The 57,671-nt window shown below is 41.6% G+C and carries 49 protein-coding genes and 4 pseudogenes (1 of these 53 running past the window's edge); 41 read left to right on the forward strand and 12 right to left on the reverse strand.

Annotated features, from left to right (window positions below):
- Window positions 1-390: 390 nt before the first annotated feature.
- The 6 genes from BM210_RS29835 (at window position 391) to BM210_RS29860 (ending at window position 3,942) form a co-directional block, all read left to right on the forward strand.
- The gene (locus tag BM210_RS29835) at window positions 391-879 is read left to right on the forward strand and encodes a GNAT family N-acetyltransferase (RefSeq protein ID WP_091176195.1); all 489 of its coding nucleotides are present in this window, start codon (window positions 391-393) and stop codon (window positions 877-879) included.
- Between the two features lie 125 nt (window positions 880-1,004).
- Window positions 1,005-1,484 carry an NUDIX hydrolase gene (locus BM210_RS29840; RefSeq protein WP_091176197.1) on the forward strand — a complete coding sequence of 160 codons (480 nt, stop codon included), beginning with the start codon at window positions 1,005-1,007 and terminating at the stop codon, window positions 1,482-1,484.
- A gap of 114 nt (window positions 1,485-1,598) precedes the next feature.
- Window positions 1,599-2,036, forward strand: coding sequence for an NUDIX hydrolase (locus tag BM210_RS29845; RefSeq protein WP_091176199.1), 438 nt, complete (start codon window positions 1,599-1,601; stop codon window positions 2,034-2,036).
- Between the two features lie 189 nt (window positions 2,037-2,225).
- Window positions 2,226-2,723, forward strand: a complete 498-nt coding sequence (locus BM210_RS29850; RefSeq protein WP_091176201.1) for an NUDIX hydrolase — start codon at window positions 2,226-2,228, stop codon at window positions 2,721-2,723.
- Between the two features lie 60 nt (window positions 2,724-2,783).
- A complete protein-coding gene (locus BM210_RS29855) occupies window positions 2,784-3,218 on the forward strand; it encodes a GNAT family N-acetyltransferase (RefSeq protein WP_091176203.1) in 435 nt (144 codons plus the stop codon).
- A 343-nt stretch (window positions 3,219-3,561) separates the two neighbouring features.
- Window positions 3,562-3,942, forward strand: a complete 381-nt coding sequence (locus BM210_RS29860) for a response regulator transcription factor (RefSeq protein WP_091176205.1) — start codon at window positions 3,562-3,564, stop codon at window positions 3,940-3,942.
- 137 nt (window positions 3,943-4,079) lie between these two features.
- Here BM210_RS29860 and BM210_RS29865 read toward each other — a convergent pair whose 3' ends face one another.
- A complete protein-coding gene (locus BM210_RS29865; RefSeq protein ID WP_091176207.1) occupies window positions 4,080-4,946 on the reverse strand; it encodes a DMT family transporter in 867 nt (288 codons plus the stop codon).
- A gap of 199 nt (window positions 4,947-5,145) precedes the next feature.
- Between BM210_RS29865 and BM210_RS29870 the strand changes: the two genes are divergently transcribed.
- The 7 genes from BM210_RS29870 to BM210_RS29900 all read left to right on the forward strand — a co-directional run bounded on the left by BM210_RS29870 (window position 5,146) and on the right by BM210_RS29900 (window position 11,089).
- Window positions 5,146-6,522 carry an aminotransferase-like domain-containing protein gene (locus BM210_RS29870; RefSeq protein WP_177238086.1) on the forward strand — a complete coding sequence of 459 codons (1,377 nt, stop codon included), beginning with the start codon at window positions 5,146-5,148 and terminating at the stop codon, window positions 6,520-6,522.
- Window positions 6,523-6,591: 69 nt separating this feature from the next.
- Window positions 6,592-6,822, forward strand: a complete 231-nt coding sequence (locus BM210_RS29875; protein WP_091176210.1) for a hypothetical protein — start codon at window positions 6,592-6,594, stop codon at window positions 6,820-6,822.
- A 272-nt stretch (window positions 6,823-7,094) separates the two neighbouring features.
- Entirely contained in the window at window positions 7,095-7,673 is a 579-nt protein-coding gene (locus BM210_RS29880; protein WP_091176211.1) for a GNAT family N-acetyltransferase, read from the forward strand.
- A 168-nt stretch (window positions 7,674-7,841) separates the two neighbouring features.
- Entirely contained in the window at window positions 7,842-8,651 is an 810-nt protein-coding gene (locus BM210_RS29885) for an AraC family transcriptional regulator (protein ID WP_091176214.1), read from the forward strand.
- Between the two features lie 79 nt (window positions 8,652-8,730).
- Complete coding sequence (locus BM210_RS29890) at window positions 8,731-9,648, forward strand: proline dehydrogenase family protein (protein WP_371263567.1); 918 nt, start codon at window positions 8,731-8,733, stop codon at window positions 9,646-9,648.
- A 136-nt stretch (window positions 9,649-9,784) separates the two neighbouring features.
- A complete protein-coding gene (locus BM210_RS29895; RefSeq protein ID WP_091176215.1) occupies window positions 9,785-9,985 on the forward strand; it encodes a hypothetical protein in 201 nt (66 codons plus the stop codon).
- A gap of 531 nt (window positions 9,986-10,516) precedes the next feature.
- On the forward strand, window positions 10,517-11,089 hold the full coding sequence (locus BM210_RS29900; protein WP_091176217.1) for a GNAT family N-acetyltransferase: 573 nt from the start codon (window positions 10,517-10,519) through the stop codon (window positions 11,087-11,089).
- An 85-nt stretch (window positions 11,090-11,174) separates the two neighbouring features.
- Here the strand turns inward: BM210_RS29900 and BM210_RS29905 are convergent, their stop codons facing one another.
- Complete coding sequence (locus BM210_RS29905; protein WP_091176218.1) at window positions 11,175-12,152, reverse strand: phosphotransferase family protein; 978 nt, start codon at window positions 12,150-12,152, stop codon at window positions 11,175-11,177.
- A 293-nt stretch (window positions 12,153-12,445) separates the two neighbouring features.
- Between BM210_RS29905 and BM210_RS29910 the strand changes: the two genes are divergently transcribed.
- The 3 genes from BM210_RS29910 (at window position 12,446) to BM210_RS29920 (ending at window position 16,642) form a co-directional block, all read left to right on the forward strand.
- The gene (locus tag BM210_RS29910) at window positions 12,446-13,354 is read left to right on the forward strand and encodes an SDR family oxidoreductase (protein ID WP_091176219.1); all 909 of its coding nucleotides are present in this window, start codon (window positions 12,446-12,448) and stop codon (window positions 13,352-13,354) included.
- 197 nt (window positions 13,355-13,551) lie between these two features.
- A complete protein-coding gene (locus BM210_RS29915) occupies window positions 13,552-15,675 on the forward strand; it encodes a hypothetical protein (protein ID WP_091176221.1) in 2,124 nt (707 codons plus the stop codon).
- Window positions 15,676-16,072: 397 nt separating this feature from the next.
- Entirely contained in the window at window positions 16,073-16,642 is a 570-nt protein-coding gene (locus BM210_RS29920) for an SF0329 family protein (protein ID WP_091176223.1), read from the forward strand.
- 335 nt (window positions 16,643-16,977) lie between these two features.
- Here the strand turns inward: BM210_RS29920 and BM210_RS29925 are convergent.
- Both BM210_RS29925 and BM210_RS29935 read right to left on the reverse strand, forming a co-directional pair.
- Window positions 16,978-17,484, reverse strand: a pseudogene (locus BM210_RS29925) (WYL domain-containing protein); the annotation flags it as partial.
- Window positions 17,485-17,759: 275 nt separating this feature from the next.
- Window positions 17,760-18,719: a hypothetical protein gene (locus tag BM210_RS29935; protein WP_143101125.1), complete on the reverse strand. Its 960-nt coding sequence runs from the start codon at window positions 18,717-18,719 to the stop codon at window positions 17,760-17,762.
- A 690-nt stretch (window positions 18,720-19,409) separates the two neighbouring features.
- Between BM210_RS29935 and BM210_RS29940 the strand changes: the two genes are divergently transcribed.
- From BM210_RS29940 to BM210_RS29990, 10 genes and pseudogenes are all read left to right on the forward strand, one after another.
- Window positions 19,410-20,021, forward strand: coding sequence for a DUF1643 domain-containing protein (locus tag BM210_RS29940; RefSeq protein WP_091176230.1), 612 nt, complete (start codon window positions 19,410-19,412; stop codon window positions 20,019-20,021).
- Between the two features lie 614 nt (window positions 20,022-20,635).
- Entirely contained in the window at window positions 20,636-22,258 is a 1,623-nt protein-coding gene (locus BM210_RS29950) for a type 2 periplasmic-binding domain-containing protein (protein ID WP_256224146.1), read from the forward strand.
- Between the two features lie 89 nt (window positions 22,259-22,347).
- Complete coding sequence (locus tag BM210_RS29955; RefSeq protein ID WP_091176232.1) at window positions 22,348-23,316, forward strand: ABC transporter permease; 969 nt, start codon at window positions 22,348-22,350, stop codon at window positions 23,314-23,316.
- 57 nt (window positions 23,317-23,373) lie between these two features.
- A complete protein-coding gene (locus BM210_RS29960; RefSeq protein ID WP_091176285.1) occupies window positions 23,374-24,204 on the forward strand; it encodes a carbohydrate ABC transporter permease in 831 nt (276 codons plus the stop codon).
- Window positions 24,205-24,279: 75 nt separating this feature from the next.
- Window positions 24,280-26,682 (forward strand): helix-turn-helix domain-containing protein, encoded by a 2,403-nt coding sequence (locus tag BM210_RS29965; RefSeq protein WP_091176233.1) that lies wholly within the window; start codon window positions 24,280-24,282, stop codon window positions 26,680-26,682.
- Window positions 26,683-26,719: 37 nt separating this feature from the next.
- Window positions 26,720-32,047 carry an S-layer homology domain-containing protein gene (locus BM210_RS29970; protein ID WP_091176235.1) on the forward strand — a complete coding sequence of 1,776 codons (5,328 nt, stop codon included), beginning with the start codon at window positions 26,720-26,722 and terminating at the stop codon, window positions 32,045-32,047.
- A gap of 220 nt (window positions 32,048-32,267) precedes the next feature.
- On the forward strand, window positions 32,268-32,684 hold the full coding sequence (locus BM210_RS29975) for a GNAT family N-acetyltransferase (RefSeq protein WP_091176236.1): 417 nt from the start codon (window positions 32,268-32,270) through the stop codon (window positions 32,682-32,684).
- A gap of 226 nt (window positions 32,685-32,910) precedes the next feature.
- Window positions 32,911-33,825 (forward strand): phosphotransferase, encoded by a 915-nt coding sequence (locus tag BM210_RS29980; RefSeq protein WP_091176238.1) that lies wholly within the window; start codon window positions 32,911-32,913, stop codon window positions 33,823-33,825.
- A gap of 248 nt (window positions 33,826-34,073) precedes the next feature.
- Window positions 34,074-34,166, forward strand: a pseudogene (locus tag BM210_RS35910) (MerR family DNA-binding transcriptional regulator); the annotation flags it as partial.
- A 121-nt stretch (window positions 34,167-34,287) separates the two neighbouring features.
- The gene (locus tag BM210_RS29990) at window positions 34,288-34,572 is read left to right on the forward strand and encodes a hypothetical protein (RefSeq protein ID WP_177238087.1); all 285 of its coding nucleotides are present in this window, start codon (window positions 34,288-34,290) and stop codon (window positions 34,570-34,572) included.
- 437 nt (window positions 34,573-35,009) lie between these two features.
- Here the strand turns inward: BM210_RS29990 and BM210_RS29995 are convergent, their stop codons facing one another.
- Together BM210_RS29995 and BM210_RS30000 are read right to left on the reverse strand one after the other, a co-directional pair.
- Entirely contained in the window at window positions 35,010-35,825 is an 816-nt protein-coding gene (locus tag BM210_RS29995) for an ABC transporter permease (protein ID WP_091176239.1), read from the reverse strand.
- Window positions 35,822-36,838, reverse strand: coding sequence for an ATP-binding cassette domain-containing protein (locus BM210_RS30000; RefSeq protein ID WP_091176241.1), 1,017 nt, complete (start codon window positions 36,836-36,838; stop codon window positions 35,822-35,824). The genes BM210_RS29995 and BM210_RS30000 overlap by 4 nt, the downstream gene beginning before the upstream one ends.
- Window positions 36,839-37,322: 484 nt before the next feature.
- On the opposite strand from BM210_RS30000, the gene BM210_RS30005 reads away from it, so the two are divergent.
- The 6 genes and pseudogenes from BM210_RS30005 (at window position 37,323) to BM210_RS30030 (ending at window position 42,827) form a co-directional block, all read left to right on the forward strand.
- Window positions 37,323-38,525 (forward strand): macrolide family glycosyltransferase, encoded by a 1,203-nt coding sequence (locus tag BM210_RS30005; RefSeq protein ID WP_091176242.1) that lies wholly within the window; start codon window positions 37,323-37,325, stop codon window positions 38,523-38,525.
- 120 nt (window positions 38,526-38,645) lie between these two features.
- The gene (locus BM210_RS30010) at window positions 38,646-39,722 is read left to right on the forward strand and encodes a CHAP domain-containing protein (protein ID WP_256224147.1); all 1,077 of its coding nucleotides are present in this window, start codon (window positions 38,646-38,648) and stop codon (window positions 39,720-39,722) included.
- 336 nt (window positions 39,723-40,058) lie between these two features.
- Window positions 40,059-41,039 (forward strand): hypothetical protein, encoded by a 981-nt coding sequence (locus BM210_RS30015; RefSeq protein WP_091176244.1) that lies wholly within the window; start codon window positions 40,059-40,061, stop codon window positions 41,037-41,039.
- A gap of 90 nt (window positions 41,040-41,129) precedes the next feature.
- Window positions 41,130-41,471, forward strand: a pseudogene (locus tag BM210_RS30020) (phosphotransferase); the annotation flags it as partial.
- Window positions 41,472-41,800: 329 nt separating this feature from the next.
- A complete protein-coding gene (locus BM210_RS30025) occupies window positions 41,801-42,277 on the forward strand; it encodes a GNAT family N-acetyltransferase (protein WP_091176247.1) in 477 nt (158 codons plus the stop codon).
- Between the two features lie 346 nt (window positions 42,278-42,623).
- Window positions 42,624-42,827, forward strand: a complete 204-nt coding sequence (locus tag BM210_RS30030; RefSeq protein ID WP_091176249.1) for a helix-turn-helix transcriptional regulator — start codon at window positions 42,624-42,626, stop codon at window positions 42,825-42,827.
- 209 nt (window positions 42,828-43,036) lie between these two features.
- On the opposite strand, the gene BM210_RS30035 is transcribed toward BM210_RS30030, so the two are convergent.
- Complete coding sequence (locus BM210_RS30035) at window positions 43,037-43,669, reverse strand: TetR/AcrR family transcriptional regulator (RefSeq protein WP_091176251.1); 633 nt, start codon at window positions 43,667-43,669, stop codon at window positions 43,037-43,039.
- A gap of 123 nt (window positions 43,670-43,792) precedes the next feature.
- Here BM210_RS30035 and BM210_RS30040 point away from each other — a divergent pair, with 123 nt between their 5' ends.
- Together BM210_RS30040 and BM210_RS35915 are read left to right on the forward strand one after the other, a co-directional pair.
- Window positions 43,793-44,998 (forward strand): MFS transporter, encoded by a 1,206-nt coding sequence (locus BM210_RS30040; RefSeq protein ID WP_371263568.1) that lies wholly within the window; start codon window positions 43,793-43,795, stop codon window positions 44,996-44,998.
- A 571-nt stretch (window positions 44,999-45,569) separates the two neighbouring features.
- Window positions 45,570-46,000, forward strand: a pseudogene (locus tag BM210_RS35915) (shikimate kinase).
- A 205-nt stretch (window positions 46,001-46,205) separates the two neighbouring features.
- On the opposite strand, the gene BM210_RS30045 reads toward BM210_RS35915, so the two are convergent.
- Window positions 46,206-46,871 (reverse strand): HAD family hydrolase, encoded by a 666-nt coding sequence (locus BM210_RS30045; RefSeq protein ID WP_177238092.1) that lies wholly within the window; start codon window positions 46,869-46,871, stop codon window positions 46,206-46,208.
- 411 nt (window positions 46,872-47,282) lie between these two features.
- On the opposite strand from BM210_RS30045, the gene BM210_RS30050 reads away from it, so the two are divergent.
- The 7 genes from BM210_RS30050 to BM210_RS30080 all read left to right on the forward strand — a co-directional run bounded on the left by BM210_RS30050 (window position 47,283) and on the right by BM210_RS30080 (window position 53,770).
- On the forward strand, window positions 47,283-47,453 hold the full coding sequence (locus BM210_RS30050; protein ID WP_091176254.1) for an S-layer homology domain-containing protein: 171 nt from the start codon (window positions 47,283-47,285) through the stop codon (window positions 47,451-47,453).
- A gap of 298 nt (window positions 47,454-47,751) precedes the next feature.
- On the forward strand, window positions 47,752-48,765 hold the full coding sequence (locus BM210_RS30055; RefSeq protein ID WP_091176256.1) for an alpha/beta hydrolase family protein: 1,014 nt from the start codon (window positions 47,752-47,754) through the stop codon (window positions 48,763-48,765).
- 114 nt (window positions 48,766-48,879) lie between these two features.
- On the forward strand, window positions 48,880-49,308 hold the full coding sequence (locus BM210_RS30060; RefSeq protein ID WP_091176259.1) for a GNAT family N-acetyltransferase: 429 nt from the start codon (window positions 48,880-48,882) through the stop codon (window positions 49,306-49,308).
- Between the two features lie 52 nt (window positions 49,309-49,360).
- Complete coding sequence (locus BM210_RS30065) at window positions 49,361-50,023, forward strand: HAD-IA family hydrolase (protein ID WP_091176261.1); 663 nt, start codon at window positions 49,361-49,363, stop codon at window positions 50,021-50,023.
- A 274-nt stretch (window positions 50,024-50,297) separates the two neighbouring features.
- Window positions 50,298-50,681, forward strand: coding sequence for a BlaI/MecI/CopY family transcriptional regulator (locus BM210_RS30070; protein WP_091176262.1), 384 nt, complete (start codon window positions 50,298-50,300; stop codon window positions 50,679-50,681).
- The gene (locus tag BM210_RS30075; RefSeq protein WP_091176264.1) at window positions 50,674-52,299 is read left to right on the forward strand and encodes a M56 family metallopeptidase; all 1,626 of its coding nucleotides are present in this window, start codon (window positions 50,674-50,676) and stop codon (window positions 52,297-52,299) included. The genes BM210_RS30070 and BM210_RS30075 overlap by 8 nt, the downstream gene beginning before the upstream one ends.
- 250 nt (window positions 52,300-52,549) lie before the next feature.
- A complete protein-coding gene (locus BM210_RS30080) occupies window positions 52,550-53,770 on the forward strand; it encodes an MFS transporter (protein WP_177238089.1) in 1,221 nt (406 codons plus the stop codon).
- 96 nt (window positions 53,771-53,866) lie between these two features.
- Here the strand turns inward: BM210_RS30080 and BM210_RS30085 are convergent, their stop codons facing one another.
- From BM210_RS30085 to BM210_RS30100, 4 genes are all read right to left on the reverse strand, one after another.
- Window positions 53,867-55,231: an ABC transporter substrate-binding protein gene (locus BM210_RS30085; RefSeq protein WP_091176267.1), complete on the reverse strand. Its 1,365-nt coding sequence runs from the start codon at window positions 55,229-55,231 to the stop codon at window positions 53,867-53,869.
- 36 nt (window positions 55,232-55,267) lie between these two features.
- Window positions 55,268-56,089 (reverse strand): carbohydrate ABC transporter permease, encoded by an 822-nt coding sequence (locus tag BM210_RS30090; RefSeq protein WP_091176268.1) that lies wholly within the window; start codon window positions 56,087-56,089, stop codon window positions 55,268-55,270.
- Entirely contained in the window at window positions 56,086-56,973 is an 888-nt protein-coding gene (locus BM210_RS30095) for a carbohydrate ABC transporter permease (protein WP_256224149.1), read from the reverse strand. The genes BM210_RS30090 and BM210_RS30095 overlap by 4 nt, the downstream gene beginning before the upstream one ends.
- Before the next feature lie 284 nt (window positions 56,974-57,257).
- A protein-coding gene (locus BM210_RS30100; protein WP_091176270.1) for a helix-turn-helix domain-containing protein crosses the window boundary here: on the reverse strand, window positions 57,258-57,671 show its 3' portion. The gene runs 1,860 nt beyond the window's last position; the window shows 414 of its 2,274 coding nt (coding positions 1,861-2,274); its start codon lies off the right edge, out of view; the stop codon is at window positions 57,258-57,260.

Below are 57,671 nucleotides of genomic sequence, written 5' to 3' on the forward strand. Positions count from 1 at the left end.
AGTTCCTGCCCGAAAAGGGCTTTGACCCGTCCGCTAAACGCAATCGGTCTCCACAACTTGGAAAAGTATAACGATGGAATGTTAGGGCTTAGACCCGTAGAGCCATGGGATGGTAAACTTCCAGGTATTCGTGGAATATGCGTGCAGTAAAATGAAATTTAGGGGAATGAATTTTACGGCTCCTCTGTTCCCGCACGCTTTAAATGAAAGAATTTTAACCACGGTACTTTGTTTTTTTAGCAGTTGTTATTATCAAGGTGATGAAATCCTGCGAATGAGTGAGTATACGTTAGATAAACCATTAAAACCGAGGGACGGGCAGGAATAACTAACAATATGTGGAATTTATAGTTATATATTGTTAGTGCTAACTCGTTAGGAGTGTGAGTCATGAGGACCCAAATCAGAAGGATGATCGTTGAGGATATTCCTATGTTACAACAAGTAGCTAAAACAACTTGGAATACAACTTATGAAGGTATTATCCCATTACATATCCAAGAAACGTTTCTTCAGAGGAACTATTCGGAAACAGATCTAAAGAATAGAATGGAACGGTCAGTTGTATTTGTAGCGGATGTTGGAGGAGAAGTCAAAGGGTTTGCGAATTTCTCTCGTTCTAAAAATAAAAGGGAAGAAGCAGAACTTGGAGCTATCTACATCCTTCCAGAATTACAATCGCAAGGGATTGGTGGTCAGTTATTACATGCAGGCATTGAGAATCTGAGTGGAATTAAATTTTTAACAGTTGTCGTTGAAAAAGAAAATATTATTGGTATAAGGTTCTATAAGTCCAAGGGATTTGTAGCTCTTAATGAATTTGAAGAACAATTAGATGGTCATACACTAAAGCTTGAAAAAATGATATTAGCGATTTAACTAACCGAACACGAGACTATAATGCCATTGGGCAAATGTTGACATGATAACACTTGTTTAATAAAGTGGGTATAAGTACCATAATTAACAGACTAAGAGTATCTAGGGAGGATAAGGTGAACTCAATGTTAGCCAAAATTATCAATATGATTCCTAGAGATGTTCTAGTTTATCTATATAAACATACCCCATTTCAAAGATTTAAGAATTGGGTCGTGTATCGAACACAGCACCATTTTCTTGTTGCTGTGCTTGGTATTTTTATAAACGAAGACGGGCAAATATTAATATTAAATCACACATATCGAAAAGTACCCTGGGGGATACCGGGTGGGTGGATGGAATTAGAGGACCCGGAAAACGGTTTAAAAAGAGAAGTTGCTGAAGAAACTGGGCTAAATATAGAAATAACAGGATTGGCAAGAGCAATTTACAATCAAAATCCTAATCGAGTGGACTTGATATTCAAAGGAAAAGTGATTGGAGGAACATTTACTCCCTGTTCAGAAATCTCTGAAATTTGTTATTGTAATATTGAAAACATGCCGGATGGAATGCCAAATGAACAAAAAACACTTATAAAAAACATACTTAATCATGTTTAAACATCTTACAAATAAGTTGAAATAATTGTCTCAAAATCGTCACCCAATTTGATTCGATTCTATGGGATAATTTAACTGGAAATAACTAACATAATACTAGAAGGGGTGGGAAATATGGCCCATAATCTCGCAGCTGGAGTCGTGGTTTTAAAAGACGATGCGGTTCTTTTAGTAAAAGATAAATCGGGCTGGAGTTTGCCAAAAGGTTCGACTGAAATCAGCGAGACTTTCTTACAAGCTGCAGAACGAGAAGCATATGAGGAAACGGGGTTTAAAATAACTGCTGAAGATGTTGCTTTTGTAACGGAGTATACTTCAGTAAAATATGGAGAGTACCTCCAAGTTTATTATGCAGGAAGCTTGCCTTCAGAGCTTAACGCAATTGATGATCCTGATCAAGATGTAATTGAGATGCAGTTTGTGAATATAAGGGATTTGCGGGATTTTATAAAATTTCGCCCATGGATCATACCCTTGGAAAATTGGATTCAAAATAGGGCGTTGAAATACCATTCATTCGATTTAGATGTTGAAGGGTTTTATATTTCTTAAATTTATTCGTCACAGACTCATTGATGTAACCAGGAACGATTGAGGAGGAGTTTGCTAACGGCGGCTCCTTTTTTGATTTATTGATGCTACTGGGCGTTTAATGAAATAAACGGAGTTTGTTGGTGAGTTAGAGAAAGGGTAAGAGAGCAAGAAGTGATCTCAGATCAGATTTGACAGGGGGATATGTACATGGATGGTGTTGCTGACAATTTTTATCGTCATATGGGCGTATACGGAATTAGCGTAAGTAATGAACGCTTACTGGTTATTGGAAAAATTTTAGGTCCATACACTGGGAAATTTGATTTGCCAGGTGGACGATTAGAAAAGCTGGAATCCCTAGAGATAGCCGTCAAACGAGAGTTTCATGAAGAAACTGGGTATACGGTTAAAGAACTTAAAAATATAGGTGTTAGTGATTTTTTTGTATTATGGACCCTAAAGAATAACACTGTTGAACATTTACATCACATCGCCATACTGTATGAAGCAAGTGTTGACTCTGGGGAACAAGTCAGTTCTGTACAAGCATTCGAAGAACAAGACTCTAGTGGGGCTCTTTGGATGTCTCTAGCAAATCTTACTCCAGATAATTCATCTCCGTTGGTGTTACAAGCGGTTGAATGGATAAGGTCAAGAACACTACCCGTTGTATCAGGACAGTTCGATTATAGAAAAAATTGCTAAAACTTCGTTCCAATAACGTGTTGAATTACCACCTACTACTGGTTTATGGAGGGAGTAGTTATGATAGCATTTAGGGAGATTGATAGAAATAATTTTTTTGATGTTATTAAGTTGGGTGTGGCAGATGAACAAAAAAAGTTTGTAGCGACTAATTTGTTTTCTATTGCACAGGCAAAGGCATTTCCTGAGTGTATTTGCTTGTCTATATATCACGATGACGTTTTAGTGGGATTCACGATGTATTGCATAGATATAGAGGATAATGAATATTGGATTTATCGAATAATGATAGATGCTAAATATCAGTCAAAAGGCTATGGGAAAGCTGCAATGGAGAAACTTATTGACAGGATTAAAAAAGATAAAGAGCATCAAGTAATATATATAAGCTTTGAACCAGATAATACTTGGGTAAAGCATTTATATGAAAAATTAGGTTTTGAAGCAGATGGTCGAATGATAGATGGGGAAATTGTTTACAAGCTAGAGTATTAATCAAACATAGAGAGATTATCAGTATATTGGGTCTCAGTTTGTTTGTCATTTGGCTTATTGTAACAATCATTGAGATAAATTTATCCGATTTTGAAAAGGCGGCTTTTTCATGGGAAATTTATGTTCGTAGGTGTATGACGTGGTTTGTTTGCGGAAGGGGAAGGAAGATAAATATCATTATCTCTCCTGAATCACTTTTGCAACTGATCTGACGCCGTGTAAACGATGGTGTTTCCATAATTGGCCAATGAATTACCCTAAATATATCAATTTTGTATACCGACAACCATTAATAATCGCATATAATTAAAAGCATAATCCTCAAAAAAGGGAGTTGTCTGCAATGAAGGTACTAATCATTGATAACGAACGACACTCACGTGAGGCAGTTAAGCTATTAGTTAATTGGAGAACCTATGGAATTAAGGAAATATTTGAAGCATCAGACACATTATCAGCTGAAAAAATTACTATCGATAAACGTCCTAATTTAATCCTATCTGATATGGAGAGATCTGATGAAAATAGTCTCCCTTTTTTATTATGGGTGTCTTTTAATTTTCCAGAAACATCAATTATTATAACAACGGGACATATAGAATTAAGTGTTATTAAAATTATGAAAAATCTAATTGGAGTTATTAATAAACCAGTGGATCAAAAATTAATAAACGAGATGATTGCAATAGCTGTATCTGAATTTCCAAAAAATGAAATCCAATAATACGGTTAGCTTGGAAGTAATTTTTCATTTTAATATTGAATGTAAGAAAAGAATGAGCAGACGTCAATGGTCTGCTCATTTTGTTGAACTAGCAGGCTAACAGAGTGACACTGCAATATCGGAGTTGACGTCGAAAACTATTTGGCTGCGAATCGCCGTGCTATCGCCACGCACAGTACTACACCGATATTCACTATAAAGATTGGCCAACTGATAGACTCATGTAGAACAAGAGACGCAAGCAGTAGACCGAAGAAAGGCTGGAGAAGCTGTAACTGCCCGACAGCTGCTATACCTCCTTGGGCAAGACCACGATACCAGAACACAAAGCCAATGAGCATACTGAACAGGGAGACATAAGCAAGGCTAAAGAGAGCCGAACCACTGATACCCGCCCACGAAACCGGCTTGTAATAAAACGAGAGCAGTGACATAACGGGAAGCGACAGAACGAGGGCCCAGGAGATCACCTGCCAGCCCCCAAGCTTCCGTGAAAGTCTGGCCCCTTCTGCATAACCGAAACCGCATACGAGTATAGAAGCCAACATTAACGCATCACCGATCGGTGAAGATGTAACTCCTTGTGTTAAGGCGAATCCTACCACAAGAGAGCTGCCTAGAGCTGAACATATCCAAAAGATGGGTCGGGGGCGTTCTCCACCACGCAGTACACCGAAAATCGCTGTCGCAAGCGGCAGAAGTCCAATGTAGATAATTGCATGCGCGGATGTGACATACTGAAGCGCCAAAGCTGTCAGCAGTGGGAAACCTACTACCACGCCCAGTGCTACTAGCAATAGCGGAACGATGTCGCTTCGGACAGGCCGTTGTTGCCGGAAGATGAGGAGGAGCAATGCCGCCAACACCCCAGCAATTGTGGCACGGAATACGGTGAGGAACAATGGATCAAAATCCATTACAGCTAACCGAGTTGCTGGTAGAGAGCCGCTGAAGATGAGTACGCCCAGGAAACCATTGATCCAGCCTCTTGTCGTTTTGTTCATTACAATCACCTCAAAAATATGGTTTATACAAAAATGAACTCGACACTTGGAGATAACAAGGTACTGAAATCATCGCTAGAAGCACTTCTGTATAATTATTTGTATTATAATAGATACAAACTACCATGTGTATTAACATTATTAACATCTGTATGGGTACAGAAATGTTTACTGAATTATTCCAGCTGGAGGCATGTTTATGACAAGTAAAAAGGAATCCATTCAACAAACTATCCGTTCAGACATAGTCAATGGTCTTATCAAACCCGGACAGAAGCTGCCTTCCATCCGAAAGCAGAGCCAAAGATTCGGCTGCAGCCTCAACACAATTATTAGTGTTTATCAGGAACTGGAAAATCAATATCTCATTTATTCACGCCCGAAAAGCGGTTATTTTGTCGTTGCCACAGAAGCACTCCTTCCCCTGCTGCAAACAAAACGAATTGATTTTGCATCAGCGGCTCCCGATCCTGCGTCGATCCCACAAATCGACTTTCGTCAATGCTTGAACAAAGCGATGGAATTATTTCAGACGTCCATATTTACTTATTCCGATCCACAGGGATTGCTTTCTCTTCGCCAGGAGATCGTGAAGCTATTCCAGGAGCAACAGGTTTTTCCTTCGGCTCAGCAAGTTTTTATATTTTCCGGCGCCCAGCAAGCTCTTCATCTTCTAGCCGGGATGCCTTTTCCAAATGGAAAAACCAATATTCTAGTTGAGCAACCAACCTACTGGGGAATGCTAGCTGCGCTTAAGACACAAAGACAAACCGTAATCGGCATCGAAAGAACGCCTGACGGGATTGATTGGGTAACTTTGGAGCGCTATTTTCAAAGTAATATGATCAAGTTTTTTTATACAATCCCGCGCTTTCATAATCCGTTAGGTACTTCCTACACAGCGGAAGACAAACAGCGGCTGGCAGAACTTGCCAAAGCAAATGATGTTTACATCGTCGAGGATGATTATCTTGCTGATTTGGAAACAGACAGTAAAGCAGATCCTATTCACGCTTATAATGGAGCGAGTCATGTCATTTATCTCAGAAGTTTTTCCAAAGTCATGCTCCCCGGATTAAGGCTTGGCGCGGCCGTAGTACCGGATTCGATAATTCCTTTACTGCAATGGCATAAACATACGGCCGATCTGAACACCTCAGTGCTTTCTCAAGGTGTGCTGGAGATTTATTTGAAGTCCGGTATGTATGCTCATCATGCGAAGCAAATGAAATCATTGTACAATCATCGCATTAAACATCTAAGGGAAATTTCACAGCGAATATTGCCCATAGAGTACTTATATACCATCCAATCATGCGGGGGGCTGTTCGCTTCCATACACCTTCCGGACTCCGTTCATACAGAAGATTTAGTTAAGAGATTGGAGAATCGTGGCGTTGATGTGCTGGCAACGGATAAGCAGTTCCTTTCATCTTTCCCCAAGCTTAACTTGCTACGCCTTAGCATCATTCGGACCGATGAGCAAGATATTGAAGAGGGTATCCGCATCATTGCCGAAGAACTGGAGCGTACCCAATATACAAGCAGCTCCCCTAAGCCATTCTTTCGGTTATGAGACTATTCCCTGAACACTGGTAACACTCCGGGCGGATTTCTCATATGCTGATTTGAGGAGGGATCACCATTGCCCTGGCAGCAGAAAGCCCTGTCTTTGATCGGTCGACCCGTAGGCGTTTCCTTGGCGAACGGCCAAGGGATTTCCGGTATTTTATGCGGAATGCATCATGGTCAGATTTTTGTGCTTCAATATATGTACCACTCTCAATTTGCCACCATGCACTATACTTTTGCACAGGTTCAGGATATTCATCCTTTTCCGTCCTGCTATCCGCATCCGACATCGCACTCTACATGATATTAAAACGAAAGCGCCCTTCTCAAATAGAGAGCAGGACGCTTTTTATTTTATTTAATAAAACCGAGAATACTCCAGGCTCTACAAAATCGAGGATTTTCGAAGGGATTTACTGCTGTGCCCCGGGACAGGAATGCAAATGACGGAGCGTTTTCATTACACAACTTTTATTGTTGGCAAGGGCGTTAAGCAGTAAACTTTGAATTTGATATTGAAGTAAGAGAAAAATAGTGATAATCTTTAAAGAAATATTTTCCTAGCGGGGTGCTATTATGAGTGTAATCGATCCCATTTTATATTCGATATCGGAAAGCTTCGAAAGTAAACGATTGCTAATACGTGCTCCATTATGGAATGATGGCGTAAAGGTAAACGAGGCGGTGAAAGAAAGCATTGAGGAATTGCGTCCCTGGATGCCATGGGCACAAAACATTCCTACAATGGAAGAGTCTGAAATAGGTATCCGCCAATCACGACTGAAATTCTTGGATCGCACTGACTTAAGGTTACTCCTTATTTTGAAGGGAACAGATGAGTTAATTGGCAGCAGCGGTTTACATCGAATAGATTGGCAGTCGCGTAAATTTGAAATTGGATACTGGGTGCGTACATCTTTTTCTAATCAAGGATATATTACAGAAGCGGTAGAAGCCATCACAAACTTTGCTATACATGAGTTGCAAGCGAATCGAATTGAAATCCGATGTGATGATCGTAATCAACGGAGCGCACGAGTTGTTGAACGCTTGGGATTTCATTTGGAAGGGATACTTCGAAACGATAAGTGTGATGTAGATGGTTCTTTACGAAATACGATGCTATTCTCTAAAGTTCGTGGTGTGGAGTTTTAACGAATGCTTTAAGTTAATAGGAAACGATAGAGGAGCTTGCTATGAGGGCAACTCCTTTTTGTTTTATTGAGGGGACAGTTTAGTGCAACAATAGTAGCTTTAATGCATTCTTCCATTCGTGACCACAGCGACCGATTTTCTCTTTTTAGAAAGGATGTATAGTTAAGCATGCCTGATGTAACTTTTCACCGAGATAATAAGCTGCCTTTCTTGGAGGCCAAGCGATGTCTGAAGAGTGATTTTATGTATCAAAAGCATTTCCATGAAGAATATTCGATCGGGTTGATTGATAAAGGTAAAACGAACGCTTGGTGCGATGGAACCTTGCATCGGGTTGAAACGGGGAGGATGATCAGTTTTCCGCCGATGATGCTGCATGCATGCCATCCGGATGCGGGCGTAGAGTGGAGTTACAAGATGCTGTTCATTAAACCTGAGTGGTTGGAGGGGCTTAAACAGCAGGAGCTTGATCAGTTGCATGTTCTTTTTTTATTGGGAGAGGGTAAGAATAAAGCCTGTCGTAAACACATCAACCGTACGATAGAGGCTCTTACTGGATCGTGCTCTCCGCTTGAAATCGAATCGGCTTTGATTGAGCTGGTACATGTGCTCCTTAGCCAGAATGCCTCGGATCTTGAACATGAATCGAACCATGGCAACCAGGATCACAAATACGCTAAACTCATAAAGGAATACCTACACGAGCATTATACCGAAAGGATCACGATGGAGGAGTTGGAGGACGTATCCGGAATTAGTAGATTTCATCTCATTCGTTTATATAAGCGGTGGAATCACTTGCCTCCGCATGCCTATCAAAACTTATTGCGAATTAATCACGCAAAAACAGAATTAATGAAGCAGCGGCCTATTGCCGAAATTGCAGTAGAAGCGGGCTTCTACGACCAGAGCCACTTCGCGAGAACATTTGGCAGGATTGTAGGGATTACACCGCAAAAATATTCATTATCGATGTAAATTAGGAGCAATATTATACAATACAGTCACTCCACCCCCTAGTACAATGAGAGAAATTCTTAAAAAAGGGAGTGGCATCATGTACCAACAATTGAATTTAGAAAAACAATTCACAGCAACATTAAAATCAATCGCTCGCCGCGCGGACTTAAAATCTTATGTGGAGCGGACGCCTCAACTGAATCGGCTTTTGCAACATGCTGCTTCTAGGTATATTACGGGTAATTTTCGTCAAGACGGGCTAGAAGCTGGCCAAAAGTTAGTGGCTAAAGGTTACGCAATTTCCATCGAATATATCGGTGAAAATACAACGGATGCCACCGAATGTGAAGCAATCGTTGCTGAAATGAAGGCATTGATCGGCGATTTGGGGCAAGTTGGAATATCAGCCCGGGTATGCTTCGATTTATCGCATATCGGGCTTTCTTTGGATCAAGATCTTGCTCTCTCACATTTGATGAATTTAGCGGAGCAAGTACAGGGAACCAGCATAGAACTTTTCATTAGCATGGAAGAGTCTAGCAAAACAGACGGTATTCTTTCCGTTTACAAACAAGTAGTGTCTGTTTATCCGAATATCGGCATTACTTTGCAGGCACATTTGACAAGAACGCCGGAGGATCTGGCTTCGTTAGTTTCACCTAGTCGTATCCGCATTGTGAAAGGGGCTTATCAGGAATCGAGTGATTCCTCGATTCCTCGTTCTCCGGAGCTTAATCATCGTTATTTAGAACTTGTCGAGAGCGCTATTCGTCAGGGACACCGTGTATCGATCGCTAGCCATGACGAAGTCATTATAGATGAGGTGCTGAAACGAGGATGGTTATCCGACTCTAAGGCAGAAATCGAAATGTTATATGGCATTCGACCGGGTTTGGCCAGCAGGATGCAAAATGTCGGGCACCCGGTACGGATTTATCTTCCTTACGGCATGAATGGTACTTGTATTTGTGTCATCGGATTGCGGAATTTCCACCGAATCTTTATCAAACCGTAATCGATATGGTAGGTATTGAGGAAGTTGAACGTATGCAAGCGTATGACGAAAGAGGATAAAAAAATGATTAAAGAAGACTGGTTTCCGTGAAAATAGGGATGCCGGTCTTCTGTTTTTATTCAAATCGAATTACTCGATGCTCATAACCAAATTGGTTCATAGTTATGCATGGTTAAAAGGCACAGAATTCAGATACAGCAAGGGAATGTTCAAAGGTTTTGAAAGCGAGGAAGAGTGGAACAAAGCGCTGCCCGAGCAAAATCAATATTTGAAGCAATCGTATGGGATGGATTCTCTTGAGGTTGCCTTCCACTATTATTACTATCGTCTTCTTTAGCTTAGTCGACTTCATACTTCGAGTGTCGCCAGAACCTCAGCATGGATCGAGATTAATCCTTATATCCTACACACATGCTTAATTTATCTTGTAAAAGCCACGGGTCATCACTATGGATGCTGTAATATTCAAGAAGATTACTGTAATCGGCTTTCTGCATCTGGACCACCCCATCCGTTCGGTTAATTTAGAAATTTTGTTTCGATGAATTTGTTAATCTGTTGGCTAATCTTCATAGGGATACTAATGTGCCGCTCATTTTGCTTAGATTTGCATGTAACTAAAGCACCGTTGTAATAAACTATATAGATTGCCACAAAATTAGGTAAATTTTCAAGATCACACTAAATAATAAAGGTAACGTCAACAGAGAAGTTGTATTATCCTGCCCTTTCGTATTATGAACGAGAACTTACTGGTTGATCTTATAATACGAAGGGCAGATTAGTTATAGCTAAAAAGCACCAAGATAAGCAATTAATTTTTGTGTAATATGGTTTGTATATACATACTTTTTTTGGAGGTTATCATATGAAAGAAATAGATTTCAGTAATTATTTTTGGCAGGATGAGGAAATAAGATTACGTGCAATAGAGCCAGAAGATTGGGAGCGACACTATATTAACCGTTTTGATACTCCTGCACGGCGTCTTTTAGAATGTGTTGTTGAATTACCACCTACTACTGCTGAGGCAAAAAAATTCGCTGAAACATACGCTGATTTTTCATCAGGTCGGCTTATGTTTACTATCGAAGATTTGAATCATAGCAACGTTGGAGGCATCAATTTAAACAGCATCGACGAAAGAAACGGAACCTTTAGTATTGGTATTCAAATTGACAGAGACCACCGGGGAAAGGGATATGGTACAAGAGCTGTTAAAATCCTTTTGAGATATGCTTTCTTCGAACGAAGACTTAATAAATTCAATGACTTTGTGCTTGAAGGAAATGAAGCATCTATTAAAATGATGAGGAAACTAGGCTGCGTTCAAGAGGGTATTCGCCGAAAAGTCACATACACAAATGGACAATATCTAGATTGCATTTTGTTTGGTTTAACGAAAGATGAATTTATAGAGATGCAAAAAGAAGAGGGTTAGATCATTACACTCGTGAGTGGCTTCAATTTGGGGGAAGCGATGGAAGCCATTTATCCATATATAGTCAAGCAAACGGGAGATTTGTTCAATTCGATGCTAGAACTGTGCGAACAATCAAGCCCTTTAGATCTTTCACACGATTAGGGGTATTGGGTGTTGAATTGTTCAGCATATCACATAGGGCCACTAAGTCTTCTAGCTTGGATAGAAGTTTCCAATTGTCGTTTAGAACGGCTCCTTCGTCTTTATAGGCTTGAATAAAATGGGTTTCATACGTGGATCCCTCTTCTTCGTATCGTAACATATTACCGATATCCGCATATCGATTCCAAGAAAAAGCATCTTCCCAGTCTAGAACAGCTGACACTGAGTAACCTTTTGCTTTTTGCTGAACCAATATGTTTAGACCGTTGTAATCCGAATGAAGAAGTACAGGGGATTCGACGTTTTCGGTCAACAAAGAACTATATGTTTGGCAGAAGGACCAAACCTTGCGTGTATATTCTTCCCCAAGCCAAAAACCGCAATCAGCGTGTAAACATTCTTCGATGAATGAGAGGAACCTTTCACCGTCCATTTTAAGATGGTCTTTGACTTTAAGCTTTTCCCCGAAAAATCCTGAATCTTTAAAGGTAAACGCATGTATGTTAGCAAGCACTTGGCCAGCAGATGTAGCAGCTGAAGCGATATCCTGAAGATTACCTGTTTGGATCACATTCCACAGAAGAACACCCTCTCTCCACTCTAAGATGGACCAAGGTTTATCAATTAAACTGCAGCTTGTATCAGCGTATACGAAGTTGGCTGTCGGTACGCGTCCGCCTACTAATCGTGCGATATCAATCTCCTTGTCTGCAATACCCTTGCTCCCCTTATACAAGCGAAAAACGAAAGGTTCTGAGGAGCCATCTAGATAGATTTTGTAGTTGAAATTACTCAGTCCGATGCCAATTCGTTCAGAATGTACTACACGTTTATTCGGAAACGCTGGTTTGACGATTTCATTAATTTGTTGAGCATCTAAAGAAGGTGGCAGCTCAATTCGTTCCCAACTGTCTTTCATGGGTTTCCTCCTTTATTTCCATTAATTACATCAAATGTAACACTAAAAAGAGGTTTGTCATATCATCATCGCAATTGAACTATTATGAAAGAATGAATTAGCTTTCATGCTCTGTGGTGCAGTTCAAGGGGATGCATGTATGGCTTACGGAGAACGATAGCTCCTTTACGACTACTGTACAAAAGGCTAAAAAGACAATAGACATAGTTCGTAAACCTCATGAATATAAATATATTTGGCTTAAAACTTTCATAGATAAGGTTAGTATAACATTTATCAGGAGGCGGAAAACTATGCAATTTCCCTATCCAGTGTACCCCTTTATTGGTTATCAGACCAAGTTTGTACAGCAGCCTATAGCATTTCCACCACAGCATCAGGATCAAGTTCCTGGTCTGGAGTATCTCATGGTGCCGCGTCCCATTTTTGATTACCCTGGATATGTCGGTAGCTGCAAGCTGAAGGGGAAGGTTGCGATCATCACTGGAGGTGATAGCGGATTTGGGCGTGCAATTGCAGCTGCATATGCTAAAGAAGGAGCCGACCTGGTTATCGTATATCTGAATGAGCATATTGATGCGGAAGAAACCAAAAGGTATGTTGAGCAATTTGGCACTCGCTGCGTGCTTCTGGCCCGAGATCTTCGCGTTCCAGCCAGTTCACCAGATATAATAGCTGAAACACTTCATCATTATAATAGACTGGACATCTTAATCAATAATGCTGCCGTCCAACCTTTTACAGGGAGTATCATGGACATTTCCGATGAACAACTCGAAAACACTTTTCGAACCAATATATTCCCCTTGTTTTATTTGACTAAAGCCGCTCTACCTTATTTGAATAAAGGCAGTTCAATTATCAATACAACTTCAAGAGTTGCCTACGAAGGAGACAAGGATGTCATTGATTACTCCGCAACTAAAGGGGCCATAGTAAGTTTTACTCGCAGTATGGCACTTTCTTTGGCTGAGAAATGTATTCGAGTTAATGCGGTTGCTCCTGGTCCGTCATGGACACCCCTCAATGTTAGTACCTACTCCAAGGAACATGTAGCTACTCTAGGCACTGACAGCCCATTGGGACGTGCAGCACAACCTTTCGAGATAGCCCCAGCCTATGTCTACCTCGCAGCGAATGAATCCATGTATGTCACAGGTCAAGTGATTCATGTAAATGGTGGATTGATCCGTTACACATAAAATGTATTGCTTGAATATGAAATTGAGATTGAGTGAAAAATTCCCAGGGTAGATTCACCGACCCTTGATATATGCCATATTCAATAACTCAACAGAAACTGTACTATCACAATGAACATGTAAAAATTGAACCTCTGCTTGACATCTTATAATCCCAAGCCCACAATAAGGATAAACTTACGGGTCGGAGGGATTGTATGAAGTATTCGAACGAGATAAGTCGCACAAACGGCAAACCAGTGGCTGCTTCAGGAAAGGGTTCCGAGCGATCGCAGCAACAGGCTGCGGATACAATTGGTTTTGGAATGGTTCAACCTTCTTGTATTAATACGCTGCAGCGAATGATAGGAAACCGGGCCATGCAGCAGTTGATCCAACGAACTACCAACGGCAATAGTGATTCTAATAGTACCCCAATGGCTACCGGTCCGAACCGCTGGAAGAAAATTGTTACTTGGGACGAGAAAGCAGCAGCTGGCAAAGGTGCTTTCGTCACATCAGGTCCCAACTATAAGCCAGGCTTATTCGATGGGGATAAAAATCCATTGGGCTACAAGGCAGAACACTTAAAGAAAGATATGGCAACACCCATCGATGAATTCCGGAATTTCTCCTTGACGAAAGCGTGGGAGACCGATGGTAGCGAGCAGAAGGTGATTTCCAAGGTCAAGTCAGTAGAAGATATTGATCAATTGTCAATGGAAGAAATCAACTCTATCAATCCCCAATCTATGGTTCCATATACGATATTGCACGATGTGCTGCACCAAAGCTGGCATGAGGCGAAGCATGAGTTGGCTTCTTCAGACTCTCCTCAGCGCATTGCGCTTATGCGTAAGCTATGGGAGTACCGCCAGTGGCATCATAACGAAGTATTAAACGAAACGAAAAATACCGTCAATTCCGTGAAAAACGATGCCAAGGGACTCGATAAATGGGCAGCCGCAGGAAGTACGACATTGACATCCGATATCGACGTGAATCTGAAGGGCAATCATACCGAGTATGCGGTGCAAGTATATAACCAACTGTTTAAAAAGGGAATCCCGTCCGGGCATGTCTGGGAGGTCGAGTCGGGTGTCGCTTATGATGTCAACGTGTACGCTTTGGACTTCATGCATGCAGCGTTTACGTTCAGCAAGGAGAGCAAGCTAGCGGATGGAGGAAGAATTACAGGCAAGGAAGGGGCTCGCAAGGATCAAGCCAAGGGCGGGTTTACCGAGGAGATGATCGGAAGGCGTGACACAGGGGATCAGAAAATATGGTCGCTTGTCAAAATGCGGTTATATATGACGAAGGAACAATGGGGAAGTTATGTTTCCACAACGAAGCCGGATTATGATACATTGAATCAGGTGGAATTGAGATACTCGGAGTACTTTAACACCCTACAGAAGAAAATGATTAACGAAGCTGGTTTACCTCTCAATCAGGCCGATGGGCTGATCAATGAAGCCGTCGCCACTGAGGAGACCGGCATTAAGCAAATCGATAAGGTAGCTGAGATACTAGCTCTTAAACAGAAGACCAAGGGAGTCTCACTCGCGGAGGATACTATCGCCGAGCAAGCGAAGATGGGAGCCAGCAACCGGATTTATGAGGAGAGGCTTAAGGAAATCAAGAAGGTCCGGCTCGAGCTTGAGGAGCGTATCGGTCGCTACAACGAGCTATTGGTAGCGAAGGAAACAGGAGGTCCCTCCAGAGTTCGCTCGGCCAGCGCTGGACAGACAGAGCTCGAAATTTTGAAGGGAGCGCTCGAAATGGAGCTTCGTCATCTACGCCGGCTATTATCCGAAGCTGCCATGTTCTCTAACGAAGCGTATCTTACAGACGCGGCCGTCAATCACGCGGTCGTCGGCATTCAGAGCGGTATGGACCTCAAACAGACGAAGACTGAATCCATGATCAACGTAAATGAGAATGTCGCTGACTGCCTCAAGGAAATCGCACGACACGGCGGGGGCAAGGGTGAGGAGTTTCTCGGTGAAGCGGCGTATAAAGCGAGTAAATACTTCTTTCGACTCGCGGATGCGGCGAAGAATATGGGGCTTAGTACGGTTGCAGGCGTAAATACGTTATACGATGCTGGTTATGAAATTTCCATTGAGCTGAAGGGCCGCGGCGGCGGAAACGTCGAACTGCAGAGTGCCGAAGCGATTCGAAAATATTTTGGCGGCAGCGTGAAGACACCGGACGAGTTAGTCGCGAAGATCGTCGAGATCGGAACCGCGGTATCCGTCGCCTTTTCCGCAAGCGAGGGTAACAAGAACGAGTTAGGAAAAGCGATGCCTTCGGAGAAAAATGCGCGTAATGCGAACTAGTACACGATGGTGTGATTGCCGCAACGTTACAATAAGTCCATCATAGATTGAATGAATGGACAGTTAGTGGAAGAAACGTTGCAGGAACTATGGGCTGCCACACGTATAGCGAGCAGCCTATTAGATTGGCGCATTTCTTAAAACGAGTCCATCTACACGGGCTTCCATCTGGCTTCTAGGTGGGGCCTATTTGCCGCTCATCCTCTAATCATTAAGTACAGTGATAAAACTCTTGTTTGCTCATTAGGTGCTTGGCCATCGTGGTTATTAGAGGATGAACATGCACACTATAAAAGATCAAACATAAACAAGGTAATTAAAGATTCGATTACTCGAAATCCTCAGAGACTGACCTCTTTGACACAGAAATTTATGATATAGAACATAGGAGGTTTACATGGCCTGGAGCAAATTAAAGCAACAGCTGGAGAGTTTTCTCTGTCCTGCGTTATACGGAAAGGTCGAATACCGTGCAACCAGCTACCGCTATTTACCTGATAAAGCAGGACATTGTTATATTGCAGTAGATAAAAAGAACGTACTCAATATGAGTGATACAACTACATTAATCAGATGGTATCAGACGGAGTTGGAAATTAAGAATGATGCAGATATCCAAATTCCTATCAACAATGAAGAAATTGAAGCAATCAGAAAAGATACCAAGGGGATAGTTCCGGAGGACCGTCTTAAAGTAATTGCAAGAAGTAGAAAAATTTCAGAATATGCAAAGGAGCTTTTGTCCGCACAGTCATCATTAAGCAAATCAAATTTTATCGTTGTAGCTACTAAGTTTTTATCCATTTCTATAGAGGAAAGCATAGAGAGCAATGATATCTTATTGAATATTCTAGCTCTGGTGGACAGGAGAGTTGGAAAAAAGCGAATTTTAAACATGACCGAGAAGATGAAGTTAAAGCATCCAATTGTGCAGTATTTTTATGAGCTACGGCTTAGTACATTATGAAAATAAATATCTCATTTACTTCGAATCGGGATTTATTTTATTCGAACAAACGTTTGCTGACAGGTTGTTGCAATAATATAATCTAAATTTCCAATTGAAACTTAATGATAAACAAACCGCTTCCCAATCAAGTTCTATGCTTACCGCTTGTAGGAAACTTATTGCCGGAAAAATCCTCCTATCCAAGTTAACATTCAACAAACTTGGTGATTGGGGGGGGGGTTCTTTTGAAATATAAATTAAGTGTTATCAATAACGCAAATGAAACTAGATGGAGAAAGCGGAGTAAACGACCCTCAAGGCTTTCCTCAAGGGGGTGCAAAAACTGGACTTTTTCAGGAGTATCTATCCATCATTTTATTTAAATAATTTCGAAAGTCTTCAACATATGTTTTGGGCTCTACGATTTTTAGATTTGTACCGAAACTTGCTAAAAATTGAAATCCCGTACTGTTTTGAGGGACATAAATTGTTGCTAATAAAAATTCAGAACTATAGTTTTCAATACTCTTTCGACCGTCCCATTCAATGAATTGATCTTTTATGCTTGGTGAAATCAATGCCTTAATAGCGACTAGTTGCGGTTGATAACTTGATTCGCGTTCTTGTTCTAATAAATATTCTCTAGGGTTAAATGTTTTTTCATCCATATTAAGATTATCGATCCGAGATAATTTAAACGTTCTATAGCTCATACGATGTAAACAGAATCCTTTCAGATACCAACTCGTTTCGCTAAAATGAAGCTGATATGGCTCGACATTTCTATTCGTCGTGGTGCCATTTTTATCTATATAATCAAATGAAACTAAGCTTCTCTTTAATATTGATTCTTGGGAAGCCAGAGAAGTAATGAATAATGACCCTCTTGTTATAAATAAAACGGTAACAGCTAGGTTGAGTCCTTGGCAGCCTCAATTTAATAAATATGAAAATTATAACCCCAATTATATTTGCGAATTTTTTGGAAAACGGGGAATTATTATTTAGCAGAATTTGGCCAGGTACACACCGTGACAGTGGTAGAACTTGTTGGAAGAAAATAACGCCGAATAGACCCGCAAATGTCAAGCTCGCTATCAGATAACTGGTTTGCGAGCTTGACGTATCCTTGCAATCAAAACTCATGATTAGGGTCTTCTACAAAAAACCAAAAGCCAGCTCTTTCGCTGGATTTAATGGAGTATTTCACCCCATTCTTAATTACAGATGCTTTCATGTTTAACGTATCATTGCCTTTTATGAAACCCAAATCCATGAGGACATCCTCACATTCCTCCCGTGACAAGTCAGGATTCGTAGCCGCGATCAGGGCAACAAACGATAACAGCAAGTTGGTTCCAGATTTGTCGGTTCCATCCGTTCCGCCGGCTATGAAGGCTGATCGCAGGCTTCCGTCTTTGGTATTGAGGTCTCCGTTTAAGAAGAGCAGGTCACTAAATTCCACTGTAAAACTAACTTGCTTTGAATCAATGAAATTGATTTTGTTAATTTGATGGGGAAGCCCTAATTGTTTGGCAGATGCATTAAAGGCCTGTTTAAATTGCTCCAAGCTCGGACTGATAGTGCCCACCCGTTTTGATTGTTGAACCTTGGTAACCGCCTCTTCATAGGGTCTAACATCAATGGCGACTTCGGATTTAAGGACCTGAGCTGGCCCCTGACCAATTGTGAGATATAATTCATCGATAGTTTTGGCACCGGATAAAGGTACGCCTCGACGAGTGAGCGGAAAGCGAACAGCTCCCACGAAATCTCCAGAACTACCATATTTGCTTGGTTTGGGATCATGAAAATAGAGCCAGACATATTCGAAGCCCATGGAATCCTTGCGTATACTTTCTACTATTTGCCTGAATTCAGCTTCGGTAGTGGCCTCAGTCATAACCCTAACCTTTCTGCTGGGCCCCTTCTCATTTTTATTATCTTCAAAAATGGTATACGGTACTGTTTTAGGAGCCTCTTTAACGGGAGGGTTCAGCGGAATGGATGCGGTGGTTGCAACATTCGTTTTATTGGTAGTAGCCGGGGCTTCAAATGAAGCTACTGTTGCACTTAAGGCGATAATAAAAAACACAAATAACGCTCCTGATAATATGAAATATTTAGTATGCAGTCCCTTTTTTTGAAACAGCGATACAATCGCCCCTAATAAACAAGCAAGTGATCCTAGAAAACACATAATACTAATAAATGCCCACATTGTTTAACAACCTCAGATCATCTCTCCATCGGCTAGAGGATTTGCTCGAAATCTGTCAAATCCAACTATACCAAATATAGGAATAAAGTGCTATGCACAAGTTTACTGATCTTTCAATGTATTACTTTGCTATAGAAGATGAAACATATTTTGGAGCTTTAGCAGTCATTTATGTCAAAACTATGCTGGAAACTCTAGTTTTAATAAGGATATTGGATTTAATGCTGTATTTGGAAAAGAAATGAATGTAGCAGATGTTAAATTATTATTAAATGATTTTAATTCTATACTATTATTGCAATTTGTGATGTCTATTGAGAGATTTTGGAAAGTGAATATATTGAACGTGCTGGCAGTGACACTGGAGTGTATTTGATCCGTGATGGGGTAAAGGTAAGCTATCAAGAAGTTGTGATTTCTTAGTAATTGTAAGATTTAATGAGATCGTCCTATAGCCCTCATAGGAGATATAGCATCTAATCATCTTATATCAGGAAATATGCGGTTGGTGTTCCATAGTTTCCCAAATATAATTTGGGTATAGAACTCAAAGGAGGAATTATTTTGAAAAGAGAAGCGAAGCTAGACTCCACTAAAAAATATAGATATCTATTAAGGCGAGAATGGGATGAAACAAAGCCACATGTTGTTTGGATTATGCTAAATCCAAGTACAGCAGATCACGAAGAAGATGATCCCACTATTGAATCTTGTATTAGATTTACTAAGAAATGGGGTTATGGTTCATTTGAAGTAGTAAATCTGTTTGCTTATAGAGCGACAAAGCCCTCAGAGTTGAAAAATTTAGATAAAGATGTTGCAATAGGAGCGGAAAGCCTAACTTATATTCGTGAAGCGTTGGAAAGAGCTGATTTGATTGTCGCTGCTTGGGGTTCAAACGGTAAAACTCATAAGAGAAATCAAGATGATGAATTAATTTTATTACTGAAGAATTACCAGTTAAAGTGTCTACATATCCTAACTGATGGAGATCCCCGTCATCCTTTATTTTTTAGTACGGACAGTCCTCTTCAGGATTATGAATTGAGAAAAATTATTAAGGTTAGACCGACAGTTAAGCGGAAGATTACCAGCAATGAAGGAATACTTAGGGATACAGATGGTAGAAAAATCTATGACGATTCTTGGATGTTCAGTAAAGAGGAATTGAATTGAGCATACAGGATTGATAATTAGTTTGACTCTTGGGCCTGTGTAGAGGATACAGATTTGTGAAAGTTGCGTAACGAGATCTACCGACACGGTAACCGAATGCATATCTGTATGATCGAGATATTGATAGGAACAGGCATCAGTCATACACAGGAAGGTTATGCTTGGAGTTCGTTGTCGTCTGGAGCAGATGTAGGATGGGATCAAACCATCTATGTTGCCAAGATTACAACTAAGTAACCATCCATTTTGAAAAGTCAGGTGCATTTGCACTTGGCTTTTTTCTTTTTGGAATTGCTTGTTGCTTCTACAGTGCATCACCATCAATTGTAAGTGCAGAACCGGATTATGTTCCGAATCATAAAAAAACACAGCACATTCCAAGTTTCTTCCATGTCGTTCATAAATCTAAAATTGTATGATCAAGGATATACATACATATGTCCGAACTGCTTTTAACAGCTTTTTCTTTATATTTGAAGGTTCGCATTAAAATATGTATGCCCTTCGATATTTAGAATCGCCTGTCTTTATGAAAAATTCGAGGTTTCAATTAGAATACGCTTTCAATAATATAAGGTTTGACTAAAAGCATTTAATAAAGGGAGGCGTTATTATTGTTCACAGGAAAATCCGCCAAAACAGCCCAAGCGGTGTTGTCCATAACATTAGTTTTATCGGTTATATCCGGGTGTGTTCCAGGAAGTAACAAGGAAGGCAAATCAACAAAAGCTAAAGACGCAGAGACAGCGGCAAAGCTAACTTCATTAACTTATTGGGCGGCATTGAACCCAGCGGCTGCAGCTACAATGAAAAGCTACAATGAAATGGAAGCGTATAAGGAAATGGAGCGAATTACTGGAGTTAAGGTTGACTTCCAACATCCTCCTCAAGGAGGTACTGCAGAAAAGGAGCAGTTCAATCTGATGCTTACGTCCGGAACTCTTCCAGATGTCATTGAGTACAATTGGAATGGCTATCCTGGAGGACCTGAGAAGGCGATCAAAGATAACCGGATCGTCAAGTTAAATGACTATATTGACAAATACGCACCTAACTACAAAAAGGTACTAGACTCGAATCCAGAATGGAAAAAGCAGGTGACTACTGATGATGGCAGCATTGTCGGGTTTCATTTTATACGCGGCGACCGTTCCTTGCAGATATTTAGAGGAGCTATTATCCGAGAAGACTGGTTGAACAAATTGGGGTTGAAGAAGCCAACCACCATCGATGAGTGGTACACCGTTCTGAAAGCGTTTAAGGAGAAGGATCCGAATGGCAATGGCAAAGCAGATGAAGTCCCGCTGCTGCTATCTCTTTCTGAATTGAAGAATACTCAAGCGTTTGTTGGGGCATATGGCGTGTCGAGCGGCTTTTATAAAGAAGGGAATACTGTCAAATACGGACCGATTGAGCAGGGTTATAAGGAATTTTTGACAACGATGAACAAATGGTACAAAGAAGGCTTGATCGATAGGGACTTTGCGGCAACAGATACTAAGCTTCTAGATGCCAAGGTCACTGGTAACCAACTCGGAGCTATTGTTGGAGCTGCAGGTGGAGCTCTCGGCAAATATATGAATCTCATGGCTTCGAAGGATAAAACCTTTAAGCTGAGTGGAGTGCCCTACCCTGTGCTGAAAGCTGGCGACAAGCCGCAGTTCGGACATTTTGATCAACCGGTACCGGGGAAATCTGCGGCCATCACAACTAGCAATAAGAATATTGTGGAAACGATTAAATGGCTGGATATGGGTTACAGCGAGCAAGGACATATGCTCTTTAATTTCGGTAAAGAAGGCGTAAGCTACAAACTTGAGAATGGCTACCCGAAATATACGGATACCATTACCAATAATCCAGACGGCTTGCCGATGAGTCAAGCTATTGCCAAGCATAACCGCGCTTCCTGGGATGGGATCATGGTACAGGATAAACGGTATTCCGACCAGTATCAAAGTCAAGTTCCAGAGCAATTGGAAGCCATCGATATATGGTCGACACCGATTAACGAGAAGGTAATGCCTCCGGTTACTCCAAACAAAGATGAATCGGGTAAATATGCCTCTGTCATGACCGACATTAATACATACAAAGATGAGATGTACAACAAGTTTATTATGGGTGCTGAGCCTATCGAAAATTTTGATAAGTATGTCAAGACATTAAAAGGTATGGGGATTGACGACGCCATTAACATTCAACAAGCTGCTCTTGAAAGATATAACAAGCGATAACAACAGCTTATGGAGGATGCAGGGGATTATCGTTAAATCCTCTGCTGAACCCTGCTGCTGGTATTTGGTTAAGAAAGGAAGTGGTTATTATGGCAATGATGGAGAATAAGCTTTCCGTTAATACTCGGGGAGGTAGCCAAGATAAAGAAAGTAAAATGACATTTATCCTAAAGGACTTAAAGAGAAATAAATACATTTATATGATGCTGCTGCCGGTGTTGGCGTACTATGGAATATTCCAATATGGACCTATGTACGGTTTGCAGATTGCCTTCAAGGATTACAGCCCTGGCTTAGGAATCTGGGGGAGCGAATGGGTTGGTTTTCAGCATTTTAAAGAATTTTTTAATGGATTTTATTTCTGGAGACTTATCAAGAATACACTTCTCATCAATATATATGAGCTCTTGTTTGCTTTCCCAGCCGCCATTATTTTAGCGTTACTTTTAAATGAAATTCGCAGTAGTATGTTCAAAAGAATCGTGCAGACGGTTTCATATTTGCCGCATTTTATATCTATCGTTGTTGTTGTAGGGATGATGGTTGATTTTCTCTCCCGAGACGGCCTGATTAATCAATTACTCGTCATAATCGGTTTTGAGTCTATCGTTTTTCTGCGCGAGCCGGAATGGTTTCGATTTCTCTTTGTTTCCTCAGGTGTCTGGCAAGGGATTGGATGGGGTTCCATTATTTATTTAGCTGCCATGGCTAACATCGATCCAACCCTATATGAGGCTGCCAAAATGGATGGGGCTGGCAGGTGGAAGCAGACTCTGCACATTACGATTCCAGGTATTATGCCGACAATTGTTATTTTGCTGATCCTGAATATGGGCTCCATGTTGAGCGTTGGTAGTGAAAAAGTACTGTTGATGTACAACCCGTCAACCTATTCTACCGCTGATGTCATATCCACTTACGTGTATCGAAAAGGGATCTTGGAAGCGAGCTACAGCTATACCGCTGCAGTAGGCTTGTTCAACTCCGTCATCTCCTTCATCCTCATCGTTAGTGCTAACAGCATCAGTAAGCGCTTTAGTGATAATAAGCTATGGTAAGGGGGAGCCATCTTGAGAATTAGCCCAAGTGAAAAGGTATTCGGCGTTTTTAATACGATGCTGATGTTATTGCTGTGTTTTATGACGATGTATCCATTTCTCTATGTTTTACTCGCTTCATTAAGTGATCCTGCTCGGGTTGCTATGCACAGGGGATTACTGCTCATACCGCTTGGTTTCACCATAGATGCGTATAAAGCTGTTTTGGATAATCCAATGATTGGGACTGGCTATCAAAATACAATATTTTATGTCGTCGTTGGCACAGCGCTCAACTTGTTTATGACTGCTTTAGGCGCCTATGCGCTATCCCGGAGAAACGTATATTTCAAGGATTTCATTATGTTTGCTGTCGTCTTTACCATGGTGTTTCATGGGGGACTGATCCCAACCTATCTTGTTGTAGGCAATTTAGGGCTGCTGAACACCCCGTGGGCGTTAATTGTTCCAGGCGCGATCAGCACCTTTAATTTAATTATTATGCGTACCGCCTTTCAACAAGTGCCGATCAGCCTTGAGGAATCAGCGCGAATAGACGGTGCCAACGATTTTACGATATTATATCGCGTCATCATCCCGCTCTCGATGCCGGTTATTGCCGTTATGATATTATGGTATGCCGTATCTCACTGGAATTCTTATTTCAGCGCCTTAATCTACTTGAGAGATCGGGAGCTGTATCCCCTTCAGCTGATTTTGCGAGAGATTCTGGTCAACAACAACACGGACAGCATGATGACCGGTGCTGGGACTTTAGACAAAATTGATGTGGGGGAAACGATTAAATATGCTACGATCATCGTCTCCACCTTGCCCATCCTGATCCTCTACCCGTTCTTGCAAAAATATTTTGTCAAAGGGATTATGATCGGTGCTATCAAGGAATGAATGGGTTTAATGGAAGAACATTTTGAGGGCTTTCTGAATGAAGTTATAGCCCGATTTTGAGGAGGTTATCTTACTATGCTGCCTTATGTTAGAAATCTCCTTACAAATAAGAGGCATAACAACCGAAGTGTGTTTATTAGTATGTTAATATCCAATATCGTTATTTTATTGCTGCCCTTAGTGATCGGATTCTTTCTGTACACTAAGGTGGAGCAAATTATGATGGCTAACGCAAGCCGTTCTAATTTGGCCATGCTGGAACAACTGCGGCTGACGATGGATAACCATTTTAAAGAAGTCAACCAATTAGCTCAGCAAATTGTTTTTAATCCGAAGATCGACCAGTTGTTAAGCAACGATAGCACTGAGGATCGGTATAGTGAAATCGAGTTTATCCGATATTTGAAGACCTACCAAAAAATAGACAGCGGTTTTATTAAAGACTATTATGTATATTTTCAAGGCAGTAATACGATCCTTTCTCCATCCATTCGAACGGATTCTCAAACCTTCTATGACCGTTATTACAAGTATGAGAATTTGAGTTACGAACAGTGGAAGAAGGAGCTGCTGGAAAGCTATCATAATATGCATTATCTCCCCACTGCCCGCATATTGCGGGATGGTGGGATGGGCATGATGAATAATCAGGATCGTATGCCCATCAACGTCATCACTTATGTGCATTCGCTGCCCGTCCGCGAAGTCTCGGATATTCGTGGAAGTTTAATAATCCTCTTGGACGAACAGCAGATAAAGGATAGGCTGAAACAGATTGAGGCAGCCAATCAAAGTGCTATATACATTATCAATGATAAACAAAATGTGATCTTGAGTACCACGGATGAATATGAGCTTTCAAGTGCTCTTTTTGACAAATTGACGAATCCTACGGGTTTGTTCGATTACTCGTTGAATGGTAAGGACATGATGGTCTCCTATACGACCACGGATGAGGCAGGATGGAAGTATATCTCGGTGATGTTGAAGGATCATTATATGAAGCCGGTCTATAGCATTAAGATGACTGCGTTCGGGTTGTTTATACTATGCCTGGTTGTCGGAGTGGGATTCGCTTACCTGGCTGCCTACCGGAATTACAGCCCGGTCAAACATATGGTTACTGCCATTATGCAGGGTAAGCGAACCGTAACTCGTCCTTCAGGGGACGAATATGAATTTATTCGTGAATCCATCGAAGGCTCGATTATCGAGGAGAAACAGCTGCGGGACACACTCTCCCAGCAGGCTTCCGTTGTTAGGGCAAATTTCTTGTCTCGCTTGATTCGGGGACAAGTCGATTTAAGCCAGATTCAATCTACGGAGTCACTTGGGTTCTTGAATTTAACTCCATTTGTATACAGCTCTTATGCTGTTATGGTGATTCAAGTGGACGATGCTTCCCACTTTACTCATAATCAATCGGAGAAACAATGGGCTCTCATCCGGTTCATTATTTCCAATATCGGCATGGATATGGTCAATGAAGGTCACATAGGGTACGATGTCGATCTGGACCGTGATCGTCTCGCGTTCCTTATCAACCTTGACGACGACGGACAGGGAACAGCTGCCGATGAGCTCAAGTTTATAGCCCATTCGCTCAAGCAAGTCGTCGAAACCCGATTCAAGCTGATCCTTACTGTGGCGATTAGCAAGGTGCATGAAAGTCTGGAGGAGATCGGTGAAGGCTACGAAGAAGCACTTGCAGCGTTAGATTATAAAATGATTATGGGTCAAAGTGTAATTATTTGCTATGACGACATCAAGGATACAGAGCTGCACTATCATTATCCGATCGAAACCGAAGCACAGCTGATGAACCTAGTGAAAAGCGGAGATTTTGAAAATGTTGAGAAGCTGCTTGATAATATTTACGAGCTCAATTTCTCTTCGGATAAATTAACGCCTGAACTCGGTACCTGTATTTTTTTCAATATGGTGAGTACATTGCTTAAAATTATGAATGCCTCAAATATTGGTTACGGTGGGATGGAAGAGGAGGGCATATTCGATCCTATTAAGCAAATCCAGAGTAGTGGTACAGCACAAGAGATGCATGAGAAAACGAAACGGTTTTACAAGCAGCTTACAAGACTGCTGCAGTCTGAGCGAAGCGGTCACAGTGATCTGTTGCTCGCCGACATTAAGCGGTTTATCGACGGGCGATGCACGGATCCGAATCTCGGACTCGCGATGATTTCCAGCCACTGTGGGAAGACTCCACAATATATATCCACTTTTTTTAAAAAAGCTAGCGGGCATAACATAACAGATTATATATCTAGAATTCGTATCGATCAGGCAAAAATCCTTATGGAAAACAAAGCTTTGACAAACCTTCAAATTGCGCAAATGGTTGGATACATGAACGATTTGGCCTTTATACGCGTATTCAAAAAAATTGAAGGAGTCACACCTGGCAAGTACCGTGAAAGCCTTTCGGATGATACGGTTTATGAAGCTGAAACCACATAAAACCTATTAATACAAATAATTTTAAGGAGTGAGGTATATGATCAAGAAGTTTAACAAGAGGATATCGATCTTATTAGTATTCACTTTTATTATCAGTCTAGGCATCCTGCCAGAACAAGCAGCGCGTGCGGCATCAAGTAAAACCGACATTGCGCCGAGTACGTTAACGAGCAACATAAACGTAAAGGCAAGTTCAGAAAATTCTACTAAAAAAGCAACGTTTGCGGTCGATCATACCGGCGGTTCCAGCAGCTTGTGGCAAATTGGTGGAACAGCTACGAACATTTTTCCGGAAGAAGGAAAGACAAGTTCTCTTTGGCTAGCGATAGATTTGGGATCGGTGAAAACCTTTGATGAAGTCAGCTTTGATATTCCGACTGTTTCTAGCAATGTTTATGCGCGCATGTCGGACTATGAAGTCGTATACACATCAAATGCAAATACTTGGACAAACTTACCTGCCTTAAATAACTCAAGTCGTACTACCTATGACTGGGGCGCAGACTCCTGGACACTCGCAAAAAAGGTTACCGTTCCCAGCAGCATAGTTCCAAGTGATCCGAATTGGGGTTCGCTCACACCGATTAATGCCGATTGGACTGCCACAACCACTGGAACATTCACAGCTCCCGTTACGGCACGATATGTGATGATCCATTTTACGCTGAAGTACGGCAAAGCAGGTGCGATAGGAATGTCAAACCTTAAGATTTTGAAAACTGCTGATGCTGTTCTTCCTAAGTACGCCGATACTTATTTGAACGAACCAGGTAGCGGTTACGCCATTATCACGCCTGACTATCCTGGAATGAATCTCACAATCGGTCGTCCGGCTGTAATAGACGCAAACGCAGCTTCTAGAAAGTTTCCTGTTTTCAATATCAAGAAAGCGCTTTCTGGAACCTCGATTACTGGAACACTCCTTGCTCCAGACGGTTCAAAGGTATACAGCTTTCCTGTGACCCATGTAGATGCAGGCGGCAATGCCGTCATGTCTATTCCTGATTCCATAACACTGGCTAAAGGAACTTATAGGGTGGAATTCGCACTTTCAAATAACGGCAATACTTTTTATGACAGCTACTACTTTACAGCAATTCCTAGTTTCAGAAATTACATGTCAACGCCGAATACGATAAATTCCAATAATGCAAATGTGGCCAATGTGAACCCTGATTCATGGACCAATCATGCATATCCAGCCTTACAACTGGACGGTTCGGGTAAAATCTTCTATGCACCGGATTACAAAGGGAATCAAGTCATGGATTATTCGGCTGTTGGTTATCAAGGTGGAGGAGTAGCTATTCCTAATGTGCCGGTACGTGTGAAAGTAGCGCCTCTCGCCAATAATACCGAAGATTCGTGGCAGGCGATCCAGGATGCTATTGACTATGTTTCAATCTACCCCATTCAGTCGGATGGCTTCCGCGGTGCCGTATATCTGGAGCCGGGAGTGTTCCGTATCAGTAAACCGCTTAATGTGACCACATCAGGGGTCGTGATACGGGGAGCAGGTTCGGGAACGGTTACTCCAATTGTCGGCGATGGCTCGGTTCAAAATCCGTATGACGAACAAATCGCAAGTGAAGGTGCAGAGCCGGGTGTTACGAAACTGATATCAACTTGGAAGCTAACTGATTCGTTCACTCCATCTACAGACCATGCTACAACGACGGGCAGTCCTTATTCAAAAGGTTCCAACAGCACATTAATTAATTTTAACGGTCAAGGGGTAACCCAATCCGCATCCACTACCATCACGGATCAATATGTAGGTGCAGGACAATATGCCGTGCATGTTGCAAGCACATCCGGTCTTTCGGTTGGCGATAGTGTATCTGTACAAAAGGCGATTAATGTGAATTGGGTGAAGGCTATGTATATGGATAATGTGGACGGTGCGAGCAACTGGCTGCCTAATGGCAACCTGGAGAGCGGCTTTGCCGGTACACCGTTCACATCTGAACGTACGATCAAGAGCATTGACACCGTCACAAACAAGATCACATTTACAGAGCCTCTTGCAGATAATCTCGACATGCGCTGGGGTGTTTCCAAAGTTGTAAAAATAGTAGAGGACGGTCGTATTAAACAAGTAGGCGTTGAAAATATTCAAGGTATCTCGCATTTTTATAATACAACGAAGCCCAGCCTGTCCAGATACGGGGACAATTATCGCTCTTATAATGACGAAAACCACGCTCAAGTATTTGTAGCGATGGTGAATGTTCGTGACGGATGGATGCGTAATTTTACGACCTATCACATTGACAGCGCATTTGTTACTGAGGGCAATTCTCGTAATATAACGGTTCAAGACGGAAATGTCTTGGATCCTGTCAGCCTTATGGATGCAGGGGAGCGGCGTTATTCAATCTACTTTAAAAAATCGGAATTCATGTTTACACAGCGGGTGTACTCGAGATATATGCGTCATGCATTTATCGTTGATTCTTATACTTCTGGTCCCAATGTATTCTACAACAGCACAAGCGAGTATACGTCCAATGCGTCTGAGCCGCATTTCCGTTGGTCGTCCGGAGGACTGTACGATAATGTTGCGGCACGCATATACCTACAAAACAGATGGAACATGGGAACCTCCCATGGTTGGGCAGGTGTTAACTATCTGCTTTATAATTTTACCGGCCCCTTTATTGCTACGCAGCCACAGCTTACGCCTAATTATGTGATCGGGCATCTATTTGATAGCAACACCAATCGTTTGGGATCAGCTACCGACCCGTTGACTGGTCGTCAGAAGACCGATAAGACAGACTCTGCGAATATGGCAAGCGCCGGGCTTAATGGCGGCAAGGTGCCGAATTTTGAAGCATACGAATACAGCATGACAAATAAAGTAACGCCAGCGGCCAACAATATGCCGGATAGTCTCTATGTGAAGCAGCTTATCAATAGTCATGGTGCGCAGGCGGCTACTATTCTCACAGAAAATACCGTTCCGCCAATCAATGATCAATCAAGCACTCAGCGGCCTAAGCTCATAGATCTTAAAGTCGGTGGACAGACGCTTTCTGGATTTTCACCGGATATTTACAGGTATTCCTATACACTTCCTCTTGATTATGACTACTCCAAAAAAGTGGAGGTAACTGCCCAAGCAGGTGCGGGGATAACGGTTGACATTGCTTATCCTCAAGATATAAGCAGTGAGATGGTTCAAATTACGCTTACGGATGCAAAAGGTGTGAAAAATTTTTATAGTGTATCCATGAACATGATTTATAAGTCGCCAATCGTGGCTGCAAGCGACCAGCAGGTGGACTCGAGCAATTTCAATTATGCAGTAAATGTATTGAACCCTGCTGATTATGCAGGCAGCAATTCGCTTCGTTGGGCGGCCAGTGGCTCGGCATGGATTAGAATGTATTTAGGAGAAACAACGAAACGGGTTACTGGAGTGCAGGTTGGATTTATCCAGCATGCTACCAATACACGTTTCTATAAGTTAAGAGTCGAATACTCGATGGATGGGCAAAACTGGTCGTATGTCCCGTCGGGTACAGTGACAAGCGACACGACAGCCTCGCCGGTATCGTGGAATAATGAGGCGGATACGTATATTAACTCACTAACGCTCAATCCAGCTAATGTATTATCGGCAGCAAACACCTTGCAGACGTTCATGTTTGATAAGCCTGTACAAGCACGATTTATTAGAATTGCCGGAAATGGTAATACGACAGGTACGGCTAGCAACGCTTGGAATTCTTATTGGAGGCTGCGTCCTGCTTATGAGCAGGCAGATCTACAATATACGGCTCCTACTGGAGTCGCTATTTCCGGACCGTCGACCCTTAATTCTACTGACTCTATACAGCTTCAGGCACTAATTACCCCAAACACCGCCACGGTGAAAGAGGTAGTTTGGACATCAAGTAATCCCGCTATTGCAACTGTGGATTCAACCGGTAAGGTAACAGCTGCTGCAGCTGGAAAAGTAACAATTACCGCAACTACCGTTGATGGTAAGTTTATTTCTGCTGGTGTGCTTCAACAAGCAGCGAGCACACATGACTTGATCATTACTAAAAGCAGTAATGCTGATTTGAGCGATTTGACATTGTCAAACGGTATCTTAAGTCCTGCATTTGCTGCCGATACAATGGACTACACTTCGTATGTGGCTGTAGGAGTACCCCGACTTACTGTAACAGCAATTGTATTTGATACTAACGCAACAATGACTGTGAACGGAAATCAAGTTATAAGTGGTCAAGAAAGCGGAGATATTCAACTGCAGATAGGAGGTAATACGATTAACGTTGCAGTAACAGCGGAGGACGGTACAACGAAGACCTACAATATCATCGTTAACCGGCTTCCGGGTAATAGTGTCAGCAGTGGCGGGGGTGGGATCTCAAACCAAAGCGGCAGTAAAGAAACCGCAACGGATGGTAAGCTAACACTTCCTGTAGGCAAGTCGGGCGAAGTTAGTTTAGGTGGTGAAATTATAATCTCCATTCCAGCCAATGCTACAGACAAAGAATTGAAGTTAACGATTGAAAAAGTGATGGACACTAAAGCTCTCCTTAAGAATAATCAGGTACTGGCTAGCTCTATATTTGAGATCCTGAAAAATTTTCCGGAGAATTTTAATAATTCTATCACGCTAACCTTTACTTTCGATCCAGCAAGCTATAAGAGCAACCAAAGGGTGGGCATCTTTTACTATGATGAGTTGAAGCAAGTATGGGAAGAAGTCAAGGGTGGAAAAATTAACGGCAATACGATTACCGCTGAGGTAAATCACTTTACGAAATACGCGGTACTCGTCGTAGATCCAGTGACGGATAAGCCAAACCCAGTTGTCAGCTTGTACGATATCCCTGGACATTGGGCAGAGATTAACATTAATAAAGCAGTCAGCAAAGGAATTATCAGCGGTTACCCGGACGGTACATTTAAGCCGGATCATACGGTGACAAGAGCGGAATTTGTCGTCATGCTGATGAACACACGGCTGCCGCAAGGTGAAGGAGCGACTCTGAGCTTCACAGACAATGTGGAGATCGGAAGCTGGGCGCAGAATGCCGTTGCGCGTGCGTTACAAGCAGGTATTGTTAAAGGCTATGAGGACGGAAGCTTCTGGCCGAATGCAGAAATTACACGAGCTGAGATGGCTTTGATGCTCGCCAATGCTTATGGTCTGGCTATCGATGCTGATACAGTTACCGGCTTCGCGGATGACAAAGACGTTCCAGATTGGTCTAAAGGTGCTGTAGCGGTAATGAAGAAGCAAAAACTTCTCGAGGGTAAAGGAGACAACACTTTTGCCCCTCTGGCTCCAGCAACGAGAGCCGAAGCAGTAACAGTTCTGCTGAACCTGTCCGCTCAATAAAGTAAATATCCTATCAACCATTTGAAACAGCGAGAAAGGGTTATTCTGCAGGTAGTCGAACAGACTGCTTGAGGGATAACCTTTTTTGCGGTTTAGTGATTGGTCAGAAAAATACTTTTGGTTTTACGTATTGTGCAATAAATCAACCCAAAAAAAGGAGAATTAATGTATGGCTCGAATAGTAAAATTGTACATTTTTATATGAAAAAAGGAGGGGCATATGAGTACAATCAGAGAGATGACCATAAATGATTACGAACAAATGATTGAATTGTGGAACGACATTGAGGGGTTAGCTTTAAGTAACGCCGATTCCAGAGAAAACATTACTATGTATTTAAACAGAAATAAAGGATTAAGTTATGTTTGCGAACAAAATAGTAAAATTATAGGTACAATTTTGTGTGGGCATGACGGAAGAAGAGGTTTCATTTACCATGTGACTGTGAATCCAGAATATCGAAAACAAAAGATCGGCAATAAACTCGTACAAACAAGTTTAGAAAAATTAAGTCAAGAAGGAATCGATAAGTGCCACATATTTGTAATTGAGGACAATATAGTTGGAAATGGCTTCTGGACTTCAACTGGCTGGGAGAAAAGAAGCGGATTTTTTGTTTATTCAAGGAACACATAAGGAAAATTGTCAAATACATTGTTGTGCTTACCAAGTACGATAATTCGATACAGAAACCGCTGCCGCGAGGCAACCATCATTGTGGGCAGAGAAATGAAATTTATTTTTGGGGGAATCCATTTGAACCGTCCACTATTGAGAGCGGAGGAGTTTGCTGTGCAGCAGATTCCTTTTTTTGTTACTTGAAGTAACAGCTACAATTTTTGCGAGAGAGGCGATAAGGGATATGGGTAGTTCGAATCAATGGGATGCAGAATGGGAAGTTACAGAAGAATTGGCTCGTCAATTAATAAGCAGTCAGTTTCCGCAGTTAGCTTCAAAAAGCGTACAAAAACTAGGACATGGCTGGGATAACACTGTTTTTCTTGTCGGGGCCGAATATGTATTTCGTTTTCCAAGAAGAGAAGTTTCCATTAATCGTTTAAGGATGGAAGGAAAGATACTACCTAAGCTTAAAGATTATTTTTCCATTGCCTTTTCCTTACCGATATTTTTTGGGGAAGGGGATTATGATTATCCTGCACCCTTCCTAGGCTACCCCTATTTATCCGGAGAGTTTCCAATCGGATTAACGGACAAGCAACGTGCGTTATCAGCAACAACGCTCGCACAATTTTTAAAAAGCTTACATGCATTCCCTGTGAAAATTGCCCAAGAAAATGGGGTTCAACATGACCATAGAAATCTGACTGATATTGCGATGCGTAAGGAAAAGATGCATAAATTCATTTCCGACTTTGCCCATCATTTTAGTGGAGAAGAGTATAGTGCATTATCGAATTATTTGGAACAGCTCAGAACGGAAAGGGTGAAACCAAAGTACGTATTCCTTCATGGTGACCTTCATTTTAAAAATATGCTGGTAGATGAGAATGGAAGAGTTACAGGGATTATTGACTGGGGAGATATCCATATAGGACATCCTGCTTGTGACTTGAATGTTGTGTATAGCTTTTTACCTCCGGATGTGCGTTCTGACTTTTTTAAAGAATATGGGGATGTAGATGAAGAAACGAAGGTGTTAGCTCGATTGATTGCCATATATATTCCCATTTTGATAATGATGCAGGCAATTGATGATAAAGATGAAAGGTTGGTTGATGAAGCAAAAAGGAACATAAAACGTGCTCTCGATGATTAAGAATCTGGCTACAACAGCGATTGGAAGAAGGGTCTGCTTTCGCAGCGTCTCCCTGCTGACCGGATGTTTGGTACATCTTATATAGTGAAAGAAAAACACCTCATTTTCATGCAAATATTTTAAAAATATCATTTTGCACTTGAAACTTACGTAACGGAATGTTCTATGATGTGGGTACCGGTAAAAACTTCGCGCGAAAAAAGGGGATGATCATGAAACGGGAGTGGAAAGTTGGAGGACATGCTTAATTGGCAGGATTAACGGTTCGAGCGTTGCTATACTACGACCAGATCGGTTTGTACTCGCCATCCGGTCATACTGACTCCGGACACAGAATCTATATCAGCGGCCTCCATGCTACAAACCAGCGGTGAATTCGCCTTCGCACTTGGTATCGCAGTCTTGGGCAGCATCGGTACGGTCGTTTATCGCAATCAAGTGGCGAACGCTATTCCCACCGACTTGCCGGCGTCCGCGTTACAAGCCACCCGCGACAGCTTGGCCGGTGCCACAGCTATAGCGGAAGGTCTCTCAGAACAAGTCGGTAAGGCACTGCTCACGGGGGCACGCGAAGCTTTTACGAGCGGGATGCACGCCGTTGCGGCAGTCAGCGGCGCCATCATGCTTGTTATCATCGTCCTTGTCGTTACGCGTCTTCGTCACTTACGACCAATCGGAGAGACTCAGTCTAACCAAGCCGGAAGTATTTCAGAAGTAGCACCCGGCACTGCCAAAGAATCAAGGTAGTTGCACTACGAAGTCATGATTAAGTAAGATACCAACCAGTATGGGCACTGTCCAATACCAATCAATACCTTAAATGATTGGACTGTAAACACTCCATAATTAAATCCTGAGATAAATGCCGGATAGGATCGAAGTCTTAAAGGCCTACACTACACACTTACATGTATTCAATGTATTGTGGAAGGAGCGTCACAAAGCCGACCAAAACTGGAACAATACAGTCTTGGTCGGCTATTTTCTGTTGTTCAATTCCCTCAGCACGATTTAGTTTTCTTACGCATGTTCACTGATTCGGAATTTTGATACTCGGCTTGTCGAGTGATCGTACCGTTTCATCTTAAATTAAGAAAAAAACGCCAAGCCGGACGAGATTCAGGGCTTAGCGTATATTAAAGTCAAAATGTTGGCGGGGCACAAATCAGGTAATTCGACAAAAGTTATGTCCGGCGCATATAGGCAATTACTGTAATTGGTGCAAAGATTGCTACAATGACAACTGCACCGATAAGGGAGATGATGAGATCCCAACCAACGGTTCCAAAGTTGGCAAGTTCTCGTACGGCAGATACGAGGTGAGAGATTGGATTGATTTTAACAAACCATTGGAGCCAACCAGGCATGGTATTGACTGGTACGAAGGCGTTGGAAAGGAACGTCAGCGGAAACAGCACAATCATCGATATCCCTTGAACGCTTGAAGCAGTACGCGCAATCACGCCGAAGAAAGCGAAGATCCAACTGATTGACCAAGAGCAAAAAATGACAAGAATCGCAGCGATAGCAACATGATCCAAGCCTCCAGCGGGACGATAGCCCATAAGATATCCCATTGAAAAGGTGAGTACAGTAGCGATGGTATACCGGATAGTGTCTGCCAACAAGGCTCCTGCTAACGGAGCTATCCTTGCGATTGGCAAAGACTTGAATCGGTCAAATACGCCTTTATCCATATCCTCACGCAATTGGACCCCGGTGACGATTGAAGTAGTAATCACGGTTTGCACCAGGATGCCAGGAATAATGACGGGCAAATAGCTCAGAACGTCACCAGAGATGGCACCACCAAAGATGTAGGTAAACATTAGAGTGAATATGATCGGCTGGAGAGTGACATCAAATAATTGTTCGGGTGTGCGACGAATTTTCAAAAGCCCTCGATAGGCCATTGTCAAAGAGTTGCGTACCGTTTGGCTGAAGCTCGTGTAGTTTTTCAATCCGCGATCGGCAACCGGTTGAATTGAAGTGCTTTTCATACTCTTGCCTCCTGTACTCTGTTCGATGTATCGGATGCCAGTAAAGCGTGATCCTTAACACCTTGACCAGTTATGGTTAGAAATACTTCGTCTAGCGTTGGTTTCTGCACACTCAACTCAGCCAAATGAATACCAGCCTCGCGTAGGGAGATAAGCAGGTCTGTGACAAGGTCGGCGTTTGCCATCGGCGCAGTTATCATTCCAGTCGTCACAGTAGACTGAACCTTGAGCACCTTTTCAACGGTTCGACAGGCCTCCTCGATATCTTGTGGATGTTGCACTATTAATTGCAATGATGAGGTACCTACTGACGCTTTCAGTTCATTCACGGTGCCCTCGGCAACGACTCGTCCACGATCGATAACCGCGACCCGTTCAGCTAATTGATCTGCCTCTTCGAGGTACTGAGTTGTTAGCAGTATGGTAGACCCTGTCTTCACCAACCGACGGATCGTATCCCACATTTGTGAACGCGTGCGTGGATCCAGACCGGTAGTCGGTTCATCCAGGAAAATAAGGGGTGGCTGTGCAATGAGGCTAGCCGCCAAATCGAGTCGGCGGCGCATGCCGCCGGAGAAATTTTTCAATGGCCGTTTCGCAGCCTCTGACAACCCAAATTCCTCAAGCAACTCATCTGTCTTTTGCCGTGCCTCTGCACGCCCCAGCCCAAGCAGCCGAGAGAAGATAATTAGATTCTCTGTAGCGCTAAGTGACTCATCGACTGAAGCATACTGGCCGGTCACCCCGATCAATTGACGGACAATCTGAGACTCCTTGACAACATCGTACCCGAAGATTTTCGCTGATCCCGCATCCGGTCGAAGTAAGGTCGCCAGCATATTGATTGTGGTAGTTTTTCCGGCCCCATTAGGACCAAGCACGCCATAAATCGTACCGGCGCGCACGTTCAAATCTACGCCATCCACCGCACGATTTTGACCAAAAGATTTGATGAGTCCACGCGCTTCGATGGCCCAAACATCAGTGCTTTGCTCTCTGTATATCTGATCCATTGCAATTCCTCCTATTTAACTAGTTATTGTGGATTATAACCTGTGTTTTTAAACTGAATGTAAACAGAAAAGAAGGTCTATCGATTCAGCAAGGATATTAAACCCAAATATAAAAGCTATTTCCTTACCTTTGTTTCGTGAAACAGAGCTATCTGTTCCTGCAAGGAAATTTTTGGGCTTACAATTGAGTCCAAGTATTTGGATAGTGATTTTAAGATGTTTATGGTTAAGTGGCTATTCAAGGCATTGTGAGTCTTTCAGTGATGCAAAACGGAGGACAAAAGAAGCTTCTATACTATTAGTTAAATATGCCAATGAGCATGAATCGGTTGCATTAGTGGGACATGGTTTTTTTAATCTTTGAGTTTTTCAAGTATTGTACTATGATAAACTTGACTCCATTATTTGATTCGAGCGATGGTATGGGACGAGCCCCTTACTCTTACAAAAATTTAGAGAACAGTATACCTAAGGAGTGGTAGAAATGGCGCGTGTTTTGTTTATTAATGGTGGATCAGAAGGACATATCAATCCAACTATAGGAGTTGTGGAAGAGCTTATTTCGCGTGGAGAAGAAGTAGTGTACTTTTGTATAGAAGCTTTTCGGGAGCGTATTGAGAAGACAGGAGCTTCAGTACGAACATTTGACGATCAAAAATTTATTAAGGCCTTTATCTCAGGTGGAAGAGATTATTTACTTGAAAGAATCAACGGTCTGTTACTTACGGCAGATATAGTCATACCAAGCGTTCTTGAACAGATCAAAGGAGAGCATTTTGATTACGTCATCCATGATTCTATGTTTGGTTGTGGACGTTTACTTGCTCAAATTCTTAAGCTTCCTGCAATCAACTCCTGTACTTCTTTTGCGCAGACAAAAGCATCATTCGATAAAATGTTGGAACAACTTTCTATAAAAATTCCCACAGAAATAGTTAAACCTATAAACGATAAATTTCAAAGCCTTACGGTCATGGTGAAGGAAAAATATGATGTGGAGATCCATTCTCCTTACGAAGTGTTTTGTAATCCTGCACCACTTACAATCGTTTATACAACAAGGGAGTTTCAACCTTATGGAGAAGCGTTCGACCAAACTTATAAATTTGTAGGTCCATCCATCTCTTCACGATTAACTCAGGAAAACTTCGACTTTACTGCAATCAAGGGACAAAAACCAATTTACATTTCACTGGGTACAGTCTTTAACCAAGCAATTGATTTCTATAAGCTTTGTTTTGAGGCATTTGGGAGCACTGAACATACTATTGTTATGTCTATTGGGAATAAAACTCAAATTTCTGATTTGGGGGAAATTCCTAAAAACTTTATCGTGAAAAATTATGTTCCACAAACGGATGTACTGAAAAACACTCAATTATTTATTACACATGGTGGAATGAACAGTACCCATGAAGGTCTCTATTACGGGGTTCCACTAATTGTAATCCCACAAAGTGCGGATCAGCCGATAATTGCAGGGCAAGTTGCCAATATCGGAGCAGGCGTTCAATTACAAATGCAAAGCTTAACTGCAAATCAACTACGTGAAGCCGCAGATCATGTGTTAAGCCTCTCAACTTTCAAGAAAGCTGTAGCCAATATTAGGGAATCCTTTCAAAAATCGGGTGGGTATCATCAAGCTGTTGATGAGATTTTCAAATTTAAAAGACAATATCATATCTAAATATAAAAATTATTTATCTACTGTATGGTTGAATTTTTCCCTGTGGTTACGGCAAGAAGCAGCTTCAGAGATATGCGGTAGCTTGCTAGTAATTCTGCATAGAAGTAAGGAGGCGATCGTTTGATCGGTGCGCGGACGAATAAGAGACTTGAAAGTATTAAAGTACTTGTTCATGAAATGTTGTTGTCTATAGAATGTATGGTTAACAGGCAGGAAGCAACGGTTCACTTGTACGGAGTATCTATATTTGCTTCAATGCTGGCCATGAAACGAGGACAAAATCCAGAACTTGCAACGATCACTGGACTGCTTCGTGATTATTATGTTTTTAAAACTGGAATCAATGAGTTTCCCGGACCTAATAGTGCTGAGGCAGTGAGAACTATAATAAGGGATACGGGTATGTTTACTGAAGAAGAACAGATCACTGTTCTCCGGTCTATATTTTATCAGAATGATAGCAGTCGAAACCATGATCCCTACGAAGAGATCCTTAAGGATGCTAATGTACTCCAGTTGTACTTTCAAAACACAGGCCATAGGCTACCTGAATTGGATATAAATCGATTGCGAAATGTGCTCAATGAATTGGAAATTGTGGGCGAGTTCAAAGAAGAAGAATTCAACCAAGAGAAGGAAATGAACACCCAATTCATCGAAGATAAACGCCGCAAGTTGGCCGATATTGCAGAAGTGCTTGCGGGGCAAAACATAATCGGCATACCAGGAGACGAACGCTATCGGGAAATCTGCAGATATTGGCCGGATGCCAGTATCTACAAAGTGCTAAAGAACAGCTGGTGTGCTGCGTTCGTATATCACAGCTGCCGACAAGCAGGATTTCTTTTGCCGATTCGGTATCCGAATGGGATCCATCGGTTCGCAGGCGTTGGTGCGTGGTTGGAGTGGGCTCAGTTGCCCGAGACAGGGTTCTTCCATCTTGACGAACAGGATGGGTTTACGCCTCAACGCGGTGACATTGTCATCTACGATAAGCTTCTATCTGATCACTCGCATGATCATATTGGTATTGTCCTTGCAGGCAACGAGGAAGATATTTTGGTAGCAGAGGGTAACAGGGATAATAAAAATTACTCCAGTATTTTTCACAGGGATAGAAGGCATCGTATTCTCGGATATATCCGTATCGACAACAGTTATCGATATCATTTCAGAGGAGAGTATAAACCATTTTAACATAGAAGTGCTTTATTTGATCTAACCGATGACGTTTGTTTAATGAAGCGGAGCATTATGCCGCGGCAGCTTCTGCTTCTTTTTATTAAGCTAAACATCCCTGTTAATGCTAGGCAATCGTCATTTCAAAGATGATGAAATCCTGCGAATGAGAGAGTAAACGTAAGATAAACCCTTTAAAACCAAGAGAAGGGCAGGAATGCGTAATTAAAAAGCGAATATAAATGGAAAGTGGTTTGGTAAGATACCTGCGGAGGGTAGTTCCGTGGTAATCTTCAGTTTAGCGCTATATATGTAGTTAATAAGGGTTATCCAGCTAAGGAGGTAAAGATTAAATTGAATATGAAACGAAGAAGGCATGTGTATGCCCTTGTAATTGTATTTATGCTAGTAAATTCCATCGTTAGTTTACCAGCAAATGCTGCTCTGTACGATCCTATCAGCCGTAAATTTAACCCTCCAACACTTCCGCCGGCAATCACATTGTTTGAACAGACACCGCTTTATTCCACACCCGATGACTCCCTTAATCCAACAGCAGAACTCAGTCCACAAGATGTTGTTACGGTCGATGCAGAGCAGGCATGGTATGCCAAACAACGCGGGGAAAAAGTATGGATAAAAATCAAGACCACGTGGACAGGTGAACTTTGGATACACCTTGACTCTGACAAAATTGGCGTCGTAAAGCCTGTCGATACGAACATTGCTCTCCTCTGGTCTGCAGCTCTTTATACACAACCGTCTTTATCAACGATGACGGATGTCGTACTTGCTCCGCAAACGGTCCATGCTAATGCCATATTCGAATCACCAGTAACTTATCTGGCCTATTCATATCGAATCGAGACATCGTGGCTAGGAGATATGTGGATTGTCTCCAATCCTCATATCCTTTCGGATATGGAGATCTTGAATCAGGACATGGATTTGCAAACAGAAACGCTATACATGGAGGATTATGATACAGCTAATCGCTTGCAGCGTCCTTCGGATGCCAAGCTGATTCAACCGCAAAATGTATTTGCCTTGGAAAAAACGGAAAATGGTATCTATCATGTTCGGTCACAAGATGGCGATATGTTCTGGATCAATCCGTATTATGCGCAGCCATTAGGTGTGGAGAAAATCAATGAGAGCCCCAATCTTAAGAAAGAAACGACACTCCATCTGTTTCCAACGATGCCTTTCCCAACTTTTGGCATCCTCACTCCTCAAACAGTAACCGCCTTTGAAAAATGGACCGATCTTCAAGGAAAAAGGTGGAATCATATTCATACTTGGGCAGGAGATATGTGGGTTCAAATTGACGAGTAGGAATAACGCACGATCCATTTGAATACTGCTGAGGTAACTATGTAGTTGTGGAGGCCTAGTTGTAATGAAAAATGATGCATTGGAGAAAGCCAACTGGAAAAGGCAAAAAGCTATGTTTATAATGGGCAATGCGAGGGGAATTTGAAACTGTTGGAATCTTTAATACTGAATAGACCCTTACCTGTTAATCAAACCATGATTCACGGTGACTGCACAACAAATAATGTCCTGGTATTAGACGGAGAGGTAAGTGTGTTCATCGATGTTGCTGGTATGACAGTAGGAGACCCACGATATGATGAATCCTTGGCGATTAGAAGAATTATTAATGAGCCGGATTTATTAGATGCCTTTTACGAGGGGTATACCCGTTACAGAGTAACTATGGAAGAGTTTAAATATTTCGTTGAAGGTTTGTATGAGTTTTTTTAATCAGCTTTTTACGTTAACGAAGAACTATAGCTTAATAAAATACGAGGCTGCCGACACGGATCGGCAGCCTCGTTATGCTAACGGACAGTTTAAGTAAGTGAAAAAATATCATGCACATAATGTGCCCATTAATGAAAAAAAGAGACCCCCAAAAAAACCACAGATACATAATAGTATATAAAAAAATTAAATATAAGTCTATTACTTTTTTTGTAAAAATTATATGTTATAGAGGCGACCGCGGCGCAAAAACGATCAGGGAGAATAAACATGGAGGCACATTTACCTAACTAGTAATTTACCAAAGATATTGAAGGGAGAAGCCCTGTATGATTACGCTCAGAAAAATCACGCTGGAAAACCGACGTGCCATATTTAACCTGGAAGTTTCAGAAGATCAACGCCGCTTCGTTGCGTCCAATCTGTCAAGCGTGGCTTCGTGTTACGTCCTTGCAACCAATGGGGGACATCCATTTCCGTTTGCCATTTATGTGGATGAACAGCCGGTCGGTTTTGTTATGATTAGTTATAGAATCACCGGGTACGAACTCCCGACAATCGCAGACGATAGCTATTGCATCGTGCGACTGATGATTGACAAGCAATACCAGAACAGGGGCTATGGTCGGGAAGCCATGAAAAAAATCTTGGAATTTATTCGCACCTTTCCGGCAGGGCCTGCACATTACTGCTGGATTTCTTATATTGCTGATAACGTGGTTGCCAAAAAGCTTTATGAAAGCTTCGGTTTCCGTGACAATGGTGAAAGCTTTGACAACGAACTAATAACCGTATTGCGACTCTGATTTGCTTCTTGTATCATATATTCAATTTTCGAGGGATCGTTAAAAGGTGGCATCCTCTTTGATACCAAAGCACCTTTTGGAGAATGAACCCCATGAAAGATGAACTTTAAATTGTATTGATTTCTGCGTTCTTAGGATTGAACCAACAAGGATCTATAACTCAATAAACTGTTAAGACGAAGCTGCCGACACGATCGGCAGCTTCATTAACTTAACGGGGAGAAGAGTCCGATGAGGTAGACGATATGTTGATAAAATGTAAAAATGATTTGACATTTTATCGATGTTGTTTTATGATTTTAAAAGTAAAAAGTTTTTTACATTAAAAAGGTAAGGTGATTTCTTTTTGAAGAATAACATCAGGGATATTAGGAAAAAAATGAAGATATCCCAAGAAGACCTTGCAAATAAGTGCAGCGTTACAAGACAAACCATCAACGCCATTGAAAATGATAAATATGACCCTACGTTATCTTTGGCGTTTAAATTATCTATTCATCTTGAAACTACAGTTGATCAATTATTTACTTTCGAGGGGGACACAAAATGAAATTGAAAAAAGCTGATGAAATGGAACAATATCAGGGCAGCGTAACCTTGTGGCTTACCTAAGCTCGATCTACAAACTACAGCAGAGGAGCTTACCTAGGGTAGCTCCTTTTTTTGCTCATTAAAGTAAAGGGTAGGAGAATAATAATTGATTCAGGGTATTTTTGAAAGGACCAGCTAACTGAACGTACTACAATTGGTTGCTTGTCCTCATTCACGCTTAACCTCGACTCCCGTCCTTCCAGACAACGTATCCCATATGCTCATTAACTGTGTGATGGCAGTTTCAATTGCCTCAAGCGGAACACCGTCCCTGGCTTGTGAAGAAATCCCACGAAGAAAGGTGTCAAACAAGGTAACGAGCATGAGGATATCTGTAGAATTGGGCAGCTTACCATCTGTTATGGCTCGTTCTATACACTCTTTCAGCCAACCGCGAACTTTTTCTCGTTCCTTGGAGAGCATATCTCGGATATGTTTTTGCTCAGGAGAACAAGTTACAGCGGACAAATTCAACAGACAGCCTAAAGGATGGGAACTCTCTGTCTGCATCCGTGCCGAACGCCGTAATCCCTGTTCGATGGCTGCTTTCGATGTTATGCTTTTATCCCTGAAGCTTTCCGAAACCTGTCCATAAGTAGAGATATATTGATCTAGTGCTTCGCGGAACAACGCTTCTTTGGATTCGAACGCCGCGTAAAAACTTGCTGCTGAAATATTTCCCATTGCAGCGCGCAGCTGAGCAAGTGAAGTGGACTCAAAGCCGTGTTCCCAGAACATAAGCATCGCGGCGACAACTGCCTCGTTACGATTAAATGCGCGGGGGCGCCCCGTTCGTGGCATAATATGACCTCCTTTATTAATTTTATACTAATCGATCCAGAAGTCCTTGACAAGGGATGTAATTGACATTAATATATGGAATGATTGATCCATAATTAAATTCATCTCTAGGAGGGAACTAACTTGTCTCATTTTTCATCATCTACAGCTAAGATCCAATCGACCGACACCCCTGATCGATTTCCCTGGTTTGCACTGCTTGCGCTTGCGATGACAGGGTTTATCTGTATTTTGACAGAAACTATTCCAGCCGGGTTGCTGGCGTTAATAGGAGAAGGGCTGCATATTACGAAAGCGATGGCCGGACAGCTCGTAACCCTATATGCCATTGGCTCACTTGTGGCAGCGATTCCGTTCGCAATGTTTACCGGAGGGGCGAGGCGGCGTCCGCTGCTGCTCGCCATTATTGCCGGATTTTTAATCTTCACCACGATTACTGCCTTGTCGACCAGCTATGCGCTGACGCTTGCTGCGCGATTTCTCGCAGGTGTAGCTGCCGGCGCTGCTTGGGGGATGATGGCAGGTTACGCAAGGCGTATGGTCCCGGAGGCCTTAAGGGGGCGTGCCCTTGCTATCTCAATGGTAGGCACACCGATAGCGCTAACCTTTGGTGTGCCGGCCGGAACACTGCTCGGTGACCTGATCGGTTGGCGGGCAGTTTTTGGGCTCATGTCTTTTCTGACTCTAGTGTTAATCGTATGTGTGCTATGGAAGGTGCCGGATTATCCCGGACAGTCTGCAGGACAGAGAATGACAGTCGGTCAGGTGTTTGTTATGCCAGGTATACGTCCGATTTTAATGGTGGTACTGACCTGGATGCTGGCACATAATATTTTATATACGTATATTGCGCCGTTTCTTGAGCTTTCCGGACTCGCAGAACGTGTCGATCTTGTTTTGCTGGTCTTTGGATTAGCCGCTCTTGTCTCCATCTGGGTTGTCGGCCTGCTAATAGATCGCAAGCTGCGCTTGCTGGTTTTGCTCAGTCTATTCGGTTTTGCGCTGGTATCCGTTGCACTGTGGGCGGGCAACGCATCGGCGTGGGTCGTTTATGTGGCAGTTACATTATGGGGACTTACCTTCGGCGGTGCTGCTACGCTGCTGCAAACGGCGCTTGCTGATGCAAGCAGTGAAGAAGGTGTTGATATCGTGATGCCCATTAATACGACGGTGTGGAATCTGGCCATAGCTGGCGGAGGTATTGCGGGTGGAGTTTTGTTAGAACTGGTGGGCGCACAGGTATTCCCAGGCGTGCTGTTAATTCTACTGCTTGTGGCGCTGATCATAGCGTGGAGTGCGAAGAAGCACGGCTTTCCCCGAAAACAATAAACGTCACAAGGTTCCTAATTCGTGAAATACACCGGGTTGAATTCATGTAAATTAAATCTTCTACAAGAAAAAGGTTATTCCGCAAAGGATGGTCTTAAAACCTGCCGTTACAGACAACGCGGGGAACTTAACACAATATGGTGAAGCGGAGAGCGAAATTAATTGAGTTTGATTAGAAAATAATAAAGATACGACCGGAGCGTGTACACTAAATCCGGTCGTATCTTTCGTATCTTTATTAACAATCATTCAACTTTGCACAAATGAGTGCTTTTGTATTCTATGGAAGGTCAAAAATCAATTATTTGGAGACCTGAAAGACTAATTCGCATTTTGCAGTAAGGGAGGAGTTACAAACTATCTGAATCTTTTGGCAGCAGGAAAATTAGTCAATCCGTTTTCTATCGGTGCCGTAGCTTACATATGTGCGCCTATTCTGAATGAATTATGTGCATTGTTTTAACGGGAACGATACTTCAAATCGAAAGGACAGCCTTGGCAGCACTTTGCTAAATGATAGGCTTAAATCATACGATGGGACACGAAATTTCATATGGAGGATGAGGATGATATGGAATTTATTTTGATATTTGGTCCGCAGGCAGTAGGTAAAATGACCGTTGAGCAAGAACTAGAAAAAATTACGGATTTGAAGCTCTTTCATAATCATATGTATGGGAGTTCGATTCACAAGCTGATTGGGATTACGTTGAAAATGTAAGTCATATCTTCGAGTCAAACGATGGAGAAGTTTATTTTGTAGAGCTTGAGTCGGATTTAGAAGTAAGACTCGACCGCAATAAATCTCCTCTAAGACTTAAACATAAGCAGACAAAAAGAAATATCGAATGGTCTGAACGTAATTTAATAACCTCGATGGAAAAGCATAGATTAAATTCAAAGGAAGGTGAAATAACCAGGGAAAATTATATTAAAATATACAACTCGAATTTGAATGCAAAAGGAGTAGCCACAATCATTAAAGAAAAATTTCAATTATAAAAATTCACTAGCGTTGCATTATTTTACTCTGACAGTTCAAGATTTTCTGTCTATAGAAAGATCAGACGCAAAAAAATCTTTTACAATGAAATGGCAGGTAATCTGTCCATAATCCATTGAAAGAATTAGCCCATGGACAATAGCACTTTCAGCGAGAATACGGTTTACCTTCGATTTCGGCTTCTCAGCTTAGCCGAAAGCATAATCAAGATTTGGAATTTAAATGATCTATTAACTGTTCTAATTCAAGTTCTAACATTGAGTTAAGACGAAGGGTATAATCATCGAAAAATAAATCTTTTGTTAGTTCATTTGGAACAATGACAGTGTGCATTTCTGCTGCTATTGCTGCTTTAGCACCATTTGGGGAATCCTCAAAAGCTATGGCATTTTGTGATTTCACGCCAAAATAATCTAGTACATTAAAATAAAGTTCAGGGTCTGGCTTAACATTTTTAACATCTTCATGTGTTCGGATGCAGTCAAAATACCCAACAAGATTTAATTCTTTTAAATTGGGCATAACCCACTCATATGGGGCACTAGATGCTAGTCCAATTTTCAAACCTAGTTTCTTAGCTGATTTCAAATAATTTACAACACCTGGGCGTTCATTTACATCTCGAATCAAAATGTCGTATTTTTGTCTTCTTAGTATTCTCAATTCTTCACGATTGATTGGGTTTCCAATAGATTCTTGTAAATAAGAATATGGGTCAAATGCATTCATATGTCCGCCTATTCTTTTGCAATATAATTCTAAAGGGAGTTCAATACCATACTCTCTAAAAACTTCCTGAAATGAATAAAATTCCAATGTTTCTGTATCTCTAATTAAACCATCGAAATCAAATATAACAGCTTCAATCAACATGTATCGCTCCATTCTTCATTATATTAGTAAGGTACCACTGTACTGCGTTAAATTAATTATAACTTATATTCCAATTACTTGTAAGCACTTTTTACTCATCCTTATTGGGCATTACGGCCATTTAAAGCTATTGAGATCATGTGAAATTTTTGTGAATCTTTTTGCGAATTAGTAAATAAATAGGCATTGACAAATATTAGAAGACCACTATAAGATAATGGTGTTGATAGTGAGTGCACACACTTCGGCTTTCTGAAGAAGAGGTACTGTTTGTTAGTGCTAGTCAGTTACCTCGGGCTGCAGAATTTTTTTTACACGTTGGATGATAATGATTATCATTAACTATACATAATGCTTTTTCTGTGGCATCTTACACTCAAGAAAGAGGAGTGAAAGCTAGCCGGTTTATTGTTTATAACAGACAGCATTCCGCAATGGGCAAGAGCGGAAGTTGCGGCTGCTCATAAGCAAGGCATCATCAACGGACGGGACAACAACCTGTTTGCCCCGAACGATAGCGCTACGCGCGCCGAAGCGGTCACGCTCATTTTGGCGCTGCAAAACAAACTGCAAAAGTAAGCTGCAAACGTGATTAATAAAGAGGCCCGAAGATGCCGTTTCTGGTATTTTCGGGCTTTTTACGATAATTATACAAAAATTAACCATGTTCAAACATTATTCATAATATTTAAATAATTTAAGTTGGATCAGTTTATTGCAACGCTTCAACTACTGAATAGAATGTCTTAGAGAAAATCTGGTAGAGTTGATGGTGATAATAGCAAATAAAAACACAAGTATACCCAAAGTATTCCAGTTTAAAAAATTTATTTATCTTATAAAATAAAATGTATATAATTAGTTTAGGAGGAGTTAAATGGGTATAATCTTATCCTACAAAATCAAACTTCTTGTTGTTCTGATCACTGCATTGTGTACGATCACAGCATGCAAACCAGAACCTCTCGTTTCCCCGAAAAACAGTCAATCTGATATTCCATCACTATCTCAAGAAGACGGTACCATCATCTCGAAAGAATGGGTCCAAGTGACAGATCAAAATCCTAATATTAATATTTATAAAATATTCTATATGAGTGAAAACACAAAGGTTGAAGCCTATTTAAGCGAACCAAAAATATCTGGAAAGTATCCAATGCTTGTTAACCTTCATGGGGGATATTTAGGACCAAGACCAATAAAGAATGATTTAAGCGATGGATTCCAAGCCGTGACTTTAAAAAATGCATCGGATAAGTTGGTTATTCTTGAAACAAATTACCGAGGGTACATGAATAGTGATGGTTTCGTTCAAGGGCTCGCAGGTAATACCTTGGATACACAGAATGCTATAAAAGCCGCATTGTCATTTGGAACTGTAAACCCAGAATCGATATATTTACGAGGTGTCTCTTTAGGGGGTGCTGTAGCGTTGCGAACAGCGTCGGAACGTCATGATATAAAGGCTGTGGCTCTGGTTAGTCCATTTGTCGGATGGGATGTGACCATCAATTGGATGGACGAACACCCAAGCACTGATCAGGACCGTACTGTGGTTGTGACAAACAGGGGGCGAGCAGAAAGTTGGAAAAAGCTTTTCAAAGCTGATTCTAAGATTGAAAAGGAAAATTCCTTACTTGACCGAATTTCAAACATTCAAGCTCCAGTTTTGTTATTACAAGGAACAGGAGATGAGAGCCTAGTATGGGAAACTGTTCAGGAATTCAGTGACAAAATGAAGGAAGCAAATAAAAATGTAAAACTTATTTTATATCCGGATGGTAATCACGGATTACATGATAAATACCAAAAGGAATACTTAAGAGAAAGAGATAGTTGGTTTGCAGAATATGGGCTGCCCCTTCCATTCGTTGCATTAACAAATTCGTAATATGGAAAAATGTGGTGCAAGATTAATATTATGTTTTGATCGTTTTTTTGTAGTTCATAGATAAGGTATTAGATAGAGTAAGCCTAATAGAAACCAAAAGGAGCCGCAATTGATATGATTCGTCAAGCTGAAAGAACTGATAAAGATCAAATATTCGAACTCTATAAAATGTTAGTACCAAATAGTAAGAAAATGAATGTAATTGAAGAACAAATTGATAAAATTAGAAGAGACCCTAACAACTTTTTGTTTGTAAATGATGAAGAAGGAGAAATTTTAGGCACACTAACGCTAAACATATGTTTACAGGCTTTACATGGCATAAGACCGTATGGAGTAGTCGAGAACATAATTGTCCATGAGAATCATAGAGGTAAGAATGTTGGACGAGAACTTTTACAATTTGTTGAGGATTATTGTAAATCTATAGATTGTCATAGGATTATGCTTCTAAGTAATTCAACCCGTGAAAGAGCACATCAGTTCTTTGAAAGGGAAGGTTATGACGGATCAATAAGTAAGGGATTTAAAAAATATTTATAAATAAAATAATGAAAGAACATTCAATTCTACACATATATTGGGGGAAAGAACAATGCTGCAATCACTAATTTTTGATATGGATGGAACACTATTTCAAACAGATAAAATTTTAGAATTATCACTTGATGATACTTTTAACCACTTACGATCACTAAATAAATGGGATGCAGCAACTCCTATTGATAAATACCGTGAAATTATGGGTGTACCTTTACCAAAAGTATGGGAAGCCTTATTACCCCATCATTCCAATAAAGTAAGAGAAGAAACTGATGCTTATTTTCTGGAAAGATTAGTTGAAAATATAAGAAGTGGGAATGGTGCTTTATATCCTAATGTAAAGGAAGTTTTCAGTTTTTTAAAAGAGAATAATTGTTCAATTTACATAGCAAGTAATGGTTTAACTGAATATTTAAAAGCAATTGTGAGATATTATCATTTGGATAATTGGGTCACTGAAACATTTAGTATCCAACAAATTGAATCGTTGAATAAATCAGACTTAGTTCAGAGTATTATGGAAAAATATGGTATTACAAATGCGGCAGTAGTAGGAGATCGCCTTTCGGATATACAAGCAGCTAAAGATAATGGTTTAGTTGCAATAGGATGTAATTTTGATTTTGCGCAAGAAAATGAACTTTCTCATGCTGACATAGTAATTGATGACTTACTAGAATTAATAACGATTTTACCTAAATTGAATGATTTATAACCAAAGCAAAGCAGGCCGATCTAAAGGCGGTTGGCTATATGATTTACGATCAGAAATGGACCGTCTACCTGACGAGGGGCGGTCTATTTCTTTTGGTTAAATATTACGATGGTGGCGAGAACCCGTATTTATAAAAGGCAGATATGTCGTTTTTTGTTTTCAATTTCCCCTTTTTCGAAGCAAATTGTTCCTCATTGGTTTTGCTTGACATCAAAAGGTTACAGTTGTAGACTAAATAAAGAGGTTACACAGGTAACCTTTAGGAGGTGCACAAATGAATATCTTAGCTTCGAAAATAACAGATTCAGAAGTTGAAGTGATGCGTGTGATGTGGGAGGCAGACGAGGATCTTCCGATTTCTGAAATAATAAAAACACTTGAGCAAAAAAGCAGTTGGGAAACGTCAACGATCAAAACATTGTTGCGCAGACTCTGTAACAAAGGTGTCGTATTGGCGATTAAAAAACAGGTTTTTTATTATAAGCCTTTGGTGAGTGAGTTGGAATATAACGAATACATTACACAAAACCTTATTGACCGGTTATATTCTGGCAGTGCTAAAAACCTAGTGGCATCTCTTTTAGGAAGTAAAAGACTTGACGATGAAGACATTGAGGAACTACGCAATTTGTTTAAAGTAGGGGATAGCGATGAATGAAATGATCAAACTGTTACTTTCTCTTTCCTTATCGGGTGCTATTCTAGCGGTTGTACTGTTTGCCTTGAAACCTTTAGTAAAGCAGAGGCTTTCCAAAACGATTCAATATTACATCTGGATTATTGTGCTAATTCGTTTGTTATTTCCGATTTCTTTCGAGGCGAGTGTTATGAATGAATTGTTTTATGGGGATGAAGTGTCGGAAAAAATCATAGTTGATCTAAAGACTCCTTTGGTGACTGATCCAGATCAAGGGGGTTCCTTATCTAGAATTCTGCCATATATGGGTGTGAAAGCGAATGTCGCTCGTGGAGTTTACAATCTTGATTCCGATCACCGTCGTTATTTTCAGGATTTAGTTAATCCGTATCTGATCTCTATTTGGTTAATAGGTGTGATTATTGCGTTGAGTATCAACTTAGTAGGATATGCTCGCTTTATCAGTAGCCTACAACGTGGGAATATTCCTGCAACTAACTTAGACGAAGGGTTACTGGCTAAATTGTTAGGGGGGCGGGGCCGAATAGGGCTGTTTCGCAATCGTTACATATCGACGCCAATGCTAATCGGAATTGTACGTCCGCGTATTATTATTCCAGATATTCCATATAGCGAAAAGCAACTTGCAAATATTTTGCGTCATGAAATTGTACATTTTAGAAGGAAAGATATTGGTGTGAAATGGCTCATGGTGATGGCTACCGCCATTCATTGGTTCAATCCGTTCATCTATATGATAAAAAAGGAAATAAATCATGCCTGCGAACTAGCCTGTGACGAAGCAGTGATTAGAAATATGAGTCCCGCAGAAAAACAAGACTATGGTGATACGTTGATCTCAGTTGCATCTGACTCTAAATATCCCACAGGCGTTTTACAGGCTACGATGTATGAAGAAAAACAGACTTTAAAGGAAAGGCTAGTAGCGATTATGAAGCATAATAAAAGATCCAAATCGATTACGGTGCTGTCATGGGTGTTATTGGTATGTGTAGTAGGCGGTGCGATTTATTTGGGGCCGGGTACTGGAACAGCGGGTGGTAAAGATGCCCTACCTAAACTTCCTATTAGTGAAAGGAAGCTAGGAGATACGGCAGGTGCGAGTATGTATGACTTGGTAGAAATTTCACGATTTAAAACCCTATATATTGGGAATCACATGAAGGTTGGCGGAATTGCGGGTCGTTTGCCCGTGCCAGATGAAAGTTTTGTACATCAGTATATTTCGTTGGAAACAAGTGAACGGCCCTACAAGCTGACGATTTATCACGAATTACCTCCAGGCGTTGGTTATGATGGAGTATGGCCGATTGAAACACTAGATGCTAGTTTTGAGAGAGTATTGAGCAGTAACGCATTGGTAGCCTTTAGTATGGTTGATAACATGGATGAGATTACGTTTGCATATCGAAATTCCCAATCAACAGGCGTGTTGGATATGTCGAAGTACGATTCGAGGTTCTCGTTTTCTAGGGGGGCTTTCGAGAAGGAGTACGGAGATCTTACGGTGTTGGGTCAAAACATAGAACGACTTCGGGAAGTGTTGGAGCAACGTGCTAAGGGCGGTAGTGAAGGTGCAGCAGGCGAAAATAAAGAGACAGTTGCCTCAAATAAATGAGGAACTGCCTCTTTTTTTATGGGGTTCATTTCATATTTTCATTGTAGTATTTGAACATATTAGGGGTGTGAAGCCTTTAGCTTCAACTTGGGCTGATCCAATTACAGCATGTAATGGCCTCAACGATTGCAATTTTCGATTATCCTTATTTGAGCAATCTTTATCCTGATTATAAATGGGTTGTGAAAATTGATTATTGCACGTTAACTGGACTTGTTTTATTGTAATGAAACAAGGAGAGGGGTGCTTGATGATAGATAACCCGAAAAGGCACGTAACCATGATGGCCCTCGTTACTGCCGTCTGTTTGATGGGGGATTCGATGCTCTACATTGCCCTGCCGATATATTGGCGCGAGTTGGGCCTAGCTTCCTTGTGGGAGGTGGGTATCCTTCTTTCCGTTAACCGTTTCGTCCGGTTACCGCTTAGTCCGCTCATTGGCATCCTGTACGCGAGAATGGATAAGCGGTGGGGGCTGATGATATCGGTTATATTGGCTTTTCTCACAACTACCTCGTACGGACTGCTTAGCGGATTTGCATGGTGGGTTGTGCTGCGCTGTTTGTGGGGTGTAGCCTGGACGTTTTTACGTATTGGTGCCTATTTAACGATTTTGGATTTGTCCGATGAACGGAACCGTGGAGCCTTACTTGGCAGATATAACGGGACTTACAGGCTAGGCAGTCTGGTCGGAATGTTGGCAGGCGGTTTTTTTGCAGACATGTACGGCTTACGCTCAGTCGCTTTGACGCTCGGAATTATTGCGTTAATTTCTTTGCCCTTAGTATGGAAGTACTCTTCCGTGCCTTCACAGACAAGCACGGTTCTCAAAACACCTAAGGTTAAAGGCAGCCTGCAGGTGAAATTTCTTTTTAAAGGACCCTCGAACGTGTTATTTATGATTGTTACAGGGCTTCTCGTCTCCATGATTTGCGAAGGAATGTTTACGGCAACGCTAAGCCATTTGGTTTCCCTCCATGTTTCTTCCATTTTTGTGGCTGGGGTTGTGGTGGGAGCAACGACAGTGTCGGGTCTTCTGCAGGCTATGCGGTGGGGATGGAGTCCATGGCTGTCTCCGTGGTTCGGGAGAAAGATGGATCGAACGAAAAGCCATGGACGGCTGATATCTATTGTGTTGATTGCCGCAGCTTGCTGTTTTGCAGCGATTCCTCTGCCACTGCCTTTTTCGGTATTGCTGCTGTTTATCGTAGGTATATTAGTATCGTCTACACTATTGACTACCGCCATTGACACCCTTGTTACCAATGCCGCTTCGTCTTCGTTCAAAGTAACTATCATTACACTATATACGCTCACTTTGGATGTTGGTGCGGCTCTTGGACCGATACTCGGCTACTCTGTCGATATTAACGTCGCATTCGGCGCTTCAGCTCTTATCCTATTCGTACTTGCGGGTGTATGGCTTGTTAAGTTCCGTTCCAAGCAGTCGGAGCACATGTCGGCACAGTAACCAAAAAACCTGTCCATGAAATCAATTGGACAGGTTTTTTGGCTACTGATCTGCAATTGTAATGACTTCTTCTGCTTCATTAAAGAAGAGGATGACTTATTTGCCTACTGTTTTGTTATAGATAGCAATCTTTGTGGTTATACTTTGAGCTGCTGCATCCAATGCTTCTTTAGGTGTCCTTTTGCCGCTAAGGGCGTCCTCAATGGCATTTTCGACCAACTGTCTTGTCTCAGGAAATACGCCAATAACTGCTCCTTGGGTTGCCTTGTTAATTTTGGTAGCGTGAAGCTGATCGATGGCCGTTTTAAACTGTGGAAATTTAGTCATATTTTCTTTAACAATCGGTTGTTCATAAGCTTTCTTAGTGACTGGGAAATAGCCAGTGTTGATATGCCACAAAGCTTGCTGCTCTGGAGATAGCATGTACTTGATAAACTCCCAAGCTGCTTGTTGCGCATCTTTGGGCTGATTGTTCATAATGTACAAGCTTCCTCCACCAACGACAACTCCACCTTCTTTGGCGTTGTTAGGTTTAGGTAGGAATGCGGTACCAACTTCAAACTTGCCGTTCGCGTTAGTGACGATTTCCCGCATCGATGCTGTAGTAGCGAAGATGATTCCGAGCTGCTCTGCAGCAAACGCCTTTTTGATATCGTCCACTTTCCGTCCCATGTTGAGGCCCACTTTGCTGTCTATCAGACCTTTCCACCAGGTTAATGTGTTTATGGCAGCTTCACTGTTGATGATCGATTCCGTAGCAGGACTGGTACGTCCATTACCGTTATTGACAAATTCTACTCCTTGGTTCGCCAATAACTGTTCCATATTCCAGCTTTCTATTGAAAATGCGATTCCCGTGGTTGAGTTTTTGGTCATGGCTTGTGCCGCTGATTTAATCTCATCATAGGTAGCTGGCGGTTTTTCAGGATCGAGCCCCGCTGCTTTAAATAAGTTTTTGTTGTAGTACATGATTAGATTGGATGTGTTAAAAGGCATGGAGTTGAGCTGGTTATCCAACGTATAATAAGCAAGAATGTTTTCTTCGAATTGACTGAGGTCATATTTATCTTCTTTAATGAAGTTCTGCATCGGCGTGATTGCCTTGGAATCTACCATGTACCGCGTTCCGCCATCATTAGCTTGCATAATCGTCGGGCCGGTTTTGGAATCCATCGATGCCTTCATTTTGTTTAATGCTTCGTCGTAGCTTCCTTGATATATGGCTTCGACCTTAATGTCTTTGCGCGAGGCGTTAAAGCTTTCCGTCATCTGATCGATTGTCTTACCCAAGTTTCCTCCCATGTAATGCCACATAACGACTTTGACTGGCGCCTTGTCCGGGCTTGGGGTGGTGGTAGTGGTTGGAGTTGTGCCTGATCCGCTGCTGCAGGCCACAGTTGTCCATGCTGTCATAACAGCAAGCGTACTAAGCAATACTTTTCTTTTTCCCGATTTTGTCATTGTTTAATCCCCCTGATTTCATTTTTCTTAAGAAGGTTATCCTTTTAATGCACCTGCGGTGATCCCCTGAACAAGCTGCTTTAATCCAACTATGAGCAAGAGTAGAGATGGAATCAACACCAAAGTGACTCCGGAAAGCACCAAATTCCACGATTGAGATTCTTCCCACTGCAGCATGGCAATACCGATTTGCACCGTACGCATCATGTCGCTGTTCGTGATTAGCAATGGCCATAAATACATGTTCCATGCGTTAAGAAAAGCATAAATGCAGAGGGTAGCCAGTGCTGGACGCGACAACGGCAGCACGAGTCGGAAATAACAACGAATGATGCCGCAGCCGTCTATTTTTGCAGCGTCGAATAGTTCATGCGGTAACTGCAGGAAAGATTGACGAAGTAAAAACGTGCCGAATGCACTTGCCATAAAAGGGATCGTAAGCCCCTGAAAGCTGTCCATCCAGCCCCACGCTCGGATCGTTAAATAATTGGGAATAATGGTGACTTCCCATGGGATCATCATAGTGGAAAGAAAAATAAGAAACCAAATCGATTTTCCGGGAAAGCGGAGTATGGCAAACGCATAAGCGGACATCGATGAGAATATCAATTGGCCAGTCGTGATCAATGCGGCAACAATAAATGAATTGAAAAGAAATTTTAAGAGCGGTACTGTATTCAAGGTGTCCATGATGTTTCCTAAATAAAATCCTTTAGGGAAAAACGGAGGCGGATAGCTTCGTACTTCCTGTGGTGTCATCAGTGTCGAAGCAAACGTGAAATAAAGCGGGTAAAGTAAAATGAAAGCACAACCAATGAGCAGCAAGTAATGTACAACGTTCCGGATGTTTAATTTCATTGATAGTGCACCTTCTTCTCGGCAAAACGAAATTGGATTACGGTTAGAAGCATAATGATGACGAACAAAACTAAAGCTTTGGCGCTGGCAGTACCAAATTGAAAGTTAACAAACGCCTCTTGGTAAATCGAGTACACTACCACATCCGTCGAATGTGACGGTCCTCCCTTGGTTAAAATGTGAATTTGTCCAAAAGCTTGGAAGGATCCGATAATGGATACAATCGATAAAAAGAAAAAAGTAGGGGATAACAAAGGCATCGTAATGTTAAAAAACATGCGTCGGGCGTTTGCTCCATCAATGAGAGCGCTCTCGTAAATTTCGGGTGAGATTCCTTTGATACCGCCTAGCAGCACAATGTAAGAGAAACCAGAATTCATCCAGATTGTCATCAAAGACACGGAGAACAGCGCCCAACTCGGATTTGAAAGCCAGAAAACAGGTTGAATACCCAAGAGTCCGAAATAGTAATTGAGCATCCCAATGCTGGGGTGAAACAGCAGCAGCCAGATAGCGGAACCGGTAGCGACTGAAATTACGATAGGCATGGAAAATATCCACTGGAACAACGACATACCTTTAAGCTTGTTGTGAGTTAGTGCAACCATCACTAAAGATAGTATTATGCCGGTAGGTACCGTATAAAGCATAAACAGCGCCGTAACCTGCAAGCTTTCAAAAAACGCTCCTGTACGGAATATATCGATGAAATTTTCAAGTCCAACGAACATAGCTACAATTCCGCGAGGGTTAGTCAAGTGAAAGCTAAGGTAGACCGACCTAATCATGGGATAAAACATGAAAACCGAAAACAGTACAATAGAGGGAAGTAGAAAACAATAGGCAAGGCCGACTTCCTTCCATTTTTGTGAACGTAATGACAAGTGATGCAGCCACCCTTCGTATGATTTAATATTCCAATATTTCTCCTTTCCATCGAGAATAACACAACCATTGATAATTCGGGAATTGTCCCCCCGTGTCTAACACGTTAGGCTATTGCGAATTTATAAGTCAATAATCAGTTGTTGATACGAAAATAATATAAAGATAATAAATTCACAAATAAGGAGAAGCGATAATATAGGAGTTAACAAGGAACTATGCGTCTGTACGACGAAGTTAAACTGGTGATTACATATTCAAAATCCATCTGTTGGACAGACTCCTAGGAGGAATCACGAGACTGCTTGCGGTATTCACCAGGAGGTACACCGGTAAATTGTTTGAAAATCCGTGAAAAATTTTGCACATTGGTGTACCGCATTTTTTCAGAGATAACCTTGATGGATATGTCTGAATTCTCCAAGAGATCAATTGACTTCTTCATCCGGTATTCGATCAAATATTCGCTGAAATTACGGTCTGTTTCCTCTTTGAAAATACGGCTGAGTTGGGAAGGCGATATGGATAATTGATCAGCGATTTGCTGCAAGGTCAAGTCATTGTCATACAGATCATGAATATAGGAGATAACCTGCTGCACGAGGCGCTTTTGCTTGGAAACGTACTGGTTCTCCATTTGCTCTTTGATCGTCGGGAAGACAGTTTCAATTAGCCAAATCTGTATATCTTCTAATGT

Source organism: Paenibacillus sp. 1_12, assembly GCF_900114475.1.
Lineage (GTDB): Bacteria > Bacillota > Bacilli > Paenibacillales > NBRC-103111 > Paenibacillus_S.

Bases quoted from the DNA above. Each gene is read 5' to 3' on its own strand.
- BM210_RS30060 (WP_091176259.1), top strand. From the start codon at position 48,880: ATGATTCGTCAAGCTGAAAGAACTGATAAAGATCAAATATTCGAACTC.
- BM210_RS29885 (WP_091176214.1), top strand. From the start codon at position 7,842: ATGCCTGATGTAACTTTTCACCGAGATAATAAGCTGCCTTTCTTGGAG.
- BM210_RS29835 (WP_091176195.1), top strand. From the start codon at position 391: ATGAGGACCCAAATCAGAAGGATGATCGTTGAGGATATTCCTATGTTA.
- BM210_RS29850 (WP_091176201.1), top strand. From the start codon at position 2,226: ATGGATGGTGTTGCTGACAATTTTTATCGTCATATGGGCGTATACGGA.
- BM210_RS29845 (WP_091176199.1), top strand. From the start codon at position 1,599: ATGGCCCATAATCTCGCAGCTGGAGTCGTGGTTTTAAAAGACGATGCG.
- BM210_RS30055 (WP_091176256.1), top strand. From the start codon at position 47,752: ATGGGTATAATCTTATCCTACAAAATCAAACTTCTTGTTGTTCTGATC.
- BM210_RS30000 (WP_091176241.1), bottom strand. From the start codon at position 36,838: ATGGATCAGATATACAGAGAGCAAAGCACTGATGTTTGGGCCATCGAA.
- BM210_RS30035 (WP_091176251.1), bottom strand. From the start codon at position 43,669: ATGCCACGAACGGGGCGCCCCCGCGCATTTAATCGTAACGAGGCAGTT.
- BM210_RS30085 (WP_091176267.1), bottom strand. From the start codon at position 55,231: ATGACAAAATCGGGAAAAAGAAAAGTATTGCTTAGTACGCTTGCTGTT.
- BM210_RS29975 (WP_091176236.1), top strand. From the start codon at position 32,268: ATGAGTACAATCAGAGAGATGACCATAAATGATTACGAACAAATGATT.
- BM210_RS29905 (WP_091176218.1), bottom strand. From the start codon at position 12,152: ATGAAAGACAGTTGGGAACGAATTGAGCTGCCACCTTCTTTAGATGCT.
- BM210_RS29855 (WP_091176203.1), top strand. From the start codon at position 2,784: ATGATAGCATTTAGGGAGATTGATAGAAATAATTTTTTTGATGTTATT.
- BM210_RS29915 (WP_091176221.1), top strand. From the start codon at position 13,552: ATGAAGTATTCGAACGAGATAAGTCGCACAAACGGCAAACCAGTGGCT.
- BM210_RS30025 (WP_091176247.1), top strand. From the start codon at position 41,801: ATGATTACGCTCAGAAAAATCACGCTGGAAAACCGACGTGCCATATTT.
- BM210_RS29840 (WP_091176197.1), top strand. From the start codon at position 1,005: ATGTTAGCCAAAATTATCAATATGATTCCTAGAGATGTTCTAGTTTAT.
- BM210_RS29860 (WP_091176205.1), top strand. From the start codon at position 3,562: ATGAAGGTACTAATCATTGATAACGAACGACACTCACGTGAGGCAGTT.
- BM210_RS29865 (WP_091176207.1), bottom strand. From the start codon at position 4,946: ATGAACAAAACGACAAGAGGCTGGATCAATGGTTTCCTGGGCGTACTC.
- BM210_RS30090 (WP_091176268.1), bottom strand. From the start codon at position 56,089: ATGAAATTAAACATCCGGAACGTTGTACATTACTTGCTGCTCATTGGT.
- BM210_RS30080 (WP_177238089.1), top strand. From the start codon at position 52,550: ATGATAGATAACCCGAAAAGGCACGTAACCATGATGGCCCTCGTTACT.
- BM210_RS30075 (WP_091176264.1), top strand. From the start codon at position 50,674: ATGAATGAAATGATCAAACTGTTACTTTCTCTTTCCTTATCGGGTGCT.
- BM210_RS29920 (WP_091176223.1), top strand. From the start codon at position 16,073: ATGGCCTGGAGCAAATTAAAGCAACAGCTGGAGAGTTTTCTCTGTCCT.
- BM210_RS29890 (WP_371263567.1), top strand. From the start codon at position 8,731: ATGTACCAACAATTGAATTTAGAAAAACAATTCACAGCAACATTAAAA.
- BM210_RS29995 (WP_091176239.1), bottom strand. From the start codon at position 35,825: ATGAAAAGCACTTCAATTCAACCGGTTGCCGATCGCGGATTGAAAAAC.
- BM210_RS29960 (WP_091176285.1), top strand. From the start codon at position 23,374: ATGCTGATGTTATTGCTGTGTTTTATGACGATGTATCCATTTCTCTAT.
- BM210_RS29910 (WP_091176219.1), top strand. From the start codon at position 12,446: ATGCAATTTCCCTATCCAGTGTACCCCTTTATTGGTTATCAGACCAAG.
- BM210_RS29870 (WP_177238086.1), top strand. From the start codon at position 5,146: ATGACAAGTAAAAAGGAATCCATTCAACAAACTATCCGTTCAGACATA.
- BM210_RS29900 (WP_091176217.1), top strand. From the start codon at position 10,517: ATGAAAGAAATAGATTTCAGTAATTATTTTTGGCAGGATGAGGAAATA.
- BM210_RS30065 (WP_091176261.1), top strand. From the start codon at position 49,361: ATGCTGCAATCACTAATTTTTGATATGGATGGAACACTATTTCAAACA.
- BM210_RS29955 (WP_091176232.1), top strand. From the start codon at position 22,348: ATGGCAATGATGGAGAATAAGCTTTCCGTTAATACTCGGGGAGGTAGC.
- BM210_RS29970 (WP_091176235.1), top strand. From the start codon at position 26,720: ATGATCAAGAAGTTTAACAAGAGGATATCGATCTTATTAGTATTCACT.
- BM210_RS30005 (WP_091176242.1), top strand. From the start codon at position 37,323: ATGGCGCGTGTTTTGTTTATTAATGGTGGATCAGAAGGACATATCAAT.
- BM210_RS29965 (WP_091176233.1), top strand. From the start codon at position 24,280: ATGCTGCCTTATGTTAGAAATCTCCTTACAAATAAGAGGCATAACAAC.
- BM210_RS29895 (WP_091176215.1), top strand. From the start codon at position 9,785: ATGCTCATAACCAAATTGGTTCATAGTTATGCATGGTTAAAAGGCACA.
- BM210_RS29880 (WP_091176211.1), top strand. From the start codon at position 7,095: ATGAGTGTAATCGATCCCATTTTATATTCGATATCGGAAAGCTTCGAA.
- BM210_RS29980 (WP_091176238.1), top strand. From the start codon at position 32,911: ATGGGTAGTTCGAATCAATGGGATGCAGAATGGGAAGTTACAGAAGAA.
- BM210_RS30070 (WP_091176262.1), top strand. From the start codon at position 50,298: ATGAATATCTTAGCTTCGAAAATAACAGATTCAGAAGTTGAAGTGATG.